Annotated in this window: 53 protein-coding genes and 5 pseudogenes (2 of these 58 cut by a window edge); 14 read left to right on the plus strand and 44 right to left on the minus strand. The window is 69.3% G+C overall.

The window, feature by feature from the left end; translation table 11 throughout:
* On the plus strand, positions 1-1549 hold the 3' portion of the coding sequence (fxsT, locus tag QF037_RS48740; protein ID WP_307036773.1) for an FxSxx-COOH system tetratricopeptide repeat protein. It extends 908 nt beyond the left edge of the window; 1549 of the gene's 2457 nt are visible here — the last part of the coding sequence; its start codon lies off the left edge, out of view; the stop codon is at positions 1547-1549.
* A 655-nt stretch (positions 1550-2204) separates the two neighbouring features.
* A complete protein-coding gene (gene fxsT, locus QF037_RS48745; protein ID WP_307036775.1) occupies positions 2205-4658 on the plus strand; it encodes an FxSxx-COOH system tetratricopeptide repeat protein in 2454 nt (817 codons plus the stop codon).
* 148 nt (positions 4659-4806) lie between these two features.
* Here fxsT (QF037_RS48745) and QF037_RS48750 read toward each other — a convergent pair.
* Positions 4807-5202: pseudogene (locus tag QF037_RS48750) on the minus strand (ATP-dependent DNA ligase); the annotation flags it as partial.
* 38 nt (positions 5203-5240) lie between these two features.
* Here QF037_RS48750 and QF037_RS48755 point away from each other — a divergent pair.
* A complete protein-coding gene (locus QF037_RS48755; RefSeq protein WP_307036777.1) occupies positions 5241-5399 on the plus strand; it encodes a hypothetical protein in 159 nt (52 codons plus the stop codon).
* A gap of 147 nt (positions 5400-5546) precedes the next feature.
* Here the strand turns inward: QF037_RS48755 and QF037_RS48760 are convergent, their stop codons facing one another.
* Together QF037_RS48760 and QF037_RS48765 are read right to left on the minus strand one after the other, a co-directional pair.
* Positions 5547-5744 carry a hypothetical protein gene (locus QF037_RS48760; RefSeq protein ID WP_307036779.1) on the minus strand — a complete coding sequence of 66 codons (198 nt, stop codon included), beginning with the start codon at positions 5742-5744 and terminating at the stop codon, positions 5547-5549.
* Positions 5737-6108 carry a hypothetical protein gene (locus QF037_RS48765; protein ID WP_307036781.1) on the minus strand — a complete coding sequence of 124 codons (372 nt, stop codon included), beginning with the start codon at positions 6106-6108 and terminating at the stop codon, positions 5737-5739. The genes QF037_RS48760 and QF037_RS48765 overlap by 8 nt, the downstream gene beginning before the upstream one ends.
* 65 nt (positions 6109-6173) lie before the next feature.
* Between QF037_RS48765 and QF037_RS48770 the strand changes: the two genes are divergently transcribed.
* Positions 6174-6515, plus strand: a complete 342-nt coding sequence (locus tag QF037_RS48770; RefSeq protein ID WP_307036783.1) for a DUF6233 domain-containing protein — start codon at positions 6174-6176, stop codon at positions 6513-6515.
* A 95-nt stretch (positions 6516-6610) separates the two neighbouring features.
* On the opposite strand, the gene QF037_RS48775 is transcribed toward QF037_RS48770, so the two are convergent.
* The gene (locus QF037_RS48775; RefSeq protein WP_307036785.1) at positions 6611-7348 is read right to left on the minus strand and encodes a VC0807 family protein; all 738 of its coding nucleotides are present in this window, start codon (positions 7346-7348) and stop codon (positions 6611-6613) included.
* Between the two features lie 650 nt (positions 7349-7998).
* Between QF037_RS48775 and QF037_RS48780 the strand changes: the two genes are divergently transcribed.
* Positions 7999-9303 (plus strand): IS256 family transposase, encoded by a 1305-nt coding sequence (locus tag QF037_RS48780; protein ID WP_307036787.1) that lies wholly within the window; start codon positions 7999-8001, stop codon positions 9301-9303.
* A 460-nt stretch (positions 9304-9763) separates the two neighbouring features.
* Here QF037_RS48780 and QF037_RS48785 read toward each other — a convergent pair whose 3' ends face one another.
* Positions 9764-12805 carry a hypothetical protein gene (locus QF037_RS48785; protein ID WP_307036788.1) on the minus strand — a complete coding sequence of 1014 codons (3042 nt, stop codon included), beginning with the start codon at positions 12803-12805 and terminating at the stop codon, positions 9764-9766.
* 547 nt (positions 12806-13352) lie between these two features.
* Here QF037_RS48785 and QF037_RS48790 point away from each other — a divergent pair.
* The gene (locus QF037_RS48790; RefSeq protein ID WP_307036790.1) at positions 13353-13961 is read left to right on the plus strand and encodes a hypothetical protein; all 609 of its coding nucleotides are present in this window, start codon (positions 13353-13355) and stop codon (positions 13959-13961) included.
* 722 nt (positions 13962-14683) lie between these two features.
* On the opposite strand, the gene QF037_RS48795 is transcribed toward QF037_RS48790, so the two are convergent.
* From QF037_RS48795 to QF037_RS48885, 20 genes and pseudogenes are all read right to left on the minus strand, one after another.
* Positions 14684-17548, minus strand: a complete 2865-nt coding sequence (locus QF037_RS48795) for a tetratricopeptide repeat protein (RefSeq protein WP_307036792.1) — start codon at positions 17546-17548, stop codon at positions 14684-14686.
* Positions 17545-17901, minus strand: coding sequence for a hypothetical protein (locus tag QF037_RS48800; RefSeq protein ID WP_307036794.1), 357 nt, complete (start codon positions 17899-17901; stop codon positions 17545-17547). The genes QF037_RS48795 and QF037_RS48800 overlap by 4 nt, the downstream gene beginning before the upstream one ends.
* Positions 17902-18191: 290 nt before the next feature.
* Complete coding sequence (locus QF037_RS48805; protein ID WP_307037802.1) at positions 18192-18407, minus strand: cold shock domain-containing protein; 216 nt, start codon at positions 18405-18407, stop codon at positions 18192-18194.
* Positions 18408-18658: 251 nt separating this feature from the next.
* On the minus strand, positions 18659-19198 hold the full coding sequence (locus QF037_RS48810) for an RNA polymerase sigma factor (protein ID WP_307036796.1): 540 nt from the start codon (positions 19196-19198) through the stop codon (positions 18659-18661).
* A 308-nt stretch (positions 19199-19506) separates the two neighbouring features.
* A protein-coding gene (locus QF037_RS48815; protein ID WP_373464003.1) for an IS5 family transposase occupies positions 19507-20309 on the minus strand; the annotation gives its coding sequence in 2 pieces (ribosomal slippage) (positions 19507-19970 and positions 19970-20309; 804 coding nt in all).
* 432 nt (positions 20310-20741) lie between these two features.
* On the minus strand, positions 20742-21017 hold the full coding sequence (locus QF037_RS48820) for a hypothetical protein (RefSeq protein ID WP_307037855.1): 276 nt from the start codon (positions 21015-21017) through the stop codon (positions 20742-20744).
* A 182-nt stretch (positions 21018-21199) separates the two neighbouring features.
* A pseudogene (locus QF037_RS48825) lies at positions 21200-21843 on the minus strand (transposase family protein); the annotation flags it as partial.
* 41 nt (positions 21844-21884) lie between these two features.
* Positions 21885-22553 (minus strand): HAD family hydrolase, encoded by a 669-nt coding sequence (locus QF037_RS48830; RefSeq protein ID WP_307036798.1) that lies wholly within the window; start codon positions 22551-22553, stop codon positions 21885-21887.
* Positions 22554-22579: 26 nt separating this feature from the next.
* On the minus strand, positions 22580-22882 hold the full coding sequence (locus QF037_RS48835) for a hypothetical protein (RefSeq protein WP_307036799.1): 303 nt from the start codon (positions 22880-22882) through the stop codon (positions 22580-22582).
* A 438-nt stretch (positions 22883-23320) separates the two neighbouring features.
* A pseudogene (locus QF037_RS51340) lies at positions 23321-23404 on the minus strand (IS5/IS1182 family transposase); the annotation flags it as partial.
* Between the two features lie 199 nt (positions 23405-23603).
* Positions 23604-24011, minus strand: a complete 408-nt coding sequence (locus QF037_RS48840) for a hypothetical protein (RefSeq protein WP_307036801.1) — start codon at positions 24009-24011, stop codon at positions 23604-23606.
* A 147-nt stretch (positions 24012-24158) separates the two neighbouring features.
* Positions 24159-25115 (minus strand): ArsR/SmtB family transcription factor, encoded by a 957-nt coding sequence (locus QF037_RS48845; RefSeq protein ID WP_307036803.1) that lies wholly within the window; start codon positions 25113-25115, stop codon positions 24159-24161.
* Between the two features lie 333 nt (positions 25116-25448).
* Positions 25449-26275, minus strand: a pseudogene (locus QF037_RS48850) (replication-relaxation family protein).
* 321 nt (positions 26276-26596) lie between these two features.
* Positions 26597-27493 (minus strand): hypothetical protein, encoded by an 897-nt coding sequence (locus QF037_RS48855; RefSeq protein WP_307036805.1) that lies wholly within the window; start codon positions 27491-27493, stop codon positions 26597-26599.
* A gap of 175 nt (positions 27494-27668) precedes the next feature.
* On the minus strand, positions 27669-28568 hold the full coding sequence (locus QF037_RS48860; RefSeq protein ID WP_307036806.1) for a phosphoadenosine phosphosulfate reductase: 900 nt from the start codon (positions 28566-28568) through the stop codon (positions 27669-27671).
* An 89-nt stretch (positions 28569-28657) separates the two neighbouring features.
* Positions 28658-28861 (minus strand): hypothetical protein, encoded by a 204-nt coding sequence (locus tag QF037_RS48865; RefSeq protein ID WP_307036807.1) that lies wholly within the window; start codon positions 28859-28861, stop codon positions 28658-28660.
* Positions 28862-29086: 225 nt separating this feature from the next.
* On the minus strand, positions 29087-29740 hold the full coding sequence (locus QF037_RS48870) for a hypothetical protein (RefSeq protein WP_307036809.1): 654 nt from the start codon (positions 29738-29740) through the stop codon (positions 29087-29089).
* On the minus strand, positions 29737-30402 hold the full coding sequence (locus tag QF037_RS48875; protein ID WP_307036811.1) for a hypothetical protein: 666 nt from the start codon (positions 30400-30402) through the stop codon (positions 29737-29739). Before QF037_RS48875 ends, QF037_RS48870 begins: the two co-directional genes overlap by 4 nt.
* A 38-nt stretch (positions 30403-30440) precedes the next feature.
* On the minus strand, positions 30441-30563 hold the full coding sequence (locus tag QF037_RS48880) for a hypothetical protein (protein ID WP_307036813.1): 123 nt from the start codon (positions 30561-30563) through the stop codon (positions 30441-30443).
* A gap of 237 nt (positions 30564-30800) precedes the next feature.
* Positions 30801-31259, minus strand: coding sequence for a hypothetical protein (locus QF037_RS48885; protein WP_307036815.1), 459 nt, complete (start codon positions 31257-31259; stop codon positions 30801-30803).
* A gap of 194 nt (positions 31260-31453) precedes the next feature.
* Here QF037_RS48885 and QF037_RS48890 point away from each other — a divergent pair, with 194 nt between their 5' ends.
* A complete protein-coding gene (locus QF037_RS48890) occupies positions 31454-32704 on the plus strand; it encodes an IS256 family transposase (RefSeq protein WP_307036816.1) in 1251 nt (416 codons plus the stop codon).
* 121 nt (positions 32705-32825) lie between these two features.
* On the opposite strand, the gene QF037_RS48895 is transcribed toward QF037_RS48890, so the two are convergent.
* Positions 32826-33203, minus strand: a complete 378-nt coding sequence (locus QF037_RS48895) for an ArsR/SmtB family transcription factor (RefSeq protein WP_307036818.1) — start codon at positions 33201-33203, stop codon at positions 32826-32828.
* A gap of 98 nt (positions 33204-33301) precedes the next feature.
* Between QF037_RS48895 and QF037_RS48900 the strand changes: the two genes are divergently transcribed.
* A complete protein-coding gene (locus tag QF037_RS48900; RefSeq protein ID WP_307036820.1) occupies positions 33302-34564 on the plus strand; it encodes an MFS transporter in 1263 nt (420 codons plus the stop codon).
* 389 nt (positions 34565-34953) lie between these two features.
* Here the strand turns inward: QF037_RS48900 and QF037_RS48905 are convergent, their stop codons facing one another.
* Complete coding sequence (locus QF037_RS48905; RefSeq protein ID WP_307036822.1) at positions 34954-35391, minus strand: DUF4259 domain-containing protein; 438 nt, start codon at positions 35389-35391, stop codon at positions 34954-34956.
* A gap of 156 nt (positions 35392-35547) precedes the next feature.
* Here QF037_RS48905 and QF037_RS48910 point away from each other — a divergent pair, with 156 nt between their 5' ends.
* Positions 35548-36162: a maleylpyruvate isomerase N-terminal domain-containing protein gene (locus tag QF037_RS48910; protein WP_307036823.1), complete on the plus strand. Its 615-nt coding sequence runs from the start codon at positions 35548-35550 to the stop codon at positions 36160-36162.
* A gap of 322 nt (positions 36163-36484) precedes the next feature.
* On the opposite strand, the gene QF037_RS51580 is transcribed toward QF037_RS48910, so the two are convergent.
* The 4 genes from QF037_RS51580 to QF037_RS48935 all read right to left on the minus strand — a co-directional run bounded on the left by QF037_RS51580 (position 36485) and on the right by QF037_RS48935 (position 40744).
* A protein-coding gene (locus tag QF037_RS51580; RefSeq protein WP_444972124.1) for an IS630 family transposase occupies positions 36485-37563 on the minus strand; the annotation gives its coding sequence in 2 pieces (ribosomal slippage) (positions 36485-37062 and positions 37062-37563; 1080 coding nt in all).
* A gap of 1126 nt (positions 37564-38689) precedes the next feature.
* Positions 38690-39979, minus strand: a complete 1290-nt coding sequence (locus QF037_RS48925) for an MFS transporter (RefSeq protein WP_307036825.1) — start codon at positions 39977-39979, stop codon at positions 38690-38692.
* A gap of 139 nt (positions 39980-40118) precedes the next feature.
* Positions 40119-40484, minus strand: a complete 366-nt coding sequence (locus QF037_RS48930) for a hypothetical protein (protein WP_307036827.1) — start codon at positions 40482-40484, stop codon at positions 40119-40121.
* Complete coding sequence (locus QF037_RS48935) at positions 40481-40744, minus strand: hypothetical protein (RefSeq protein ID WP_307036829.1); 264 nt, start codon at positions 40742-40744, stop codon at positions 40481-40483. The genes QF037_RS48930 and QF037_RS48935 overlap by 4 nt, the downstream gene beginning before the upstream one ends.
* 234 nt (positions 40745-40978) lie before the next feature.
* Between QF037_RS48935 and QF037_RS48940 the strand changes: the two genes are divergently transcribed.
* A complete protein-coding gene (locus QF037_RS48940; protein ID WP_307036831.1) occupies positions 40979-41296 on the plus strand; it encodes a DUF1214 domain-containing protein in 318 nt (105 codons plus the stop codon).
* A gap of 21 nt (positions 41297-41317) precedes the next feature.
* Here the strand turns inward: QF037_RS48940 and QF037_RS48945 are convergent, their stop codons facing one another.
* Positions 41318-41962, minus strand: coding sequence for a GAP family protein (locus QF037_RS48945; RefSeq protein WP_307036833.1), 645 nt, complete (start codon positions 41960-41962; stop codon positions 41318-41320).
* A gap of 243 nt (positions 41963-42205) precedes the next feature.
* On the opposite strand from QF037_RS48945, the pseudogene QF037_RS48950 reads away from it, so the two are divergent.
* From QF037_RS48950 to QF037_RS48960, 3 genes and pseudogenes are all read left to right on the plus strand, one after another.
* Positions 42206-42581, plus strand: a pseudogene (locus tag QF037_RS48950) (substrate-binding domain-containing protein); the annotation flags it as partial.
* A 299-nt stretch (positions 42582-42880) separates the two neighbouring features.
* Positions 42881-44512: a peptide-N4-asparagine amidase gene (locus tag QF037_RS48955; RefSeq protein WP_307036835.1), complete on the plus strand. Its 1632-nt coding sequence runs from the start codon at positions 42881-42883 to the stop codon at positions 44510-44512.
* Between the two features lie 1049 nt (positions 44513-45561).
* Entirely contained in the window at positions 45562-45729 is a 168-nt protein-coding gene (locus tag QF037_RS48960; protein ID WP_307036837.1) for a hypothetical protein, read from the plus strand.
* Here QF037_RS48960 and QF037_RS48965 read toward each other — a convergent pair.
* The 12 genes from QF037_RS48965 to QF037_RS49020 all read right to left on the minus strand — a co-directional run bounded on the left by QF037_RS48965 (position 45726) and on the right by QF037_RS49020 (position 56094).
* Entirely contained in the window at positions 45726-47123 is a 1398-nt protein-coding gene (locus tag QF037_RS48965) for a UDP-N-acetylmuramoyl-tripeptide--D-alanyl-D-alanine ligase (RefSeq protein ID WP_307036840.1), read from the minus strand. The genes QF037_RS48960 and QF037_RS48965 overlap by 4 nt on opposite strands.
* Positions 47124-47281: 158 nt before the next feature.
* Entirely contained in the window at positions 47282-47989 is a 708-nt protein-coding gene (locus QF037_RS48970; RefSeq protein ID WP_307036841.1) for a C39 family peptidase, read from the minus strand.
* The gene (locus tag QF037_RS48975) at positions 47967-48965 is read right to left on the minus strand and encodes a threonine ammonia-lyase (RefSeq protein WP_307036843.1); all 999 of its coding nucleotides are present in this window, start codon (positions 48963-48965) and stop codon (positions 47967-47969) included. Before QF037_RS48975 ends, QF037_RS48970 begins: the two co-directional genes overlap by 23 nt.
* A gap of 23 nt (positions 48966-48988) precedes the next feature.
* Entirely contained in the window at positions 48989-49963 is a 975-nt protein-coding gene (locus QF037_RS48980) for a D-alanine--D-alanine ligase family protein (RefSeq protein ID WP_307036845.1), read from the minus strand.
* Positions 49964-50169: 206 nt separating this feature from the next.
* On the minus strand, positions 50170-51432 hold the full coding sequence (locus QF037_RS48985; RefSeq protein ID WP_307036847.1) for an acyl-CoA dehydrogenase family protein: 1263 nt from the start codon (positions 51430-51432) through the stop codon (positions 50170-50172).
* Positions 51433-51484: 52 nt separating this feature from the next.
* Positions 51485-52051 (minus strand): GAF domain-containing protein, encoded by a 567-nt coding sequence (locus QF037_RS48990; RefSeq protein WP_307036848.1) that lies wholly within the window; start codon positions 52049-52051, stop codon positions 51485-51487.
* An 83-nt stretch (positions 52052-52134) separates the two neighbouring features.
* On the minus strand, positions 52135-52695 hold the full coding sequence (locus QF037_RS48995) for a GTP-binding protein (RefSeq protein ID WP_307036851.1): 561 nt from the start codon (positions 52693-52695) through the stop codon (positions 52135-52137).
* A 64-nt stretch (positions 52696-52759) separates the two neighbouring features.
* Positions 52760-53110, minus strand: coding sequence for a DUF742 domain-containing protein (locus QF037_RS49000; RefSeq protein ID WP_307036853.1), 351 nt, complete (start codon positions 53108-53110; stop codon positions 52760-52762).
* Positions 53111-53133: 23 nt separating this feature from the next.
* Positions 53134-53568, minus strand: coding sequence for a roadblock/LC7 domain-containing protein (locus QF037_RS49005; protein WP_307036855.1), 435 nt, complete (start codon positions 53566-53568; stop codon positions 53134-53136).
* Positions 53569-53671: 103 nt separating this feature from the next.
* The gene (locus QF037_RS49010) at positions 53672-55072 is read right to left on the minus strand and encodes an ATP-binding protein (protein WP_307036857.1); all 1401 of its coding nucleotides are present in this window, start codon (positions 55070-55072) and stop codon (positions 53672-53674) included.
* A gap of 150 nt (positions 55073-55222) precedes the next feature.
* Entirely contained in the window at positions 55223-55705 is a 483-nt protein-coding gene (locus QF037_RS49015; protein ID WP_307036859.1) for a hypothetical protein, read from the minus strand.
* A complete protein-coding gene (locus QF037_RS49020; protein ID WP_307036861.1) occupies positions 55702-56094 on the minus strand; it encodes a hypothetical protein in 393 nt (130 codons plus the stop codon). Before QF037_RS49020 ends, QF037_RS49015 begins: the two co-directional genes overlap by 4 nt.
* A 183-nt stretch (positions 56095-56277) precedes the next feature.
* On the opposite strand from QF037_RS49020, the gene QF037_RS49025 reads away from it, so the two are divergent.
* Positions 56278-56818, plus strand: partial view of a Twin-arginine translocation pathway signal gene (locus QF037_RS49025; protein ID WP_307036863.1) — the beginning only. 704 nt of this gene lie beyond the right edge of the window; 541 of the gene's 1245 nt are visible here — the first part of the coding sequence; the start codon lies at positions 56278-56280; its stop codon lies beyond the right edge, outside the window.

Consider the following 56818-nt stretch of genomic DNA (forward strand, 5'->3'; position numbering starts at 1 on the left):
CCTGATCACCTCCCGCAACCCCCACTGGCGTACATACGCCGCCCCCCTGAACGTCGACACCCTCGCCCGGACCGAATCCATCGCCCTGCTCCGCGCCCAGGGCGCAGTCCTGTCCGACGAGGACGCCGATCACCTCGCCCACACCCTGGACGACCTGCCGCTCGCGCTGACGCAGGCCGCGGCCCTACTCACCCGCATGTCGCCCGCCGATCTGACGGCCGAACTGGCCCGCAGCATGCACGAAGTTCTAACCGATGGCTGCCCGGATGACTATCCGGTGTCCCTGGCCGCGCAGGTCCGCCTCACCAGCTCCCGCCTAGAGGCCGACCACCCGGGTGCTGCCGCCGTGCTGGCCGCGCTCGCGCTGCTGGCTCCCGAACCCTTCCCCCTGACCGCATGCGCCGGCCGGCTGCCCGATCAGACCTCCACCGTCCTGAGCGAGGCCTTGGTGTCGCGGCTGCGTGCCGGGAGCGTGGTGGACGCGATCGCCCGGCACAGTCTGGCCCGCACTCAGAACGGCACCGTGCAGCTGCACCGCCTGACCCAGGCGGTGCTGGCCGACCAGCTCACCCCAGCCCAGCACGAGCAAGCGCAACGGGGAGCGGAAGCACTCCTGACCGCAGCGGCCCCCAAGAACGCGTCCGAGCCGGTGGGGTGGCCGGTGTGGCAGGTGCTGCTGCCGCACCTGCTGGCCGTAGACCCGGCCTCCCTCACCACCACAGACGGACGGCGGGCGCTGCGTGGCGCGTGCTGGTACCTGATGGACCGCGGCCAGCCCCGCCCCGCCCGAGACCGCCTGCAGCGCCTGTACGACACCTTGCTGCAGCAGCTGGGCCCCGACCACGACGACACCCAGAACGCCGCCACCGACCTGGCCCGCGCCTACGACGACACCCAGGACCATGAACGCGCCCGCGCGCTAGACGAAGACACACTCCAACGCCGCCGACGCCTCCACGGTGACGACCACTCCGGCACTCTGGCCAGCGCCGACAGCCTCGCCATCCGGCTCAGGTCGCTGGGGCGGTACGAGGAAGCCCTGGCCTTGCGCGAGGAAGCGCTGGCGGGCTGGCGGCGGGTGCTGAGTGTGGATCATCCCGAGAGCCTGCGCGCGGCGTCCAACCTGGCCGTAGATCTGGGGGGTGTGGGTCGGCTGGGGGAGGCGGTGGTGTTGGGGGAGGAGACACTGGCAGGCCTGCGGCGGGTGCTGGGCGAGGATCACCCTGACACCCTGCGTACGGCGTACAATCTGGCGATCCGGCTGGGGGATGTGGGTCGGGTGGGGGAGGCGGTGGTGTTGGGGGAGGAGACGTTGGAGGTGCGGCGTCGGGTGTTGGGTGAGGATCATCCGGGCACGCTGAGCACCGCCAACAATCTGGCCGTGCATCTGCGGGATGTGGGTCGGGTGGAGGAGGCGCGTGTTCTGGGTGAGGAGACGTTGGAGCGTCGGCGGCGGGTGTTGGGTGAGGATCACCCTGAGACCCGCCGCACCGCCGCGTGGCTGGAGGCGTTGCGCGAACAGCAGGAGGGACTCGAGGCAGAGAAGTGACCATCGGGGCACCTCGCCCGCAGCCTTTACCAGCGCATCCCCAACGCGCTGAGGCCTCGCGTCGTTCCGCGCTCAGTTTGGCGGCCCGGCGTCGGGTGTTGCCCAGGAACGCCCCGAGCTTGATCTCTTCGCCGTCGACGGTTTCGATGTGTGCGCTGGCTGCAGGTGTCCTTCGCGTGCGTGGAACTGGCGTGCGGCGGCGAGGTTGGCCGTCCACCGGCCGCTCTGCGACCGGCGCGTCGCCACCATCGCCACGCTCTCGAATCTCCCGGTGCACGCTGATCGTCTGCAGCAGGTACTGCTGGAGGGGCATCAGCCGGCCCCGTCCGGCTTTCTGCCCGGCGATCCACGCTGGCACGAGACCCCGGCCGTTGCCATGACAGGCCGGGGTCTCCACGGTGCACTTCGTTGACCGAAGAGCTCAACGAGCACGAGACGGTCGGCGTCACGCTGCGGGGCTGCCGCCAGAGGGAGCAAGCCACCCGGGCCCGGGGTGGCGGAGTAACGCGGTGGGCCCGCGTCGACGGTGTGCGACGCAGGCCCACCCGGGCCCTGCCCGACGGTCCGGTACGGATGCTGGTGAACGTGGGGTGGGTCAAGGGTCGCTGGTCATAGGGTGGTTGGTGGCGTAGGGCGGCACGGTTCGGGGGACACGATGACGGGTGCGGGGGCGTCTGACGGCACGTCGGACGAGGTGTGGTTCATCAGTCACGCCGGTGCGGATCGGGCGTGGGCGGAGTGGGTCGCCTGGCAGCTGATGGACGCCGGCTATCAGGTGGAGCTGGACTACTGGGACTGGGCTGCGGGCGACAACTTCGTCTTGAAGATGAATGCCGCGCTGGAGCGGGGCCGGTTGCTGGCGTTGTTCTCGCCGGCCTATTTCGAGCTCGAGCGGTTCACGACTCCGGAGTGGACTGCGGTCCTGGCTCGGAAGGAGAAGATCGTCCCGGTCCGTGTCGCCGAGGGGACCCCGCCGGCGATCCTGGGTTCTGTTCTGGCTCCGGCCTTGTTCGGTCTGGATGATCACGATGCGCGTGAGGCCCTGTTGCGTGCGGTGAAGGGTGCCGTCCGACCCACGGCACCGCCGGCGCGGCCGCAGGGGATGCTGGCCCGGGTGGGTGGCGGGAGTGGTCCGCGGCTGCCGGGATCCTTGCCGCGGGTGTGGAATGTCCCGGCCCGCAACGCCGCGTTCACCGGCCGCGACAGCCTGCTGGTCCACCTGCGTGAGGCGCTGGCCGCCGATCAGCGGGTGGCGGTCCAGGCGCTGCACGGCCGCGGCGGGGTCGGCAAGACACAGCTGGCGATCGAGTACGCGCACCGCTTCGCCGGCGAGTACGAACTGGTCTGGTGGATCCCGGCCGAGGACCCGGCCCTGATCCCCGACCAGCTGGCGGCACTCGCGGTCCGGATCGGCGCCGCTCCCGCCGGAACGCCTGACGTGCAGGCGGTGCAAGACCTGCTGGCAGAACTACGGACGCGCTCGCGGTGGCTGCTCATCTTCGACAACGCCGAAGACCCCGAGGCCCTGGCGCCGTTCCTGCCGGGCGGGCGGGGGCATGTGCTGATCACGTCCCGCAACCCGCACTGGCACACCCACGCCCACCCGCTGGACGTCGACACCCTGCCCCGCACCGAATCCCTCGCCCTGCTACGCGCCCAAGGCGCCGTCCTCCTTGACGTGGACGCCGGCCACCTCGCCCGTGTCCTGGACGACCTTCCCCTCGCCCTTGCCCAGGCGGCTGCGCTGCTCACCCGGGGCTTGTCGGCGGCCGATCTGACGGCCGAACTCGCCCGCAGCATGGCGGAGGTGCTGGCCAAGGGCCGCCCGGCGGGGTATCCGGTGTCCCTGGCCGCGCAGGTTCGGCTGACCGCCGCCCGTCTGGCAGCCGAGCATCCGGGCGCGGCGGCGGTGTTGGCCGCGCTCGCGCTGCTGGCTCCCGAGCCCTTCCCTCTGACCGCATGCGCCGGCCGTCTGCACGATGAGACCTCCCCCGTACTGAGCGAGGCTCTGGCGTCGCGGCTGCGTGCGGGGGGTGTGGTGGAGGCGATCGCCCGGCACAGTCTGGCCCGTACCCAGAACGGCACCGTCCAGTTGCACCGCCTGGCCCAGGCGGTGCTGGCCGATCAGCTCACCCCGTCCCAGCGTGAGCAGGCGCAACGGGATGCGGAAGCCCTCCTGGCCGCGGCGGCCCCCAAAAGCATGTCCGATCCAGTGGGGTGGCCGGTGTGGCAGGTGCTGCTGCCGCACCTGCTGGCCGTGGACCCGGCCTCCCTCACCACCACAGACGGACGGTATGCGCTCCGTGGTGGGTGCTGGTACCTGATGGACCGCGGCCAGCCCCGTCCCGCCCGGGAGCGTCTGCAGCGCCTGTACGACATGTTGTTGCAGGAGCTGGGCCCCGACCACTACGACACCCTGGCGGCCGCCAACGACCTGGCCCGCGCCTACGACGACACCCAGGAGCATGAACGAGCCCGCGCCCTGGACGAAGACATCCTCGCCCGCCGCCGACGCCTCCACGGTGACGACCACCCCCACACCCTGGCCAGCGCCGACAACCTCGCCATCCGGCTAACGGCGCTGGGGCGGGACGAGGAGGCGCTGGCCTTGCGCGAGGAAGCGCTGGCGGGTCGGCGGCGAGTGTTGGGTGGGGATCATCCCGACACCCTGCGTACGGCGTTCAACCTGGCCATCAGTCTGGCGGGTGTGGGTCGGGTGGGGGAGGCGTTGGCGTTGGAGGAGGAGACGCTGGCGGGTCAGCGGCGGGTGTTGGGTGTGGATCACCCGTCCACCCTGAGCACGGCGAACAACCTGGCGATCCGGCTGGCGGATGCGGATCGGGTGGAGGAGGCGGTGGCTCTGGGGGAGGAGACGCTGGAGGCTCGGCGTCGGGTGTTGGGTGCGGATCATCCCGACACCTTGAAAACGGCGTCCAACCTGGTCAGCGATCTGGCAGATGTGGGTCGGGTGGGGGATGCGGTGGTGTTGTGCGAGGAGACGTTGGTGGTGCGGCGTCGGATGTTGGGGCCGGAGCATCTGGACACGCTGAAGTCTGTCGAGGTGTTGGAGTGGTTGGAGCGGCGGCGGGCCGACGCCGAGGAGGCCTGACCGTCACTGCATCTGATCGTGTCCCTCTACCAGCGCATGCCGAGGGCATCGAGGTCCGCACGCTGCTTTGCGGACGGCTTTCCGGAGCGGCGTAGCGGTCGCTGAAGGGGCGTCCGGTCAGATCCGAGCCGTGCACGCGCAGCAGGTCGAAGGCGACCAGGTGCGCCGGGAACTCGAGGGCCGCGCGGGCGGCGGCCGCGTCGCGGTGGTGCATGCGCTGCTGGAGGCGCTCGAACGCGAGCCGGCCCGCCTCCCACACGATGAGCTCGCAGTCGACGGCCGTGTCGTCGGGCAGCCGGCGGACGGCTTCCTCGATCTCCGGGAACGCCGCACTCAGGTCGCTGCCGTTACGGCTGCGCACGGCGACACGGCCGTCGGCCCACCGGCCGGCCAGCGCGCGGTAGCCGTCCCACTTGGGCTGGGCCGCCCACCCCGCAGGCAGCGCAGGATCGTTGACCGGTACGGCGCGCATCGGCTCGGGCAATGACCAGCTGGACGGCATAGACGCAGGCATGGTCGACGCCTTCCACTGCCCGAGCCGCATCAGCCACTGTTCCCCCGGACGGGCGACGGTTCTCCAGGGTGCGCACCGTTTCCACGCTTTCGATACGGCACGCGCAGCTCGCTGTTGCCGGTCTCTTGGCCGTCGTCGTCCTGGTCCTCGGAGTCGTCGGCGAGGACGTCCTCGCCGACGAAGGCGGCACGGCACGCGGCCGCAGCCTGACCTCTACTCGGCGGTGAGCCGGTACTCGCCGGCCGTTGGCTGTCAGTCGGGTGCGAGGCCCGGGTCGATGATGTCGTCCACGGCCGCCTCGGCTGCCTCGTCCGGCTCGGCGGGCTGGTCGGCGGATAGCTGATCTTCGAGCATGCTGCTCAGCATGGCAGCAGTTACGGCTGTTGCGGCCATGTCGTCAACGTCTCGCCGGTTGCTTCGTCGGTGAGGGTGATGGAGGCGCCGGGGCGCCCGTAGTCGCCGATCCATTCCGTGAGCTTGGCTTGTGCCACGGCTTGGTCGGCCCACCAGCCGTGCATCATCACGCGGCCGTCGGTGGCGAGGGTGAGGTGGTAGCGGTTTGGGTCATCCATGGTGTTCGTCCTGCCAGCCGGCCTTGTCCGTCCATAGCTTCAGTGATGCCTTGGTACCGGTCTTGGCTGCGAGTTCGGTGATGACTTCCCGGAGGTCGGCGAGGATCCCCTCCGTTGTGGTGGGCATCTGGGGCGAGGGTTCGGCGACGGTCCAGCCGTGGTCCCAGCACAGGTCCAGCCAGCGGGGTCCGTGGTCCGTGATGAGGACGCGCACGGTTGCGCTGTCCTGCCCGCACACGGCGCACGGCTGTAGCGGCTTGGTGGTGATCCGGGTTCGCACCTCGTGGTCCGCAGGGTTGGCCGGGGCGGCCGGCAGTGTGCTCAGGTCGACGTCGTACCGCTTGAGCAGCTCGTCGAGGCTCATGTGGTCCACGGTGCCTCCTGGACGGCTGGGGTGCGCGGGTCAGGCTACCGCCTATAATCGAACGTGTGCACGATTCAAGTCCGTCGAAGCTGGTCCTGCTCCGTTTCCTGGAGCGGGTACAGGAGCGGGATCTGGCCCGTACCCGGCGGTGGATCGTCGATGAGGAACGCCGCGAGGCCGAACGCCGGCGCAGCATCACAGCCCGGCCGCCGGCGCCGGACTGGCTGATCGAGCAGAGCATCGGCCACCACGCCCCGCCGGTCTACGTACACGTCGGCGGCTGCCACATGGCGGGCAAGCGGTCCAAGGGCGCGGCGCGGGAGCAGGCGGTCCGCGCGCTTACGGACGGCGTGGACCCGTGCCCGCACTGCCGCCCCGACACCGACCTCGGCATCCTCGACTACTGACTTTCGCCGCACGATGTCGCAGAGGGGCGGCCTTGACCTGCGAGGGGTCAGGCAGCTCCGGCACGGCACGCATAGATCATCAGCAAAGCCTGCTCTCAGGTCACCGTGCCGTTCCCGGCCGGTCCCGTGGCACCAGGCACCTCGGCCGGTTCCTGCGCCCGCTCAGCCTGGGCCTGCTTGCGCCGGCTGTAGCGGATCGTCCAGAAGACGAGGACGACGAGCACGGCGAACGGCCCGATGCTGCTGACGCTCACCATGACCGACGTGGACAACGTGTATGTCAGCAGGACGCGAACGGCGGCCTCGACCATGAACGCGACGCCCCACACGATGGTGATCGTCCGTTGGGTGCGCCGGAAGCCGTCGTACCGCCACAGGCTTTCCCACCAGGCGCGACTCGCCTCGGTGCCGTCGGTGGCGAACTTGCGGCCCATGTAGTAGGCGAACGGACGCGCCATCGCCAGCGTCAGCAAAATCCCCAGGCCGATGACGCCGATCAGCAGCGAATCCTTAATCAGGATTGCGCGAGCGCTGTTGAACGCCACCATGCTCACCAGCGTCAAGCCCATCGTGATCAACGTGAAGACGCCGAAATCGTCGAGCCGGCGGCGGAGCGCGTAGATGACACCGATCTCCCCCAACGGCAGCAGAGAGGCGAGCATCAGCGCATGCGCCTTGCTCCACCCGTGATCGGTCAGGTAGCCGTAGAGCAAGATCGGCCCGGCGATGTTGAAGACGATCGTGGGGCCCCAGTGAGCCAGCAGATGACGTATGGGACGACTGGATGCCTCGGGCTTGCCAGCGCCTTCAGCCGATGTGATGGCGTCGTTCACCGCTTCACGCCCCCCGTCACGTTGATCGCCAATGGTGGACTGACGCTAGAAGGTCACCGAACACCGCACAAGGCGCCTGCCGTCGAAGACCGCCTCTCGGCGCGCGACTACCGGTGATCTTCGTCTGATGGCCGGGAGCGATGCCGGCCCTCGCGGGCCCAGCACCTCCTCGCGACATCATGCGGCAAATCTCAGTAACCGCAGCCCGCAGGGCAGTCGAGAACGTTCGCCCTCCCCTCGAGGCCGGCGCGGGTCGGCACGTTCGGAAAGCCGCAGCTCACAGCCAGCATGCGAAAACCCGACTCTGGTCGTGACCAGCGTCTTCTCGCCCGCACCTTTGGCAGACGCGGGCAGGGGGGGCGGTGCGGCATCGCCCGGCTCGGGCAGCTGCCTCACATCCGGCTGCGCAATCGCGGGGCCGGGCCTGCGCAACCGGCTCCGCGGCGGCTGCGCAATCGGCTGTGACGGCTGCGCATTCGCGGCTGCGACGACGATGGCGTCCCTTGAAGTGGTGTAGCCGGGCTTGGCCGCGGAACGCGCTGGTGTCTGCCCGGGGCGTGCATCCGCTGGCGGTGCATGCTCCCTGAACAAGGGCAGGCCATCGCGTAAGTCTCTCTGGTGAACGGGCAGTTCAACCGGAGGAGCACGCGATGGCCTTGTCCCAGTCTGAGCTGATGCGGCTGCTGGAGTCACTACGTCGGGCAGAGGGAGTTGAAGCAATCAGGGTGGTGTGCGAGCGCATCTTGCAGGAGCTCATCGAGGCCGAGGCCACCGAGGTGATCGGTGCCGCCCCGCGTGAGCATTCCGAGACGCGCACGACCTGGCGCAACGGACACCGCGACCGTCTGCTGACCACCCAGGCCGGCGACCTGGACCTGAAGATCCCGAAGGTGCGGACCGGGTCGTTCTTCCCCTCGCTGCTGGAACGCCGGCGGCGAATCGACCGGGCACTGTTCGCCGTGGTGATGGAGGCATACGTGCACGGCGTCTCCACCCGCAGCGTGGATGACCTGGTCAAAGCACTCGGTGCGGACTCCGGGATCTCCAAGTCCGAGGTCTCCCGGATCTGCGGCGAGCTGGATGAGGAACTGACCGCGTTCAAGGAACGGCCGCTGGATCACACCGTCTTCCCCTACGTGTTCCTGGACGCCACCTACTGCAAGGCCCGGGTGAATCACCGGATCGCCTCGCAGGCCGTGGTCATCGCCACCGGGATCTCGGCCACCGGGCACCGCGAGATCCTCGGCGTGATGGTCGGCGACAGCGAATCGAAGCCGTTCTGGACGAAGTTCCTGCGCTCGTTGCGGGCCCGCGGCCTGGAGAACGTCCAGCTGGTCATCTCCGACAGCCACAGTGGTCTGGTGGCTGCGATCCGCACGGTCTTCCTCGGTGCGGCCTGGCAACGCTGCCGGGTTCACTTCGTCCGCGACGTCTTCGCTGTGATCGAAAAGGGTTCCGGGGAGATGGTCGCGGCCACCATCCGCACCGTCTTCGCGCAGACCACCGCCGAACAGGTCCGCAGCCAGCTGAACGTGGTCGCCGACATGCTCGGACGACAGTTCCCACAGGTCAAGAAGATGCTGCTGGACGCCGCACCGGACATCACCGCGTTCGCGGACTTCCCGCCGGCGCACTGGAAGAAGATCTGGTCGACCAACCCGCTGGAGCGGCTGAACCGGGAGATCAAACGGCGGGCCGACGTCGTCCAGGTGTTCCCCAACCCCGCCGCCCTGGACCGGCTCGCCGCCGCGGTCCTGGCCGAACTCCACGACGAATGGCAGGTCTTCGACCGCCGCTACCTCTCCGAAGCCTCCATGGCCGAACTCCACGACGAATGGCAGGTCTTCGACCGCCGCTACCTCTCCGAAGCCTCCATGGCCGAACTCTTCACCACCCAGCCCACCTCACCCGAGCCGCAGATCACCCCGCAACCGGAATCGAAACAGCTGCCGTGACTACACCACCCCGCGGGACATGACCCCAGAAGCAGGGCCACCGGGAAAAGCAACGGTGGCTACGGCGACGCCATTTGGGACCACCGAGGCGTCTCCAAGCGGCCCCGATCTGTGAAGATCAATGCTCGTGAAGGCGGCCTGAAACTCGCCCACTTGCCCCCGCGCTGGTCACTGATTGATGGAGCCGATTCAGGCCGTCCCAGGCCGAGCTTCACAAACTGGCGCCTGCTGGAGGCGCCTCGGTGGAGCCGGAAGGCACCGTAGCTACACAGACCGTCATGCGGCCTGCACGGTGCACTCGGACGCCGCCTGCGGGGCTCGGCACTGGCGGCCGATCACCGCCCGGATGGAAGCATCACGCCGCCGCCCACAAGTACTCCAGGAAGTGATCCGCACTCTATAACGATCGTGCTTGGCAGGGTCCCGCCCGTGCGGCGACCGGTTCACGCTTCTGGCAGGGCTAGGTCCAGGGCGGGGTGGGCGTGCCGTCGGGGTCCAATCCGTAGGGCCATTGCCGTCGTGCGTAGGTTCTGAAGGTGTTGGAATTCGACACGCTTCCCACACTGCCCGTGTCGGCTGCCTGCCGGGCGAGGGTTTCTGCCCCTGCGTGGTCTCCGGCTCGTTCTCTTTTCTGGGCGAGTTCGAACATGGCGTGAGCGCTGCCCGCGTCAGCCGCGCGCCGCAGGAGGCTTTGGGCTCCTGTGTGGTCTCCAGCTGTTCCCCTGGTCACGGCCAGATCGAGCAGTGCGTAGATGTTGCCTGCGTCGGCTGCGCGGACGGAGAGGGTTTCGGCTGCCGCATAGTCCCCTGCTTTCTCCCAGGTGCGGACCAGTTCGCGCAGAGGGTGGACGTTGCCGCTGTGGGCCGCGTCCAGCACGAGAGTCTCGGCGCCTGTCCGGTCGCCTGCCTTGTCACGCACACGGGCAAGATCCGCGAGCGTCCTGCGGCTGCCGGCGTCGACGGCCTGTTGAAACAGGACCGCAGCCGCCGCCAACTCGGCGTCCCGCTCTCGGGATCGTGCCAGGTGGATCAGGGCACCGGCGTTGCCGGCGGCGGCCGCCCGTCGGGCCAGGGCTTCCGCCTTTGCGTGCTCTCCTGCTTTGTCTCGTAGCCGGGCCAGCGACGCAAGGGCTTCGATGTCGCCTGCATCGGCCGCCTGTTGGAAGAGGCCCTCGGCGTCGACGTCGTCACCGGCCTGCTCCCGTAGCCGGGCCAGCGCTAGCAAGGCATACGTCTCGTGGGACGCAGGAGCACGCCAGTCGGCTGCCGCGACACCCCTTAGGTGCGCGGTCCCTCTGCCCTCCAGGGGATGATCGCCTGACGAGCGACGATCTGACAGGTCGGTGGCGTGCCTGGCCAGGGCTTCGGCGCCCTTTTTGTCGCCCGCTTTCTCTCGCTCGCGCATGAGGCTCAACAGGACTTGGGTGTTGCCGGCTGCCGCTGCTTGCCGGGCGAAGTCGTCAGCAGTCGCGTGGTCTCCGGCCTCCTCCCGGACCCATACCAGTTCGGCCAGCGCGGCCGGGCTGCCGAGGTCGAGCGCGTACCGGGCCAGGGCTTCGCCTCCCTGCCGGTCACCCGACTTCTCCCGCGTCAGCGCCAAGTCCGTCAAGGCACCCAGTTGGCCGGCTGCGGCCGCGCGCCGGGCCAGGGCCTCAGCCTTTTGCTCGCGACCGTTCTCCTGCCAGATCCGGACCAGTTGGACCAACGCCTGTTCGCTGCCTGCTCTGACGGCTTGCCAGCCGGCCTCTTCGGCTCCCCGGGCGTCTCCGGCTTCTCGGCGGATCCGCATCAGTTGGATCATTGCTTCGGTGCTGCCCGCCGCAGCGGCCTCCCGGTAGAGGTGCTCGGCACCATCGCGGTTTCCGGACTGTTCCCGGACATGAGCGAGCCGGAGCAGAGCCCGACCGTCCCCGGCGCCGGCGGCCTGTTGGGCGAGCGCCTCGGCGCGTTCTTTGCTACCCGCCTTCTCGCGGGCCCGGGCCAACTGCGCCAGCGCCCGGGTGTCGCCGGCCTGCGCCGCCTGCGCCGCCAGCGCCTCGGCCGCCTCGTGTTGCCCGGATCGCTCCCGAAAGCGGGAGAGGTAGACCAGGGCGTCAGCGTCGCCGGCGTCAGCCGCGCGGCAGGTAAGGTGGTGTGCCCACTGCAGTCGGTGCCGCCTTTGGGCCGCTGTGGCCAGGGCCTTGAGGTCGTCGACCCGGGTGAGATGCGTATGGCCGGCGTGCCAGAAACTTGCGGGCGGGCACAGCAGCCGACGGACGGCCCGGCCGTGCTGCTCCAGATAGTCGGCAAGGCGGAAGACAGGCCCAGCAGGGGTGGGCGACGGCGCCGACGGTCCTTGCGGCCGGCGGCGTTCGGGGCGGGGGTTGACGCGACGCAAGGGTGCCTGTTTTCCGTGGACGAGGCGGGCGAGCTCGGCGTAGGCGGCTTCCGCCCAGTCCTCGGTGAGTTGGTCGTAGTCGACATCGGTGAGGTAGTCGGCGGCTGCGTCGGTGAGAAACGGCTGGGAAAGGTGCAGCCCGAGACCCAGGCGGCGGGCATCCATCGCCGCTTCGAGCAGAGCGCGGGCCGCCGCCGTGCCGTGCTCGTATCGGTGCAGAAGCTGGGGTGCGCCGGCGAGGTCCTGCGTCACGCGTCCGTCGGCCCGGGCTCGGGTGAGCGCATCGGCCAACAGTCGGTCACCGCTGTCCGCTAGGTCTGCAGCGCGATCCAGGGCGGCGGCATCGAAGGAGTTGGGCACGGACACGGTGCGGCCGGCGATTAACTCGCGCACTCTGCTGTGGGAGTCCGAGCCGTTCGAGGTCGGCAGAGCGGTGTACTGCCTGGCGTACTCGGGCCACAGCGTCCCCAGGATGAGTACTGGCCCCCGTGCTGGATCGGTGAGCAGGTGATGCAGGGCAGCAGCGATGCGCTCGCCCGCACTCTGGCTGTCGAGGTAGTGCTGAGCTTCGTTCAACCACACCACGGTCCGCGGCTGAACCCGGCTCAAGTCCTCCAGTGCGGCCTCCGCCCGGGTCGGATCGAAGGGATGCCAGAGCCGCCATCCTGTGCCTGCGAGCGGCTGAACCGCTTCCCAACATGCCCTGGTCTTTCCCGTGGAGGAGCTCCCGACCAGCACCACCATGCGGCTGTGGCCCTCTGTGGCCTCCTGCACCGCCGCGGCCAGCACACAGTCGTGCTCACGGTGCACATAGCCGGGCAGTATCCGATCTTCGAGCGCACCCGCCTCCTGCCCGTTCGCGGTGCTCCCGGCCGGGTGCACCTCCAAGGAATGCGGTTCCCAGTCCTCGACGGGCTTGCCCAGCACCGGCCCTGCGTTCACGGCTGAGCCTGCCCCGCTGGCTGCGGTCCGCCGCAACTCCAGAAGCGCGTGTGCCGGGATCCCCAAGGCCCGTGCCAGCGCTGCCACCGTCTTGGCCGACGGCAGCCGACCATCGGGCCGAAAGGCCTCCGAGACGGTGGCGCGCCCCAGCCCCGACCGGTTGGCAAGCTGTGTCTTGGTCAAACGACTCACAGCCAGACGATCATTCAGCCTGCTGCGTAGCTCACGCCCGGCCGCAGCACACGTCGTGTGTTCTTCAGGCACCCATCCCCCCAGGCCGTCCTGCCTCCACCGGTGTTCATGCTCCTACCGGTGAATCGGCAACCGCCACCCTCGGCAGACGTGCCGTGCCAACACACCACGGGCATGATGAGTTCACTTCATTCCCTGTCATCGCGCCTGCTATCTGTGCGCTGGGTAAGTGGCGGCCCAGCGCAGATTGCCGGGCCCGTTTGTGAACGCGCCCACGCGACGGCCGCGGCCGGCATCCCGGTGCGCCATCACCCCATCATGTCGCTGCCCGCCGGGGTGATGCAGCGTCCAGCAACAAGAGTTCGCCTGCGGGCAGTTGACCGGCGACGGGTCTGCTCGCCTGTCTGCCGCAGGACGCATAGCGCATCCGCGGCGCGAACGCGGGCGTTCCGGGCGGCGCTGGTGCTTTTGCCGCGGGCGTCCTCGGCGGCTGGCACACTGCACCGGTGGGACTGCGGGTTGGATGACAGGGGGTTCCGTGTCGGATGCGGTGACGACGGCGTGGATCGCCGCCGGTTCGGCGGTGGCCGGTGCACTCGCGGGTGGTTCGGTCACAGGATGGTTCACGCTGGCGGCCGCCCGGAAACAGGCGCAGAGCACGGTCGACGCGGCGGCCCGGCAGGCGGATGCGGCCTGGGCGGCCGGCCAGCGTCAGGCGGATGCGGCCTGGGAGGCGGGACGCCGGCAGGCGGATGCCGCTTGGGAGGCCGGACGGTTGCAGGCCGATGCCCAACTCGACGTGGCCCGACAGACGCTGACCGCCCAGCACCTCGCCGCGCAGCGTGAGGTGCGCCGGACCGCCTACGCTGCCTTCCTCGCCGCCACCGACGTCGGCCATCAGCGTCGCCTCGAGTGGCAGCGGGCCTTCGGCACCTCCGAGGCGGCTGGCTGCCGCGACCGCTACCGTGCAGCCGTGAGCGCCGTCACCGAGGCACTTACCCTCGTCCAGCTCGAAGGGCCCGATCCGGTCAGCTCCGCTGCCGAGGCCTTGGAACGCTCCCTGGACGTGAACGCCTCCCCGGGCCAGTACCAGACCGCGCACACCGACTTCCTCGACGCCGCGGGTGCCGCCCTCGCCGCAGCCTGACCACCGTCCCGGCGCCGGTCTGGCGCACGTTCTGCCCGTTCACTGCGCGCAAGGTCAGCTGCAGGAGCCCGCTTTCTGCGTCTGCAGGCCTGCCCGGTGCTGCTCGACTTGTCGGACCTGTCACCGGGCGCCCCCGGAGACAGGTGTGTTGCGTACGGCGTGCTGTGATCCATGGGCGGTCCGGCCAGAGCGAGCCTGTATCGCTCGCGCTCGGCCATGTGTGGCTACAGCGGCTTCTTCCGGCTCCACCGAGGCGCCTCCAAGCGGCCCCAGTTTGTGAAGCTCGGCCTGGGACGGCCTGAATCGGCTCCATCAGTGACCAGCGCGGGGGCCAAGTGGACGAGTTTCAGGCCGCCTTCACGAGCATTGATCTTCACAGATCGGGGCCGCTTGGAGACGCCTCGGTGGTCCCAAATAGCATCGCCGTGACCAAAGCAACGAGCCAGCGCCGTGCGCTGCGGCCATACCTGCACAGGCAGCGCGGCCTGCCCCGAGAGCTGTGACCCAGGGCTGGTCCGTGAACGCGCTCGCTGGGGCTTCACCGACTGGACCGTCCCCGCCGGCGGCAGCCTTCCCGAACACCCGCACCGGTCGGCGTCTTCACTCCGGCCGCCACCCATGCGCAGCGCCTTGCGATGCTCTGGCTCGCCCGGCCCCCTGTGATACGCGTCGCGCTCACTGTGAGGCTCCGCCTGTCGACTCACGGCCGCCGGCCGGAACCGCTACATGGACCGCGCCCGCTCCAGGTTCGCCCGCACCACCGCGATCGCCGGATGCTCCGGGCTCAACGCTCGCTCGCAGTCCGCGAGGGTGCGTTCGTACAGGGGGATGGCCCGGCCCAGATGCCCCGCCTCCTGATACGCGCCTGCGAGGTTGTTGCGCGAGAGCAGCGTGCTGGGGTGGTCGCCGCCCAGCACGCGCTCGTAGTCCTCCACGTTGCGCTCGTGCAGGGAGATGGCCCGGCCCAGATCCCCCGCCTCCTGATACGCGCCTGCGAGGTTGTTGCGCGAGAGCAGCGTGTTGGGGTGGTCGCCGCCCAGCACCCGCTCCGTCAGGGTGCGTTCGTACAGGGGGATGGCCCGGCCCGGATCCCCCGCCTCCCGGTACGCGTACGCGAGGTTGCTTTGTGAGGTCAGGGTGTCGGGGTGGTCGCCGCCCAGCACGCGCTTGTAATCCTCCACGTTGCGCTCGTACAGGCGGATGGCCCGGCCCAGATCCCCCGCCTCCTGATACGCGCCCGCGAGGTTGTTGCGCGAGGCTAGCGCGTCGGGATGGTCGCCGCCCAGCACCCGCTCCCGCTCCGTCAGGGTGCGCTCGTACAGGCGGATGGCCCGGCCCAGATCCCCCGCTGCCCGGTACGCGCCTGCGAGATTGTTGCGCGAGAGCAGCGTGCTGGGGTGGTCGCCGCCCAGCACGCGCTCGTAATCCTCCAGGGTGCGCTCGTATAGGGCGATGGCTCGGCCCAGATCCCCCGCCTCCTGATACGAGTGCGCGAGGTTGTTGCGTGAGGTCAGGGTGTCGGGGTGGTCGCCGCCCAGCACGCGCTCGTATTCCTCCAGGGCGCGCTCGTGCATGGGGATGGCTCGGCCCAGATCACCCGCCTCCTTGTACGCGCTCGCGAGGTTGTTGCGTGAGGTCAGGGTGTGGGGGTGGTCAGCGCCCAGCACCCGCTCGCAATCCGTTAATGTGCGCTCGTACAGGCGGATGGCCAGGCCCAGATCCCCCGCTGCCCGGTACGCGTACGCGAGGTTGTTGCGCGAGGCCAGCGCGTCGGGGTGGTCGCCGCCCAGCACGCGCTCCCGCTCCGTCAGGGTTCCCTCGTACAGGGGGATGGCTCGGCCCAGATCCCCCGCCTCCTGATACGCGTACGCGAGGTTGTTGCGCGAGGTCAGCGTCTGTGGGTCGTCTTCGCCCAGCACCCGCTCCCGCTCCGTCAGGGTGTGTTCGTGCAGGGGGATGGCCCGGCTCAGATCCCCCGCCTCCTGATACGCGTGCGCGAGGTTGTTGCGTGAGGTCAGGGTGTGACGGTGGTCGCCGCCCAACACCCGCTCCCGGGTGGCGAGGGTGCGCTCGAACAGGGGGATGGCGCGGCCCAGGTCCCCCGCCGCCTGGTACGCGTGCGCGAGGTTGTTGCGCGAGGTCAGGGTGTGGGGGTGGTCGCCGCCCAGCACCCGGTCCCGGGTGGCGAGGGCGCGTTGGAAGGCGTGGATGGCGGGGGTGAGGGAGCCTTGTCCGCTTTGGTAGGCGGCGGCGCGGTCGAGGGCGTGGGCGGTGTGGGTGGTGTCATGGTCTGGGGTGTGGTGGCGGGTGAGGGCGTCGGTGTGCGGGAGCAGGGCTCTGCACCGGGGCCAGGTCTCGGGCTGATGGACGTCGGTGGAGAAGGCTTCCGCGAGGAGCGCGGCGGCCTGGTCGCGGGCGTGGTCGACGGCTTCGGGGGTGCGGTGGGTGTCGCCCGCGTCGGGGGTGCGGGCGAGGGCCTGGAGCAGGCGGTGGATGGTCAGGGTGCCGTCGTGGTTGTCGGTGATCATGCTGTAGGCGGCGAGCCGGCCGATCGCGGTGGCGAGTTGGGGGGGTTCGGCCAGGCCCTGGAGCAGGTCGCGTGGGATGTTGTCGGGGGCGTACCAGGCCAGGATCCGCAGGAGGCTGCCGGCGAGGGGGGTGTCGGCGAGGCGGTTGAGGGTGAGGTGCCAGATCCGGGCGATGGTGCGTTCGGAGTCGCCGCCCGCGGTGCCTGCGGCGAACATCGTGGCGGGCCATTGGGCCAGCATGTCCAGGTATTCGCGGGGGCTTGTGCCGGTTTCGGCGCAGTAGGCGGCGGCCTGTTCCACCGCCAGGGCCAGGTAGCCGAGTTCCGCGCACACGGCGTCGGCGCCGTCGGTGTTACGGGGGCCGTGGTGCGAGAAGATGCGGGTGAACAAGTCGACAGCTTCGGCCGGGTCGAACACGCCGAGGCGGATGGCGGTGGCATCGCGGTGCCATCCGGTCGCGCGGCGGGTGGTGACCAGGACCCGGCCGCCCGGCAGGCGGTCCAAGAGCGGGCGGATGTGCACGGGGTCCTCGACGTTGTCCAGTACGAGCAGCCATCCGGCATGGCCGGCGAGCCATGCCACGGCGCGTTCGCCCTGTAGTTCGGCGGGCAGCCCGGTCAGTCCGGGCTGAAGGGCCCGCGCCAGCGCGGCCATCCCCGCGTCGACGGCGGCCGGGGTGTCAGCGGTGACCCACCAGCGCACCTTCTCGGGCCGTCTCGCCGCCCAGCGTGCGGCGAGCGCCGACTTGCCGACCCCGCCCAGCCCGTGCACCGCATGCACGACGACCTCGCCCGGTCGGGCGAACGCCGTCTCCAGCGTGGCAAGTTCGTCGATGCGGCCGACGAACAGATCGGTCCCGATGTTCGACACCCCGCCAGCCGCAGCATCGTCCGGGATCGGCGCATACGCCTCGGGAGGGAGCACGAATGCCTGCCCCGCCTCGATGACTTGCGTCGACGAGGCAGTCACGTCACCGCCGGCGACGATCGCGCCAGAGCTCCCGTGCAGTCCGGCGGGTGGCGCCGGCTGCCCCACCGCCTCCCCGGACGTTCCGGTCACGGGCGGTACTCGGTGTGCGAGTCGTCGACGTCCTCGCCCGCGACGATCGCGCCGTCGCTACCCGTCAGCCCCGGCGTGCCACCAGGCGGCGGCGCCGCGGGAACGGCAGGTGCCGGTCCGGTGTACCGGGTCGAGGAGCCGGTCACGTTCCCGCGCGCCACGATCGCCCCGCGCTCCCCGGTTACCGGCTCCGCCGGACTGGGCGGCGGTACAGGGACAGGGTTGGGGGCCGGCGGGCGCAGCTGCCACAGCGACACTCCCAGCGCGGCGACCCCGGCCACCGACCCGGCGACGCCCCAGGCCTGACCGGATCCTTCCGGGTGAGCGGCCGTCACCCATACCAACAACCCCACCGCCGCACCTGCTCCCAACAGAGCAAGCCCCCACCAACACACCCGCCGCCAGCCCGTCATGCCCCATGGTCACCCCGAAGACATGATCAAGTCTGCCCATTCGTACGATGGCCAGCACCGGCCGTGGGTGGCGCCGCAGCGCACGGACGTCGATCACCCCACCCGTATGGGCGACAGGGCGCTGCCGTCACTTCTCGTGACCATTCCCCGACAGGCGAACGTTCGGCTGCTGCTCGACAAACGCTGTCGCTGATAGTGAACGAAGCCATGGGGGCGGCGCATGGGGTGTGTTATGCGCCGCGCAGTACTTTGACGACCTCGACGGGTTCCCTTTTGCTGCTTCCTGGCTTGCGCATGCTGAGGCGGAACCATACGGGTTCGCCTTCTACGAGGGTGTCGATGGTGTCGTCGAGGGCTGTGCGGTGGATGAAGACGTCCGAGCCGCCGGCGACGGCGATGAAGCCGTATCCCTTGTCTTCGTTGAACCATTTGACGGTGCCTTTGATCCATCCTTCGCCTTCGGGGCGAGGGGTGTCCTGGGGCGGTGGTGAGTAGGCGGTTCGCGGTGTGACGTGCTGCGTCGGCGGTGGCTGAAGGGGGAGTGCTTCGGCGGCCGGGCTTGTCTGGCCGGTGATGGCGTGCAGGCCGACGGAGAGGTCCATGCCGTTCTTCACCGCGGACAGCGTTGATTGGTCGACAGCTTTCAGCCAGGAGTCCAGCTCTGGGTCGTCGTCGGGGAACACGTCGTGGTACTCGCTCATCGGACACCTCCTTGCTGGCTTCGGTGGGCCTTGAGCGCGGCCCGGGCTCGGCACAGGCTCTGCCGTACTGCGTCTTCCGCGATGCTGAGTACCTCGGCGATCTCCGGGACCGTGTACCAGTCGTAGTACCAGGCCATGACCTGCCGTTGTCGAGGCGGCAGTTCGGCGAGGGCGGCATACACGTCGCGCTCTTGATCGCTGAGCTCGATGTTCGTGGGCAGATGAAACTCGGCACGGGGTGAGGGCAGTTCGCCAGGGAGGTCTTCGCGGAGCTTCGCCCTGAAGTAGATCCGAGTGGCCACGGTGCGCAGCCACCGCGCCGGATACCGGATCCTGTCCCAATTCTCATATGCCTGAGCGAATGCCTCGTGGGCAGCGTCCGCGGCTTCCTGCGGACTGGCGCCGTGTTTCATCACGAATCGGGCCAGCAGCGGCATCTCCGCCCGGTAGACATCGGCAAAGGCCTGCGGCTCGAGCACGGTTCCCAGGCGTGCCGAGGCCGACCTGGCGGACAGAGGGGAGATGTCATCCACCATGTGGCCCCTGCGCTCGTCGGGTGATCTGCTTGCCGACTTCGATCACCACCTCGTCTCCGGCGGCAGAGCGCATCCGGACCCGGCTGCCTGTAGGCAGGGCTCGAACCATGCGTGCCCCGGCGCGGTGCTGAGAGACGGCAGCGTCCGCGTCCCGCCGGGTACGCACCCACACCATCAGGCAGCGGGCTGCGTAAGCGACCACACACATGCCCGCGGTCACCAACGAGGCTTCCATCGGCTCTCCTCCTCTGCCCGTCCAGTGAAGCGCACCCCGCCAACCGCGGCCGGGTTATTGCTTAGAAGTCGTCTCATTTGGCAAGTCGGCGGTAGCAAATGAGGGCGCAGGCGATGGCCGTGAAGGCCAGGAAGTGTTCCGCCTTGCGCTCGTAGCGGCGATGGAGGCGCCGGCATCCGGCGAGCCAGGCCATGGTGCGCTCTATTTTCCAACGGTGGCGGCCCAGTCGTTGCGAGGTCTCGATGCCCTTGCGTGCGATGCGATGGGTGATGCCCCGCTCACGTAACCATCGGCGCAGGTAGTCGTAGTCATAGCCCTTGTCGGCGTGGAGTTTGGCGGGCTTGCGCCGACGGGGACCACGGCGGGAGCGGATCGGCGGGATCCCCCGCACGAGCGGCTGAAGGGCCTGACTGTCGTGGAGGTTGGCGCCCGAGATGCCGACGGAGACGGGCAGACCGGTCCGCTCGGTGATCAGGTGGATTTTCGAGCCCTTCTTGCCCCGATCTACAGGATTCGGACCTGTCAGGTCCCCCCTTTCAGGGCCCGCATGTTCACCGAGTCAATCGCACACCGCGACCAGTCCAGGTCTCCACGCGCACCGAGCTCGTCGAGCACCAGGCGGTGCAGCCTGGCCCAGACCCGGGCCCGGCTCCACTCGCTGAACCGGCGGTGCGCGGTCGGCCCCGACGGGCCGAACGACGGAGGCAACTGCTTCCACGTACACCCTGACGTGGCCACGAACACAATCGCGGCCAGCACCTCTCGATTCCCGTACCGCCGACGGCCACCACCCTGGGGCCGCGTCGGAGCGGGTGGCACCACCCGCTCGAACAGCTCCCACAGCTCCCACAGCTCATCCGGCACCAGACGCTCCACGATGTCCACGACCGCAGACTATCGAACACGCCAAATGAGATGTCTTCTTAGTGCGCGAAGAGGCTCCCGATGTGACATCCGATTCCGAAGAATTTTCACCAGTTGCCCGGCGGCCAGCGGCGGGCAACTGGTGCGGATCACGGCATGCGGGTGGACGGGCCGCCGCGGCATGGTGTCGGGGCCGGGGCGCGATTGTGGTGCTCGAGCAGCACTGCGACGTTGATGGGGGTGCGTGGTCTGCCCGCCTGTAGCAGGACCACGACGGAAATAGCGATGGCCGGTTCCGCGAAGCGGGCTTCGCGGGGGAGGGGTTGGCTGACCTCTCCATACCGGCCATCGTGTGGCGTCTGGCCCGCCGGGAGTTCGTCGATCCCTTCAACCAGATGCCACGTTCTTGCGGTATCCCGCGCAAGGGGCTGCGGGATGGGTGCCTCAGGGCGCCGGGGAGCGGCGGGCGGCCAGTTCCTGGAGGCGGTCTCGTTTCCAGCGTTGCTGGCGGGGTCGGCCGGCGCTGCCGCGGCGGTACTCGTAGCCGTCGGGCTGCTCGAGCTCGGGTAGGAGTCCGTGGCCGAGTGCGCTGAGGAAGCTGTGTGCGTCCTTGTACCCGAGGATCCGGGCTGCCTCTCCGGCATCCGCCAGGTCCTGGCCGGCTTGGTCGGCGGCCGGGAGCACACCGCGCCCGCCGCCGTGCTCACCCGAGCTTGGCACGACGGGGCGACTCTGGACGACATCCGACAGGCGGCACCCTTCGTGCACCTGACCGGCCGCGAGCGGCTGATGGCCCAGCTCGCAGACCGCGTCGCGCAGTCCCTGGAGCGCACCCGCGCCGCATCAACGTCCGGACAACCGGACCAGCCCCCTGACGGCGACGGCCCGTTGGGCCCCACTCCGCGGGCGCGGACCTTGTGGTGGGAGGTGTTGTGTTGCTCTTTCCACGCCGGGAGTTCTGTCTGGCCGGGCTCGCGGCGGTGCGGGATGACCAGACCGGTGCCCCGGTAACCGCCGTCCGCGATCACCGTGGTACGGCCGACGGCATCCTTCGCGCCGGACAGCTCCCATGCCTTGCAGTCGTTGCGGTTGCCGGCCACCGGCCGGCCAACGGCGAACACGAGTTGAGTGTCGGCATCGATGACGACCTGATGGTTGGTCGAATACCTGTAGTTCTTCGACTGCTCGCGATTGTGTGGTCCCGAGTGGGTACCAGGGTGCCGTCCACTATCAGCACGGTGTCCTTGCGGTACCGCTTGCGCGGCTGGAGCGCGGGCGCAGGGCCGAGGTGGTCGATGATGCGGTCGGCTGGCGACTTCGAGATTCCGAAGTGCGGGGCAAGCTGTCGCAGCGTCAAGTTGGTGCGCCAGTAGGCGGCAACGAGCAGCACCCGGTCCTCCAGGGGCAGGCTCCACGGCCGTCCCCGACGTGCCTCGTCCACGCCTTCGCGCCGCAGCGCAGTGATCAGTTTGCTGAGACAGCGCGGGCTCAGCCCGGTGAAGGGGACTATCCAAGACGGCTCGGACGCCGTGATCACACCAGCCACTCGAAGATCATCTCAGTGATACCCGGTGCCGACGGGCAGGCTCAGGCTGCGGCATTCCCGTGAGGGCCGGACACAAAGGCCAGGATGTGAGGAACTGCCTCACGCAGACTGACGAAGTGGCGATGCACGCCCTCCACCGCGGCAGCGGCGTTCACCCCCCACACCGTCATCCCGGCGCCCAGCCCGGACTGCACTCCGGACGGGGCATCCTCAATGACCAGGCAGTCTCCCGGCTCGGCTCCGAGCTGCTCGGCGGCCAGCAGATACGGGACGGGAGAGGGCTTGCCCTCCTCGACAGCGGCCGCGTCCACGATCAGGCCCGGCACCGGCAAGCCCGTCCGCAGGAAACGGCCGCGCACTCGGTGCTCGTAGTTCGAGGTCACCAGCGCCCAGGACTTCAGTGGCAGGCCGTGCAGCAGCTCCGACGCGCCATCGAAGGCCGCATAGACGCCGGTTCGGACGTCTTCGTCCTCCAGCTCATGCAGCGTGGTCAGGCACTCACGCGGGTCTCGCTCCGCAGCGACCTGGGCGAACGTCTCCATCGGCCGCGTCCGCAGAGCCACCTGGTAGACCTCGTCCGCATCCAGCCCGTACAGCTCCGCCCAGGTTCCCCAGACCTTGCGTTGGTTGCTCAGCGCGTCGATCAACGTGCCGTCGACGTCGAACAGGACATACTTCGTGCGGCCCGGCCGCACAGGTTCACTGGACACCCAGCGATCTTGCCAGGCTGCGCAACTCAAGGATTGAGCAGGATGAGTGTGAAGGTGGGCGAGAACGTGCCTACCGCGCTGAGCAGCCAGTAGGTCTGAGCAGTGAGCGAGGTCCGGTGGACAAGGGCACTGTTGGCGGCCCACCACAGCATCGTGTACAGACCGACGATGGGTACGACGATCACCAACCAAAGGGCCATACCGTCGTTCTCCGTCGGTTCCGGGTTGTGCCAGCTCGCTGCCAGAAACCACAGCAGCCAGATCGGCACGATGCCCGGTATGCCAAGGAGCAGGTTCACCCCCAAGGCAGTCGGCCACCGGCTGATCATTTGCGCCCCTCCCCTTGATCGGCTACGGGGACTGTACAGCGGGGGTTTGCGGCTCGATCACCAACGGAATTACTGGCCGCGCTACGGCCGCATAACCTCGCCCACCACTTACCCCAGCTTCCATCCCGTCCGCCGTCGACCCACACACCGTGGAGCGGGCGTGGTTCCTGGCGTCCAGGTGGAGCGCGCCACTGTACGAACGACCTGGACGCCAGGGGCCGCATCTGCTCGGCTCTGCCTGGGTCGACGGCGGACGGGATGGAAGCACCCCGCGCCCGCGCACGCCCCCTACGGACCCGCGGTCGGCATCGGCGCCCCCGCCATCCCGGTGCCGGCCGATCCCCCGCCGGAGGCATTGCCTTGACCGCAGGCTGCTCTATGCGGTGATCGACTCAAGGCCACCGGCCCTATCCACACATGGGCGCGCGTCGGCGCAGCGCGGGCGGAGCGGGTCGTGCGCCAGTACGTCGTGACCAGCAGAACACGGTCCTCCAGCGGCAGACTCCAGGGACGCCCGCGCTGTTGATCCGCAGCAAATCAGGTACCGCCCGCACTTACAGACCTGACGTACGCGGCACCACCGGGCTGGCCCGCCGAGCAAGGGTGCCTGTGGTCAGCACGAGGGAACCCCGGCGGCGGCGAGATGAGCTTGCGGGGCGGCCGAGTGTGGTTCCGCCCCGGCGGCTGGTGCGGCAGCGTCACTTTCCGGCCGGTCGGATGGTCAGGGCCGCCGGTCGTACCGCTCACACTTGATGGGCTGCGCGTTGTGATCGTCAATGCAGACGATGACATACGTGGCGCCCCCGGTCACATCCGCAGGGATTCCGGTCTTGAGCGGATACGTAGTGTTGCACTGAGTGCTGGTGCTCCTGGTACCGAGTAGCTTGTCAGAGGCACCGTACGCGCCGAACCACACCCTGCGGCAGCCGACGGCCTGGAGTGTTCCATCGACGCCGACCGATCGGTTGTACCAGGTCAGGGTGCCGTAGGCGTAGCTGGCCGCGTAGTCATCCACGTAGAAAGGGCTGGTCGGGTAGGCGGCGGTTTGCGCGCCGGCGGCGGGAGCGCCCAGCAGGGTGCCCGCGGTCAGCACGACGGAACCGACGGCGGCGGCGAGGTGAGTCTTCATGCGATCTCCAGAAGGGTGAGCCGGTTGCGGCTTCACATCCTGGATGGGTCGGCCATCTGTGGCCTACCTCTTAAGTCACGGCTTAAAGGGGCCGGGGCGGCAGGCGAGGGTCTCGCGCCCAGGCTGACGCCGCGGTGCCCTCGGGCCTCACGGTTCCGTCAGGGCGCCGGTCCGCAGCAGGGCCAGCCCGAGAGGGGTGATGTGGTGCAGCACGGACCCGCCTCGGCGGCTGGTGGTGATGAGGTCGGTGTTTCGCAGCACGGTCGCGTGCTGACTGGCCGCTGCCGCCGTGACTTGGAGGCGGCGGGCCAGTTCGCTCGTCGTGCAGCCTTCTGCTGTCACCTGTAGAGCGGCGGCTCGCGTGCGGCCGAGCAGAGACCCCAGGTTCCGTATGGCGGAACCGTCCGCTTCCGCCGGCCCGGTATCTATCAGCGGCCGACGGAGAGCCGGCACGCTCAGTCGGGGTGGCTGGGCACGATCGAGCGGGTCCCACAGAAAGCTCACCGGGTGCTTCGCGAAGACCGTGGGCGTGATGATCAGCCCCCTTCCCTGGAGACGCACCTCAACTCGGCGCGGATAGGGAGCTTCGAGCACCGGTGGACGCCAGCGCACCAGTGGTGCGCAGATCGAACGCAGCAGCAGATCGATGCCTCCCTCCAACACCAGGTTCGCGCACCGAGTGGACAGCGCGACCAGTTCGGACCGACCTCGATCCCAGTAGGGCTCCACGGTCAGCCGATGGCAGGCACGCACGGCATCGGCGAGCTCCCGGCGCGCGTCGCGGTCGCCCTCGCACACCCGCCTTGCCCATGGCAGGTGTCCGGGGTGGAAGTCGAGACCCTCGAACTCGCGTCGCAGCCGGGACACCGGGGCATGCAGCAGGTTGTCCACGGCGTGGTCCACAGAGGGCACATCGCCCATCAAGGCCACCAGATCAAGCCCCGGGCCACGCACCGGAACCAGGGACGTCAAAGGGCGCGTGTCCGCTCCCATCCGGCCCGCGACCGCTGACCGCCACGTGCGGAAGTGAGGAAGTTCCCGGTTCTCTCCCAGCAGCTCCAGGCTGTAATAGACCTCCGCTGCGACGCCGATCGTTGCGGCCACCCGTGTCCGGGCGAGGTCTTGCGCCGTGAAGTGAATGCGTAACACCGGCCGGCCTCCTGCCACCGAAGCAGAGCGAATGAGCGCACCACCAGCATGCCCCCAACTCGCCGCGCATGATCCCGCATTGGCCTAGAACGCGCCCGGTTTGCTGACTGCGCATGCGCGCCCGTGAACGCCGACATCTCGGTCTTCTTCGGCGGCTTCGACACCGGCCTGACTGCCGCTCGGACAATTCTGTAGTGCGTTGCCCTGCACCGGGCTCCGAACGATTCATCGGTTTAGAGACGGGTTCCGACTTCCGATCCCCTCGGTACACGCGCACGGTCGAGGTGATCACAGATCGGTCCACGGGCGGGGCTCGCCCCCGGTCAGCGGTACCCAGAGCGGTCCGGAGGGAGCGTGTTCCTTGATGTCCTCGAGGATGGCGGCTCCCAGCTGGACCTCGCGGGCGAGGGCTGCGACGAGCGGGTGGTGGGCGACCATCGCCTGCAGATCGCTGATGCGGTCGTCCAGCCGGGCTCGGGAGGCGCCGGTGAGGACAAAGAGGATGCGTGGGAAGACGGGATACCAGCGGAGCCACGCAGGGCCGGTGGTGACTGGCCGGCGGCGTCCGACGGGCTGGGCTTCGTAGTGGAACAGTCTGGCGTACTCGATCAGCTTCACGGCCAGGCGTTCGCTGCTCATGGTGGTGCGATCGACCTCGACGAAGGCGCGCAGTTTCCGTCGGCGTTCGCTGTCGATGACGGTGTAGTGCAGGAGGGCGTCGGCCACGAGCCGCTCGCCCTCTCCGATGGAATGAGCCACCTCAGGAGTCCAGTCCCACGGGCCGTGTTCGTGCCCGAGGCGGCGTGCGTCGGCCGCCCCCGCAGGGGGGGATGATCGCGGGCCAGAAGCACCCCGTCCGGGGTGAGGTACCAGGCATGCGTCCGCGGCCGGTCCACGTCCGGCAGCGGCGTGAGGTCGACCAAGCCCGCGGAGCGCAGCTTGTTCAGCGCCCGGGAAACCAGTTGGCGAGAGCCGGTTGGCCGCAGCATCTGGAGCAGTTGGCCGGTCGTGGCCATCCGGTGCAGGGCGAGCGCGGTCAGGACCTGCAAGCGCAGCGGTTCAGCAGGGCTGGGGGCCAGTTCGGCGGCCGGAACACCTGAAGAGGAACGGGTCATGAAAGAAAGACAACCGGCCGGCCCAGACCATGGCCCCGACCACGAGACCCCGACCACGGTCAAGATCCCAGAACAACCTCATGGTCTGTGCCATGGTCTGGGCAGACCACGCCACTGGCGGATGACGCTGTAGAGCCATCCGCGCGCGCTGTTGGAACATGAGCGATGGCCGGTCCGCAGCAGCAGGTGCTGCTGCGGGGCGTGGTGGCGATCCACGCCATGCCGGCCATCGTGCGACTCCCGGTCCGCAAGGGACCAACTCCCCACACCGGAAGCCGCGTTCATAGGGGCGGTGCGCGCAGGTCTGTTCACCGCCGGGTGCTACCTACTGGACCGCTGGGCGGCCTGGTCCAGGATGCGCCGGCGTGTCCAGCGCCGGCGCCCCTTTTGGCGGCCTGCTTTGGCGATGCCGTCCACGGTCTTCAGCAGCGGAAGGTTGCCCTGGGACAGGGCGCTGGAGAAAGAGCCGACACTCTTGTATCCCAGCAGCGCGGCCGCCTGGCTCGCCCCCAGCAGCTCCTCAAGATCACCGTCGGCGGAGACCTCGGGCAGGGGTGGCGCCTGCTTGGCTCCGGCTCGCCGTCCACGGCCGGGCCGGCTGGCCATCCACTCCTGCAGGGTCGCCACCTTCCACAGCTGGCGGCGGTAGGGGTTCTCGGCCGTGCCCATCTCTTCGACGACGTCCGGTTCGGGGAAGTAACCGGGGTGGTCCCGCACGAAGGTGTTGACCTGGTTGGCGTTCTTGTAGCCGAGATACCTCGAGGCGTCCGAGGCATTCAGCAACGTCTCCGGATCGAGGGAAGGCGGCCTGTGCTGGGTGAGCCGCGCCGAGGAGCGATGCGAAAACCACTCGGTGACCTCCGCATGGTCCCACAGGCGCGCCCGGATCAGGCAGACCCCGCGGCGCGCGGCGGCCTCGGCCATTTCGATGAACGCCATGGCGGCCGGCGTCCTTTCCCACTCGGCCAGGGCCAGCAGCAGGATCACCTCGGCGCGGTCCTGCGAGGCATCACACGGCATACCAGCCGTTTCCGCGGCAACCATCAGGTCCGCGGTGGGCAGTTCGGTGAGGCGCTCTGCCGTCTCCCGGTGCAGATCCTGCAGGCCCTGCTGGTACAGCTCGTTCGCCTCACCCAGGAGCAGCACCAAGTCCTCGCCGTGGCGGGCCGGTGCCGCCGCAGCGAGGTCGAGGATGCGCTGGGTCGTCGTCATCGTCATCGAGTACCTCCCGGATGGGGGTGCGCGCCGGTGTGGTGGTCAGCTGCAGCCATCGCACCCGGCGGCACGGTGCAGGAGCTCGCCCGGCCCGGTACGGGCTGTGGAGTCCCACGTGGGCGGCCTGCGCAAGGCGGCGTGGACGTCGCGCTCCATCCGCTCGAAGTCCCTGCTCTCCTCAACCTCGACGCCAGGGTCCGGGGCGTCGCGCCGACGGGACAGCGCGATGAGCTCGGCCATGGTGATGTTCGGATTGAACGGCACCTGGCGGACGCGTTCGACCAGTGCGAACAGCTCGGCGAGCCGCGGCCGGCCCGGCGGTCAGCAGCAGATCGCGGTGGTTGGCCAGGGTGCAGGCCGAGCACGAACAGCGACGGGAACCACGCCGGTCCTTGGTGCCGGGGTGCGAGTCGTAGCACCAGTGGTAGGGCAGCCCCGCACTGATCGTGCGTGCCCAGACCTCCTTCGTGCTCACCTGGTGGGTGGGCAGCCACTCGTCGACGACCCGGGCTGAGTTGTCGGATCTACGGCGCCACACCTCCCGGTTGCGGCGCTCCGCGCTCTCCTCGGCCCGCATCCCGAGCACGTTGGCGAACATCAGCGGGCCGTCCGTCTCTTTCCTGAGCGCGCGGACCTGCGGGGTGAACGCCTGGTACACCATCTTCGTCTTCCACGGGCCGGTGCAGGTGCGGGCCCGACCCAGCCAGGGCCAGTCGCCCCGCTCCGCGATGAAGGTCAGCAGATCGAACGGCACCCGCTCACCGTCGACTTCACGGCTGCGCCGGACCTCGACATGCCGCTCGGGCGGCACGCCGAGCGCCTGGCTGTGCTGCTGTGCGGCGAGTTCGCCGGCACTGGGCCAGCGCACTCCGTCCACGGTGACGGAGGGCCACTCCATCGGGCCCAGGCTCGCGTGGGCGGTCCAGACGCGGTCGTCGACACCGGCCTGGCGGGCGGCGTCCATCGCGATGAGGCCGGCCACGAGTCCGTCCTTCCCGCCGGACAGGTTGATGACGATGCGGTGCCGACTCGCGGCGAACTCGACCGGGTCGGCGTACTGGGGGGTGGGGTGCGACATGGTTCCTCTTTCCTGGTGGGCGGGATAGGGGGCATCCCGTGAAACGGGCGGCCGCGGCGGGCACTGCGGACTGCGCGGCTGGACAGCCCTCAGACCGCGATCGGTTCGGGGTCGGGCTGTTTGGGATAGGGCCGCTGGGCGGGGATGCCGAGCTTGATCTGCTCACGCTCGCGCCGGCTTCGCCCGAGCCGCCATACGTAGCGGTGCGCTCCGCGGTGGCGTACGTTGCGGGCCCCGACCGCGACCAGGGCCTCCCGAAGCCAGACGGCCGGGTTGCACCCGGCCCGCGGCACTGGAGCCCCGAGCGCGATGAGTTGGGCTTCGGCGTACTGATGGCCCTGTTCCTGGCGGCGGATCTTCTGCGCTGTGCGGTTGGAAGCGCGCGGGTTCCGAGATTCCTGAACGTTGGTAAGCCTGAACCCGCGTGCCAGTTGATGGCTGCGGCGGTCCCGCGCGCAGGTTCCGGCGAAGCTCGCGGGATCTGATTTGCTGAGCGTTCGCCGCGCCGATCCAACTGGCTAGCCCGCAGGCCAATGTGAGTTCGGCGTGCCGTCATCGCTCATGTGCGCCCGCTGCCAGATCTCGTTCCAGTTGAACGGGGTCTCCGGCACGAACCGGTGCCGCTGCCCGCACGGACATGGCGCCAGCACCCACGCGCACCCACGGCACAGCTCGACCCAACCGTGCCCAGTCGAGCTCAGCACTGGCAGTCCGTCATCCCCACAAGCCGGGCAGCCAGGCGGCTCGGCGCCGTCCAGAATCGCGTTCTGCCGCCGGACGTACTCGGGCAGCCGCAGCGACGGGTGGCGAAACGGGTCTTCGAACCAGGCACGGTTCGGGCTTTCCCACCAGCTCCGCAGCCACCACGGTCGCGGGTCTGGTACGGCCCGCCGCCCGGCCCGCTTCTCTGCCCGGCGTTGCGCGGCGTACTCCTCCGCTCGCGCGAGCCACAGCACCCGCGCCTCGTGCAGTTCCTCTACTGCCCACACCAGCGCATCCGGGTCCGCCTCCAGCTGCCGGGGGATCGCGGCGCTGAGCGTGAGGTGGTGGTACGTCGCCCGCAGACCGTAAGGAGCAAAAACGGTGAGGCAGGTCCGCAGCGCGCTGTGCCGCCGGTGGAGGGGGAGGCTGTCGTCGTGCACGCGCGTTCGGTGGGTCAGGAAGCTGGTCATGGTGTGGGCACCAGGTCCAGTGCCCGTGCCAGGGCGGCGGTGACGGCGGCAGCGTGGGCCGGCAGGTGTTGTTCAGCCCAGGTCCCGGCAAGGCTGAGGAAGTCCTGCAAATCCTGCTGGGCGCCGGCGACGAGCCTGCGTACCTGGTCTACCGACAGCTCGGTCACGGGGCTGCCGTCCGTCCCGTGGGCATCGAGCGTGAGCCGGACAATGTCGTTGACGCGTTCGGCCACCGAGGATGGATCGTGGCCGAAGTAGGCGAAGCCGGTACCGTCGAGCACCTCCAGCCAGTCCCGCCAGCCCTCCAGGCCGTTGCAGCAGCCAGGCTCGACGAAGACGGTGTCGGTGGCGTTGTCGGTCACCCGGAACCCGCCGGCGGCGAACAGATCAGGCATGGTGAGCAGCCCGTGCAGGAAGATGCCCAGTGGGTCGGTCGGGCACGGCCCGTGCTCTTCCTCCGGCTCGAAGTCGTTGCAGTCGGCGATCCGCATAACGGCCGTGCCGACCTCCGCCGGAGTCAGCTCCCCGTTCAGCACGAGGTAGCCACATGACTTGCGCTCGCCCACCGGCCAGAGCGCGAAGCCGTCGGCAGCGGATATCTCCAGAACGGGCTGCGTCACAATCACATGGGGATGATGCCGGACCCAGTGCTTCGTCGCCACGGGCTTTCAGCAGCGGCGTTGGGCTCGGAGCGAGCCCGCTACCTGGGCAGTTTCGCGGCGCGTTCCGGGCAGGCGGTGCTGACGTAGCGCATGGCGGTCTGCTCAGTGATGCCGAACAGGCGCATCAGCCGGAGGGGGGTCGGCGCATTCTGCCGCCTCATTGTGGATGCGGTCCTGGCGCAGACCGCTCAGCGTCAGCCCGCGGGGGAGGACTCCGCGGAGAAGCCCGATGGCGACTGCCGGGTGGTCTGGGTCAACCGCGGTCTTCTGGCTGACCAAGAGGTGGGGATTGGCCGAGGCCGGCCACCGGCGATGGCGGTAGGTGACCCAGTCCGCAGCGATCTGGTGGGTGAGCTTCTCCAGGTAGAGGGTGTGCCGTAGCAGGCCCCTCCGCACTTCTAGGGTGCCTCGGGACAGATCGAGGCGACTGGATTGCAGACTCCGGACCTCGCTGCGGGCAGGGCGTGAATGGCAGCCAGGGCTACGACGAGCCCGCCGAGCGGCGTCTCTGTCTGGTCGAGCAGACCCATCAGGCGGTCGGAGGGGATGGCTCTCGGAAGGCCAGTGAGGTCGCCGACGGGGAGGTCCCGAGCCGGGTTCTGGAAGATCACTCGTCGGCTCTTGAGCACGCGGAACAGACTGCGCAGGACAGTGGCAAGACTTCGGCGGGCCATACCGGACAACTCCGCCACGGCGTCGTCGACGTGGTCTTTCGTGACCTGGCGCAGCGAGCTCACTCCGGCCGTCGCAGTCCAATGGGTGAGGACCGGCTGAAGACGGGCGAGGTAGCGGCGGATGCCGTCGTACCCGCGCGGCTCTCCTTCGCGTCGGCCCGCTCGCGCAGGACCTCCACCCACGTGCGTACCTCGGTCGCGACCGGATCCGGAAGCGCGGTGAGGACCGACTCGACCCACGTCTCATCCGAGCAATGCTCAGGAGTTGTGGATCGGTCCTCGGGGTGGACGCAAAGGGCGTACTTTCCCGGGTGATCGATAACAAGCTCACCGAGTAGGCCCGCGTTGCAGCGCGGGTCGGGAAGGGTGACACGCCCGTGCTCAGCGTAGTGAACGCCGATGGTTCGACCGAGTCCGGCTCCCTGATCGACGAGATCGTCCGTGAGGGCGCCCGCCGCATGCTCGCCGCGGCTCTGGAGGCCGAAGTCAACCAGTACATAGCCGAGTTGGCTGCGGAACGCGACGGGAGCGGGCGACGCTTGGTGGTGCGCAACGGCCGCCATCGGCCTCGCGCTGTGACCACCGCCGCCGGTGCCATCGAGGTGGCCGCGCCGCGGGTGAACGACCGCCGCGTCGACGCGGCCACCGGCGAGCGGAAGCGGTTCTCCTCCAAGATTCTCCCGCCGTGGTGCCGCAAGTCCCCGAAGGTCAGCGAGGTGCTGCCGCTGCTGTACCTGCACGGCCTGTCCAGTGGCGACTTCGTGCCCGCGCTGGAGCAGTTCCTCGGCTCGGCCGCCGGCCTGTCCGCGCCGACCGTCACTCGTCTGACCAAGCAGCGGGGCGACGACCACGCCGCCTTCCAGCAACGCGACCTCTCGGGCAGCGACTACGTGTACGTGTGGGCTGACGGCGTGCACCCCAAGGTCCGCCTCGGCCAGGCCCACTCGTGTGTTCTGGTGCTGATGGGCGTGCGCATCGACGGCACGAAGGAGCTAATCGCGCTGGCGGAGGGGCTGCGCGAGTCGACCGAGTCGTGGGCGGACCTGCTGCGCGACTGCCGGCGTCGCGGCATGCGCGACCCGGAGCTGGTCGTAGGCGACGGTGCGATGGGGCTGTGGCGGACGCTGGTGGAGGTGTTCCCCGCCGCTCGGCATCAGCGCTGCTGGGCCCATAAGATCCGGAATGTCGTGAATGCTCTGCCGAAGTCCGCCCAGCCGGGAGCGAAGAAGGCGTTGCAGGAGATCTACAACGCGGAGGACCGCGAGCATGCCGAGAAGGCCGTGAAGGTGTTCGCGAAGACCTACGAGGCGAAGTGGCCCAAAGCGGTGGCGAAGGTCATCGACGACGCGGAGGAGCTGCTGGCGTTCTACGACTTCCCCGCCGAGCACTGGATCCACCTGCGCACCACAAACCCGATCGAATCGACCTTCTCCACGGTCAAGCTCCGGACCAAGGTCACCCGCGGCGCGGGCAGCCCGGCCGCCGCGCTCGCCATGGTGTTCAAGCTCGCCGAGTCCGCCCAGTCCCGCTGGCGCGCGGTCACCGCGCCGCACCTGGTCGCCCTCGTCCGCGCCGGGGCCCGCTTCGAGAACGGCCGGCTCGTCGAGCGTCCCGAGGCCGCCGCCTGATCATGAATGAACGAATCCCTTGACTTCCGCCGTTCTGGCAGGCGGGTGACCGTGCGGCGCGGCGATGTCGGGGCTTGCTGTGGACCCGCCCGCCTGTCTTGGTTCGTCAAGCGGCGCCTCGTCATGCCTCTGGGGCCCAGGCCGCGACCAGGTCGAGTAGGCCGGGGAAGCAGGCGTTGAGGTCGTCGACGCGTACGTGACTGCGGCGTTCGAGCCCGTACTGGCGCTGGCGCGTGACCCCCGCCTCTCGCAGCGCCTTGAAGTGGTGCGTGAGCGACGACTTGGGCCGGTCGAAGCCGAACCAGCCGCAGGAGTGGTCGAATTGCTCTGATTCCAGGAGGAGTTTGCGGACGATCGTCAGCCGCAAGGGGTCGCTGAGCGCCCCGAGAACGGTCTCCAGGCGCAACTCCTCGACCGTCGGCTCCGGCAGCGGTTCGGGTAGGCCGGGAGGGGCCGGGAGCACCTTGATGGCGGGTGCGGTGCCCGCAGTCGAAGACATGGGCAGGTCCTCACGACTCGATTCCTTTGTACGACTCCAATCGTACTGCATGCTAAGTTCGACTAAAGTCGTACTGCAAGGAGTCGGAGGAAACAGTCATGTCCGAGACCCGGAACGCGCCCGTCCAGGCCGTCGACGGCAGGCAACGAAGTGGCACCGCGGAGCCCGGCGGAGGATCCGCCGCTCCGCGGGGGTGGGTATGGCTGGCCGCCTGGCCGGTCACGGCCGTCTTCGTCCTCTCGAACGCGGCAACACCGTTGTACGTGCTGTGGCAGCGAGACCTCGGCTTCTCCAAGGGCACCCTGACCGTGGTGTTCGCGTTCTACATCCTCGGGCTCATCGGCTCGCTCCTGGTGTCCGGAGTGGTCTCCGACCGGCTCGGGCGCAAGCCCGTGCTGCTGCCCGCCCTGGTGCTCGCCTTGGCCGCCTGCCTGATCTTCGCGACCGCCACCACCGTGGCCGCGCTGATCGTGGCACGGCTGTTCACCGGAATCGCCGTCGGCGCCGTCGTCTCGGCCGGCATGGCCGCGGTGACCGACGTGGCTGGTCCCGAGCGCAAGCGGATCGCCGCCCTACTCGCCTCCTGCGCGATGGTCTTCGGCGCCGGTCTCGGCCCGCTCCTGGCCGGGGTGCTCTCCGAGTCGCTGCCCGGGCCGACCGTCACCGTCTTCGTCGTCGAGGCCGTGTTGCTCCTCACCGCGATGCTTGCCGTGCTGCGCATGCCCCTCCGGCGTCCCGCGGCGCCCGCGAAGGGCGCCTGGGTGCGGGTGCCCGGCGTGCCGCGCGGCAACGGTCGCCAACTCGCCCTCGGCATCGCCGTGTTCGCGCCCGGCATCACGGCCACCTCCTTCGTGCTCTCGCTTGGCCCCTCGCTCCTGACAGGCCTGCTCGGCACCACCAGCCGGATCGTCGCCGGGGCCATGGCCTTCGTCATGTTCCTCGCCGCCACCGGCGTGCAGTTCGCCGTGCAACGCCTCGACCGGCGGACCATCCTCACGGCCGGCGCGGTCAGCACCACGCTGAGCATGATCACGCTGATCGTCGCCGTGCACACCTCGTCGGTGCCGGTCCTCATCGCCTCCGCGCTGCTCGCCGGCGCTGGCCAGGGCATGGGCCAGCTCGGCGGCCTGTCGCTGCTCAACTCCAGCGTCCCGCCCCAGCGCCTCGCGGAGGCCAACGCCGCGCTCAACGTCGGCGGGTACGTCCCGGCGGGGCTACTGCCCGTGTCTGCCGGTTACCTCAGCGACGCCGTGGGCCTGACCAGCGGTGCCACGGCGTTCGGTGCCGTCCTCATGGGCCTCGCGGTCATCGGCGGCCTGGTTGTCCTCGCCAGTCGGCGCCAGGCGACGGAGCCAGCCTGACGGCCGCGAGCCACAGCAAGCCTCGACACCGCCGCTGATCACTAATGCCTGCCAGAACGTCGAAAGTCGAGCGAATCCACAACTCTTGACAATTACTCATCTCATCCGCGTCCCGATGCAGCTCGGGGTCATGCCTGGGCACGCAGGAACTGGCAGACTGGCACGCGCAGTGCCAGTCCGTTTCGCCCGCAGCGACAGCACAGGCCTCGCCCCGCCCGCTCACGCCAGTGGCGGCACGGAGCGCACACGAACCCCGTCCGTCGGCCGGCGGGGACCCAGGCGTCGCAGTCAGCGCACTGTCGCGATGCGGTGGGCGGCAGCGGCACCGGCGCGGTGATGTACGGGGTGCGGGTCGGCTGGTCGGATGACCCGTGGCTGTGGGTGATCGCTTAGATGTCGAAGAGGGCTTCCTCTTGTGGAGGGACCGGAGGGTCAAGGACGTCACGAAGGCGGGTGATGTCGTGGCGCCACTTCGAGCCGTTCGCAGCGTCGTCCCACAGTTCGGCGAGTTCAGACCGCTCGGAGACCACTTGGTCCAGAGCTTCGACGGCGAGCGTTCGAAGGCTTGCGGGCAGCTCTGGCAGCGGCTCTGACGGACCGTAGGTTGAACATGTCAAAACGCCATCGGGGTGCTGAGCAACGACCAGAGCGGCCGCGGCCACTGCGCGCTCGCCGTCGGAAGTGTCCAGGAAGTCCGCAGGGTGAGCGGCCCGTTTGAGCGCGCCGCGGATCAGGGCTTCGCGTTCTTCCACGGCTGCCTCGTCCAGGTCCCCTCCGAAGTCGGCGGCAGTGTCGTTATCGAAGGGGCCGATGTCCCAGGTGCCCATTTCTCTCCTCGCTTGGCCATCGGGAGATCGTCGCATTGGCCACCGACAATGAGGTCAGTAGGCAAGCAGTACCCGCGCAGGTGCTTGAAGCCCGCGCGACTAATGTTGGGCTTCCGGACGGATCATGGGGGGCTTGTGAGTCTGAGAAACGCCTACTTGGAGACCGCCGCGCAGGCCGCAGCGTTGCTGAACTCACCGGCGGTGGCCGTTTCGTGGGAGAAACCCAGCGCGTTGGCGCAGTGGACTGTCGGCGGCCTGGCTGGCCACCTCGCGTATCAGATTTTCAGCGTGGATCCGGCGCTGGAGGGACCCGCCTGTGAGCAGGAACCCATCCCCGTGCTGGAACACTATGCGCGAGCCGTGTGGATTGATGCGCCGCTAGACGGCGAAGTCAGCTCTGGGATTCGAGCGAAGGGCGACGGCATCTCGTCCGAGGGCGTGCGGCTGCTGGTCGAGCGGGTCCGTGCCGCGCTCGACCGGCAGCGGTCCGGCCTTGAGGAGGTGCATGGCGACTGGGTGGTGTTCATGCCGCAAACAGGGTGGGCGCTGAGCCTGGACGATTTCCTCGTGACCCGACTGGTCGAGCTCGCTGTGCATATGGATGACCTGGCGGTCAGCGCGGGCCTCAGTGTGCCGGAGCTTCCCGGCGCGGCCCTCGATCCCGTGGTTGCGCTGCTGGCCGGGCTTGCCGTCCGGCGCCATGGCCAAGCGGCACTGCTGCGTGCCCTGACTCGCGCGGAGCGGGCACCAGCTGCGATCAACGTGTTCTGAACGTTGCATCAGCTCGCGTCAGCCCGTTCGGCCTGGGCTTTGGTGTGGGCGAGGCGGTGCAGGTCTGGCAGTCGCTACTGTGGTCGATGTAGGCCCGGTATGCCCGCAGCGCGCGGTTGAACTGCGTGTTGCTGGCCACGCGTTGCAGGTGGCCCGCTCCGCTGCCCGCGGGCACGTAGACCCAACCCGCGGTGCTCACTGCCGCCTCCGGAGAGGGCGCATCTGGTGGTGGTTGCGGATCTCGACGTTCAGGTCGGAGACACGCGACATGTCCCCGGCCTCGGCTGCCGCGGCGCGCTGCTGGGCTACTGACTTCGGCTCGTCAAGGTGACGCGGGTTCGTCGAGGGTCAGGCCGGTTCCGGCTATGAAGCCGTCGAGGGTGTCGGGCCGGTACTGAAGGCGTTTGAGCCGGTTGCGGACGAGTGCCTCGAGACGGTCGAGAGCGACAACGGCGAGGTTGGCCAGGCTGTGCTTGACGTGTGCCCATACCCACTCGACGGGGTTGAGGTCGGGTGAGTAGGCGGGCAGCAGGAATACCGTCAGCCACTCGCGCTCGGCGATCAGCTCGCGCATGGCGTGGGAGACGTGGGTGTTCAGGCGGTCCCAGACCAGCACGATCGGTGCCCTGACGAGCTGGTGGACGCCGTCGACGAGTGCGATGAAGTCCCGCTCGCCCATGCTGCGGCGCTTTCCTTTGCCGGCTCGGTGGGTGCGCAGCCGGTGGCACAGCCGGGTCCGCGAGCCCGGCCGCATCGCGATCAGCCCGGCCACCGACAGACGCCCAGAGCGGCGCCCGCTGACGGTCACGACCGGGGTGCGCCCGCGCCGGCCCCAGGTCCGGCCTCGGGGCGGCTTTCGGGTGAACCCTGCTTCATCCTCGAAGCAGATGTAGCCCCCGCAGGCCGCCCGGGCTCTTTTACCTCGGCCCAGGTCACCTCCTTCCACGCAGTGACGGCCTGCTCGTCGCGTTCTGCCACCCTGCGTGCGGGGACCTGCGGACTGAAGCCGAGCCGGTGCATCAACCGGGTAGCTCCGGAGACGCTGTAGCAGACGTGGAACTTCCTGCCGATCAGCGTGGCCACCCTCGCCGCGGTCCACACCTGGTCCTCCACCCAGCCGTGGGCGGCCGGGCCCTCATCGAGGTACGCGGCCAGTTTCTCCAGACAGCGTGGCGACAGTCGGCAACGGGATCCACTCGGCCCACGGGAGGCCAGAGCCCGCACGCCACCGTCCCGCCACAACTGATGCCACTGGTAAGCCGACTTCGGGCTCACTCGCAGGCGCCGTGCGACCTCCGGCGGCTTGATCTCCTGCTCGAACAACTCAGCCGCCTGCATCCGTACCGACTCCCGGCGCCGACGCCCCGCAGCGGTCAACCCGCCCCCATCGCCATATCTCACACACCACGGGATACAGCCACCACTCCGAGCCCATCAGAAGCTTCGCCAAGGTTCACCCTGACGAGCCGAAGTCAGTAACGCACTGCATACCCCGCAGTCCGCGGGCGGCTCGGGCTCGTCGCACCGAAGCCCGAGGCCGTCGGCGTCGTCGAGCCACAGCTCGGCGTGCCAGTCCTCGACGCCCAGTTGCGGGTGATTGAGGGTGGTGCCGTCCTGCTGGTTTCGCTGCCGCCAGCGTCGCGCCATTCGATGAGCTGGTCGACCTTCGAAGTCCACCGCGCACTGCGGCAGCTCGAAGCGCAGGGCCTCGCGGTGCGACGGAACGGGCGCGGCGCCCCGCCCGGAGGGGCAGGACGCCGGCCGTGTGGAGCGCGAGCCACCAGCGTTCCGAAGGGCTCGGGCGGGCGGTGTGACATGACCAGCACCGTAGGGAGAACCGAACCTCGGCGTAGCGGCCGCGGGTCTCCAGCCTCCACGCGGAGTGTCGGAGCGTGGTGAACATGCCGCCGAACTCGGCGAAGCTGATGAACTGCGGCACGTGCACGGGCTCCTTCGGGCCGAAGTTGGCGAGCAGCTCGCGGGGCACCGTCACCGCGGCCTCGCCGTCCGCGAGGTCCAGCTGCGCGAGCTCGGCCGGCTCGGTGACGGGCTCGCCCTGGACGACGTACGTATCGGCGCCGGGCTCGGAGTACAGGGTGGGGCATCCGTCGTTGCCGCTGTTGGTGCCGACCTTCCACAGTCGCCTGGCGGTGGGATCCCTTCGCCGGCAGCGTGGACTGGCGCACCGTAGCCCCCGGCGCTCCGGACGCAACAGGGCGCCGGGGCTGGCCAGTTGTGTCACTGCCAGTCGTTGCCGAGCACCTCATGCCGTGCTGCCTCGGCCACCGGGCCGGTGGGTCTGCGGAATGAACGCGTTCACCGGTCCGCGGCCCGCCTCAACCGGGCGTCTGCCGGGCGCGACCGCGTTAGAGCAGGCGAAGTCCGCGGGCAAGTCACTCCGGTCCATGACGCCTGGTGGGCCGCGGCCTGCAAGGCCCATGGGGACCGGGGCGGCACCCGGGCTCTGACCGAGGTCCTGCTGCTGGGCCACCTGGGCCGCCCAGGCCCAAAGGCCGCCGTGAGCTGATCAGTCCTTGCTCTCCCCGGCAGCGGTTTCTGCGCCGTGCCGTGTCGGGTCAGCTGTCGAGGGATCGAGTTCGTCGGCAGTACGGGCCCTGCGGGTGGGAGAAAACGTCAGCACGAGTGCCTGGACGACTGCTCCGGACAGTCCGATCCACAGGGCGAAGAGATAGCTGACCTGGTCGGCGAGTACGCCGCCAAGTGGTGCGCCCACCGCTACCATTCCCCAGTTCATCGAGCGGATCGTCGCGTTCATCCGTCCGCGCAGCCGGTCGGGTGTCACCGCCTGGCGGTAGCTCATTTCCACCGGGCTTGCGATGCCGATGGCCAGGGACACGAGGAAGAAGCCGAGCGACACGGAGGCAAGCGCCCACGGTCCCCGCTCGGCCAGGGCCAAAGGCAGCAAGCCGACGGCGGCGAGCAGGCGGAAGGCGATCAGGGTGGCGCCGACGTCCAGTCTTGTGGCCACGCGAGCGGAGAGCGCACCGCCGAGTAACGCGCCGACACTCGCGCAGGCGTAGGTGACGCCCAGACCGAATTCCCCGATCTTGAGCTGATGCAGGGCGAAGACCACGAAGACCGTGCTCACCATGCTGTTGAACAGGAGCATCGCGTGCGAGGTCAGGGCGATGGACGCCAGCGTGCGATGGCGGTAGACCCAGGCCACGCCCTCGCGCAGCTCGCTGCCCAGGCTGAGCCGTGCGCCTCGGTCGGGTACGGGGTCGGGTGCCTTCACCGAGGCGAGGAGCAGGCCGGATATCAGATAGGAGAGGGCGTCCACCAGCACGGCAAGCGGCGCTCCCATCATTTTGATCAGTGCACCGGCGATCAGCGGGCCGGTCGAGCCGGCTACCGCGTCGGCCTGTTGCACGCGGGCGTATCCCGCGTTGAGCAGCTCTTTTGGCACCAACTGGGGCACATACGACTGGTTGGCCGCCTCGAACAGCAACGACAGCACCCCGAACGCGAAGACGAACATGCATAGCGCGGGGATGCTGAGCCGATCCAGCGCATACAGCACGGGGATCGCAGCGAGCAGGACTGCCCTTGCGAGGTCGGTGGCGACCATCATCGGCTTGCGCCGCCAGCGGTCCACCACGACCCCGGCTATGAGTCCGAAGAGTAGATACGGAACCCAGCGGGCGGCGTTGACGATGCCGACCTGCGTGGCGGATGCGCTCAGCACCACGGCGGTGAGGATCTGCAACGCCAGCCCCGTGACCTGAGAACCGAATGCAGACACAGCCGAGGCGGTCAAGAAGCGTACGTACCCAGGGACTTCCACCAGGCGCGGCATGACCGGACCGTATCAGCGAAGATCACCGGCAGACGATGGCGGAACAGGTCACCCAACGACGGCAGACAGTGCGAGGCATTGGCGTGTCAGCAAAGACCCAGTCCACGACGGCAGTCTCCCGTGCTCAGACAGAGCTGGTTCAGCTGGTCCACGTCTTGATCTGGGCCGCGACCTCGCGTACCGGGAGTCCGTCTCGGGCGGCCCGGGCCAGGGGGATGACGGTGTCGAGACCGGGGCTGACCGGCAGCCCGCATGCGGCCAGATACGCGGCGGTCACGGTGGCAGCGAACAACAGGTTGCGGACCTCCAGGCTCGGCTGCCGCGCCAGTTCGCACAACAGCGCCGCGGCCTTGTGGTGCGGCTCGGGGTAGACCTCCTGGCCCAGGATTTCCGCACGGTGGCGGGCCTCGGCGGCGACCGGCACGCCGTAGTCGACGACCTGGGGATCCCCCGGGATCTGATGCGCCACCGCCAGGATCCACGCGAGGTCGACCTTCAGATTCACGCGGCGTCCCTCGGTGCGTCCTTCGGCAGCCCGTCTGGGAGCCCTGGGTATCGGTCCTCCCCGAACTCCGCTTCGAACCGCTCCGCGTAGGAGGCCAGGAAGCCGGCAGCGCCGGCCATGAACGCAGACCGGGACTCGTTCACGTCCTGCTCGATCAGATCGGCGACGTACCCCTGCAAGCTCAGCCCGCGCCGCTTGGCCCGCTCCTCGGCCGCCGCCCGCACGGCATCGTCCAGCCGGATGTTGGTCTGCTTACTCATAGGCCGCAGCATAGCTAACAGCTGATACCAATGACTAGCAGCTTGTGGGGAGCCAACCGGACGACTCGGACCAAAGAAGCTTCCGTCTCCCGGCTCGACGCCCGCGGACTCCGTGCCCGCCGAGGGTGTGTTGTCGGGTAGTCCGCCCGCCGTGCTGCGAGGCGGCCCTCCGCCCTCGGCTTCCTACCACCGACCTCTGCTCCCACGTCGCGCCGCCATCGCGCCCTCACCATCATGAACGAGCATCATCTCTTCGCCGACAACCCGGTGAACCGCTACGCGATCGGCGACCGCAGCGGCATGCGCACCAACCCCGAGCGGACCCTGGACATCTACATCCAGCACGAGAACCCGGGGCCCGACCGCGAGCGCAACTCGCTGCCCGCCCCCGCGGGCAGCTTCAACGTCTTCCTGCCTGTACTGGCCCCAGCGGCCCGCCCTCACCGGCGACTGGACCCCGCCGACGCTGCAACGCACCAGCTGAATCCTGCGGGCCCCGGTGCCTCCCCGAAGGGTTCCTCGTCGATCACTCGAGTCCGACGAGGGTGGTGATCGCAGCTGGGGCCGCCTGCGTCAGGTGACCAGCTCGTAGATGCTCGCGGCCGTCAGCCACAGGCCGGCGAGGAGGGAGAGCGTGACGATCAGCTGCTCCTGGTGTTGGCCCAGCCAGTTCCGCAGGGCGTTCAGCCTGGCTTCCGCGGCCGCAGGCGCCCAGATCGCGTACATCTCCATGACGATGAGGCTGAGGGTGGCCAAGAGGCAGTAGCCGGTCAGCGCGAGCCAGTCGCCGGCGGTGGAAAGGTTCGCCTCAAGGGCCGTCGCAGCACCGGCGCCGACCAGGCCCCAGGGCTGCAGCAGCCACGCCAGACCGGCTGCCGTAACCCAGGAGGCGTTGTCGATCCGGGCGGCCCAGCGCGGTGGGCCGTGGGGGCGGGGCGGTCGGCGCCGCCGGTGCTCGCCGTACAGCACCAGGGCCAGACCGATGGCGAGTTTCGCGGCGATCGCGCCGGTCGAGGGCACACTGTGACGGGCCGGGGGCTGACCGCCGGTCAGCAACACCACGACGGCAATCACGGCGATCAGGTTGGCCAGCCACGACAACAGGAACGCCAGCCCCTGACGGACACCGCGCCGCGAGGAGAGCAGCAGGATGAAGGCGCTGTTGTGCAGGGGCCCCAGGGTGATGGCCGTACCGATCACCACCAGGTCGAGGACCATCGGATCAGTCTCTCCTGGACGTCAGGGCCGCCCGCCACCCATGGACTAGGGACTGGCCAGCAGAGGGATGCGGCGCTGCAGCGGTGCCGCATCCCGACTGTGCAGGCGGCGGCCTGGCGGGTCAAGCAGGCCACGCCCACGAAGCCCTGCCGGTCCGTTTGGGAACGGATCGTCGGCTCACGTCCGCCTCGGCTCCGACGAGGCCACTGAGACGCGATCCGGGGCGCCACCAGGCATCTCTCGTACACCCGGGTTTCCGGCTATCAGCGGACCCGGGCCGCGCTGGACGAGGGGCTGGACTTCACGGCGATCTTCGCCGGTGCCGACATGGTTGCCGTCGGCGCTCTGGCCGCGCTGCGTGAGGCGGGTCTGTCCGTGCTCGCCGGCGTTTCCCTGGTCGGGTTCGACGACGTGCCTTTCGCCACCGGTCTGACCCCCCGCGCTCACCACCGTTCGGGTGCCCTACGAAGCGCTCGGAGGCACTGCGGTCCGCCTGGCGCTGGAGCGAGAGAAGTCTCTCGCCGACGACCACGTCGTGCTGAGCACGCAACTGGTAATCCGGCAGTCGGTGCGGTCGCCAAGTGGGCATCGTGTCGACCGAGCACGTCGGTCTTCATGAGATTCGGCGGCTGCCGGCCGAGAGTAGTTGGCGCTGGCGGCCGTCCTCGCTGAACAGACTGTGGCGGCCGGGACCGTCGGCGGCGCCCGTGTGGCGCGCTGACGAAGCGCTCTGGTCGCTGACTTTCGCTTCGGTTCGGAGTCGTGCACCCTGAGCAGCCCGCCGACCGGGTCTCGACCGGGGTCATGGGTCGGATGTGTTGCTGCACGGTTTCGCCAGGCCGCCGATTGGTCAAGACCTCTTCAATCCTCCCTGGCATGTCTGGTGATGACATCGGACGGGTGGGTTCACTGCGCTGCATGGAACAACTGACGACCCGCGGACGATTGCGCCGGGCGGCGCTCGCTCTCGCCGCTGCGGCCACCACGCTCGGCCTGACCCTGGGCGCGGCCTCGCCCGCCGGGGCCGTGACGGTGCCGGCCGAGTTCGGCACCGACTACCACGACCCGCTCACCGCCGCCCCGGCGATCACCACGCCGCACACCAAGTCCTGTTCGGTCACGGTCGCCGAGGCGAAGTTCAAGGACTTCACCCCCTACACCGGCACCTACACCCCGCCGACCGGCTGCGGCACCCCGGGCCGCTGGTCGAAGGTGGTCCTGCGGATGGACGGCAGCGTGGCCGGGCGGCAGTACGACCGGCTCGGGTATCTCGACATCGGCGGGGTCGAGGTGTTCCGCACGTCGACGCCGGAACCGTCGCAGGACGGCATCGACTGGTCCGTCGAGAAGGACGTGACACGGTACGAGAAGACGCTGAGCGGTGAGCAGTCCGTCGACATGCTCATCGGCAACGTTGTCAACGACACCTACACTGGTGTCCTCGACGTCAAGGTCACGCTCACCTTCTACGCCCCCGAGCCGAGCCGCACCGCGTCGGCCACGTCGGCCGCATCGGCTCCCGACCAGGTCATCCCGCTCAGCGACGCCGACAGCGTGACAAGCGGCGCCAAGCTCACCACTCCGCGCAACTCCGAGCGGATCCTCGCCGAGGTGTACGCGACCGGATCGGGCGGCGGCTGCGAGGAGTTCTGGTACTCGGCGGTCACGCCGTCGGCGTCGTATTCCTGCCAGGGCGGGGAGGACGGCCCGTACCGCGAGGTCGAGGTCAGCATCGACGGGAAGGTGGCCGGGGTCGCCTCGCCCTACCCGAACGTGTGGACCGGCGGCTGGTCGCCGTACCTGTGGTCGGTGCTCCCGTCGCCGACCGCCTTGGACGTACGACCGCTGGAGTTCGACCTGACCCCCTTCGCCGTTGAGCTGAACGACGGCAAGGCGCACACGGTCGACGTGTCCGTGCTTGGGGTGCCCAGCGGACAGACCGGCTGGAGTGCCCCGACGAACATCCTGGTGTGGCAGGACACCCACAAGTCGGTGGTGACGGGCGCGCTGACCTCGTACAAGGCGTCGTCCGCGCCGAAGGTGACGAACACCTACGAGGACGGATCCCTGCGCAGCCTGGTGACGGAGGGCGCGCACAGTCTCAAGGTCTCCGGCTACCTCGACACCTCCCACGGCCGGGTCACCACCACGGTCGACCGGTCCCTGACCACGGCGATCACCCACCACTGGACCCCGGAGGAGAACACCGACAACCAGACCGGCCGCTGGACCGACGCCCAGAAGGTCACCGTGAACGGCCACACCTCGCGTACCGACCGCACGTACACACTGGACGGCCGCTCCACGATCGACACGGACAACCGGCTCCGCGTGATCATGTCCATCGACGACCATGCCCGCACGGACGGCATCCTCAGCGACGACAGGTACGCCGGAGATGCGACGTTCACGCTGGGCGTGGCCCGAGAGGACCGGCACGCCGTGGCGACGACGAGCGAGCGGTACCGGCTCAGGGGAGCGGGGGTGTGCTACGACCACACGCTCGCCACGGAACAGGGCGTCCTGACGAAGGACGTACGACGCTGCTGACCATGGGCAACTGAACGCGCCCGAGGGCGTGTTGCGCCGCCGCCGTCGGCGATCACCGGGCGGCGGCGCATCATGGTTCCGGTGTCCCGGTGGGCAGCGCCTGCTCCACCCAGATGGTTTTGCCGGTGGGCGTCTGACGGGTGCCCGAGCGCTTGGCGATCTGGGCGACGAGCAGCAGACCACGCCTGGTGTCGATCTCGGAGGGATCAGCGAGGCCTACGCGCCGACGAAGACCTACCTCGCCGCCAGCATCCTGAGCATCAGGACGTTGAGACCACCCTGCGTGGCGCTGGCACGAAGGCTCGCGGGAGCCGGATGAGTGCGGGGCAGCTCAGCGGGACGAGCGCCCCCGCATACGGCTTCCTGCCGTCGAGAGGCCGGAGTTCACATGTGAACACCCGGCGGAGCGCGACGGGGCCGTCGCCTGCCAGGATCGGCGCTGTCCGGCGGCATCGAAACAGAAGAGGTCGGAATGGTCACCGTGATCGATGCGGAGCAGTGGCCCACGGCCGACCGGTCGGCGCGTTGGCAGGACGTGCTCTGCGACCTTTACGCCCCCCTCCGGTTCACCCCGTTGCGGCCGGACGTCCGCGGTCGGATCACGGTGGGTGAGCTCGACCGGCTCCGGGTCACCCACACGGCCATGGCGGCCTCGGTGTTGCACTCCCGGCCCGAGCGCGGCCGCGCGGCCGCCGCGTCACAGCGCCGTGGACTACGTCGAGCGCCATCTCAGCGAGCCGGACCCTCGCGCACTGATGGTGGGGGGAGGTCCGGCTGCGGGCGGGAGTCTCCGAACTGCTGCGACGGGGGTCTTGTCCGCACGTGTCGCGCGCCGGTCAGACGCTGACCGCCGTGATGCGCTCGCGCAGGCTGGCCGCCGCCCGGGCCGCCCTCGCCAGATCTTTTCGGGTGGCTGGGGCCGCGGGAGCGGTGAGGACATCGCCCTGGTCGAACCCGTGTACGGGATGACGGACCCCGCAGGATTCAGCAGGCGCTTCCCCTGCTGCCGTCGGGTGAGCGCGCCTAGCCCGTCGACCAGCGGCTCCAGCATGCCCACGGTCGTCGCCGCCGCCGGATCGGACGCGGCGATACGGGTGGCGGATACGGCGGAGACGTGCTCGGAGGTCAGGCCGAGCAGGCTGGCCAGCAGGGACACCGTGGTCGTGGGGGAAGTTCTGCTGGCCGCGCTCAACGAGCTGGACTCGGCAGCCGCCTAAGCGTCCGAGGGGCCGGGGTTCGGCTGCAGGAGCCGGTCGGCGAGCTCCTGCAGCTGGACCCCTCGGCTTCCCTTGACCAGGACGACGTCGCCGGGCCGGAGGATGTTGTGGAGCAGGTCCATGGCGGTGTCCTGGTCGGGGAGATGGATGGCTTTTCCGCCGGCCTTGGTCACGCCTTCCTGCATCCATCCGGCTTCGTCCCCTCCCACCAGAATGATCTGGTCCAGGCCGAGTTCAGCGGCGTACTGGCCGATCTCCTCGTGCGCGGTACGCGCGTCCTCGCCGAGTTCGTTCATGCGGCCGAGAACGGCAACGGAACGCTGGTCGCGGCCCCCGGTCATGGAGACCAGGGCGTCCAGGGAGTGACGCATCGAGGTGGGGTTGGCGTTGTAGGCGTCGTTGACGACCGTGACGCCGTCCGCTCGAACGTGGGTCTCCATGCGCCACCTGGAGCGGGGTTGGGCTTGCGACAGTCGGGTGGCGATCTCCTCGAGGCCGAGTCCGGCTTTCCTGCCGACGACGGCCGCGGCCAGGCTGTTGTGGACCTGGACGTCGCCGACGAACTGAAGCCGGACCAAGGCGTCGCCTTCGGGAGTGACCAGGGTGTAGGAGGCCCGTCCCTGGTCGTCGATGGTGATGTCGACGGCGCGGACCGTGGCGGTCTCGCTGAGGCCGTAGGTGACGACGCGGCCCTTGGTGCGGTTCTTCATCTCCTGTACGAAGTCGTCGTCCGCGTTGAGCACGGCCAGCCCTGCCCGAGGGAGCGCTTCGACGATCTCACCCTTGGCCTGGGCGATGTTGTCGCGGCTGCCGAACTCGCCGAGGTGGGCGGTGCCGACATTGGTGACGACGCTGATGTCCGGCTGGGCGATCTCAGTGAGTTGGCGGATGTCTCCGATGTGACGGGCGCCCATCTCCAGGACCAGGAAGCCTGTGCGCTCGTCGGCCATGGTGATGGTCAGCGGGAGACCGATCTCGTTGTTGAAAGACTGCGGCGTGGCCACGACGTTGCCGGGCAGCACCTGAGCAATGAAGTCTTTCGTGCTCGTCTTGCCAGCCGAACCGGTGATGGCCACGACCTGCGCGCGCCCGAGCGCACCGTTGAGGAGGTGGCGACCGAGCCGTCCGAACGCGGCGAGGACGTCGTCGACGACGATGGCGGGGACACCGACGGGCCGGGTGACCAGGGCCGCGACAGCACCCTTGTTGACGGCAGCTTCGGCGTAAGCGTGCCCATCGGTGTGCTCGCCCTGGAGGGCGATGAACAGCGACCCCGGCGCGGCTTCCCGGGAGTCGAACACAGCGGGCTGGCTGACGTGCGCTTCGGGATCGAGGACGTCTGAGAGGCGGCCGCCGACGACGTGGGCGATCTCGGTCAAGGACATGGGATACAACGTGTTCTCCCTGATCAGGCGATTGGTTGTGACGCTACCGGGCTGTGCGGCTGACACGCGGTCACGACGAGGCCGCGGAAGGGGACGTAGGTCAGCAACCCGTGCGTGTCGGCCAGCACGCGCGCCCCGTTCCTCCATGGACGGTGCCCGCATCTACCTCACCGTCCCGGCGCCTGGGAGGCGAGGGGGCGAGCCGCGCGGTGCCGCGAGGCCAGCATGTTCAGGGAGATGCCGCGTCCACCGAAGAAGGTTTGGAAGTGGTCGACGGGAAGGGCGGCTTCGCGGGCCTGCGGGGTGTGGCCGGACGGGTTGCGGAAGTGGATGGAGCCGTCCTGGTGGCCGATGGCGAGGACGAGGTGCCCGCCCCGTTTCTCGGGCTCGAGTTCAGGGCGGCGGATCTCCTTGGAGACCGAGGCCATCACCATGTGTCCTGCGTCCAGGAGGGTGACGAGCCCGCGCACGTCCAATTCGGGGTGCACCGAGGGCCAAAGGGCGTGCGTGGCCTGCACGTACTGGGCGAAGGGCGCGTAGATGAGTCCCTTGATGTCCCCGCCTGCCTGCTGGACGTAGGCGTTGTAGTGGCGGGCGCCGGTCAGGAGCTTGAAGAGGCTGGGGGCCTGCCCGTCGCGGTGCAGGAGCACCATGCGCAGGCAGGCGATGCCGCACATGTGCCGGCACCAGCGGGCGTAAGCGGACTGGGTCGGGGCTCCGGTGGTATCCCATCCGGAGTCGTGGGCCGGGTCGTGGCCGTCGTAGGCGATGTGGCCGATCAGGTCCGCGGTGGCGTACTGGGTGACGATCGGCACCGGGGCGTGAACGGGGCGGGGTGCGGTGTCGGTGGAGTCAGCGCAGCACAGGGGCAGCATGGGGTGTCCGTCCTGTTCGGTCCATGGAGATGTCCAGCAGCTTGCGGTAGGTGCTCCAGTTGACGTTGCCTCCGGAGACGACCACGCCGACCGGTCCGTCCGGAAGGCGGTCAGCGGCCCGCAACAGCCCGGCGAGGGCGACCGCGCCCGAGGGCTCGGCGGTGGTGCGGTAGTCGCGCCAGAGGTGGGCCATCGCGTCGGCTATGGAGGCCTCTGGGGCAAGGACTACGTCAGCCAGGAGCTTCTTGTTGATCTCGAAGGGGAGCTGTGCGGGCTCGGTGTGGCGCAGGCCGTCTGCGATGGTGGCCGGCGGGGGGATCGGTACCCTCTTGCCGGCCCGCAGGGAAAGGTGTGTGTCGTTCGCGGTGGCAGGCTCGACACCGATCACCTTGAGCCTCGGGTTGTGGCCTTGAGCGGCGAGAGCAGTGCCAGCGGCGAGGCCGCCGCCGCCGACGGGCACGAGGATGGCCACCAGATCGGGCGTCTCCTGGAGCATCTCCCACGCCACGGTGCCCGCGCCCGCAATGACTGAACGATGGTCCGACGAGGGCACGACGGTGAGTTGATCGCGATACGCGATCTGATGGACCAGGGCGTCGCGGCGGTCGTTGAGCCGATCGTAGGTGACGATCCGTGCGCCGAGCGCCCCGATCGCCTCCACCTTCGCGTTGGGTGCGTCGGCGGGGATGACGACGGTGGCCTTGGTGTTGAGCAGGCGGGCGGCGAGGGCCAGGGCCTGGGCGTGGTTACCGGAAGAAGCGCCGATGACGCCGGCCTCGCGGTCGCGCTCACTCAGTGCGGCCACCGCGTTGTAGGCGCCGCGGAACTTGAATGATCCCGTGCGCTGCTGGTTCTCCGCCTTGACCACGACCCTGCGGCCTACGAGGTCGTCGAATGCCGCAGAGGTGAGAAGCGGGGTGCGCACGGCAATGCCGCGCAGTCTCTCGACCGCGTACAGCACGTCATGGGACGTCATCGTTGACACGGTGGGCCCCCGTCTCACGCGTGGGCGCGGCGGTCGATGCAGGCGCCGCGCAGGATGTGAGCGATGAGGTCCTCGTAGGCGATGCCATCGACGTCCGCCATGCGCGCGAGGTTCCCGGTGCGGGTGAGGCCCGGCAGGGTGTTGACCTCCAGCCACAGGACTTCGCCGCTGTCGGTGACGATGAAGTCGTGCCGCGAATAGGAATGGCAGCGCAGGGCGCGGTGCGCGGTGACTGCCTGCAGTTGCAGGGCCCGCACCGTGTCCGGCTCGACGCGGGCCGGACAGTAGTAGGCGCAGTCGCCGCCGCGCTTCGCGGCGAACGAGTAGACGCCGTCCGGGGTTTCCGCTTCCAGCGGCGGCAGCACGCGCGCCGTGTCGGTGGCCAGGTCGACCAGGACGCCCACGCTGACCGAGCGGCCCGGGTGGTAGACCTCAGCCATCAAGTCCTCGCCGGCACCGCTGAGGATGGCGTCCACGACGTCGTGCTGGGTGTGCGCGGTGCGCAGCCCGATCGAGCCTCCCTCGCTGACCGGCTTGAGGATCACGGGCAGGCCCAGGAGCTCCGCGATCCGTGCCGCTTCCGTCTCCGCCTTCGCTTCGTGGTCCACGCGGCAGCCCTCCGGGACGCGCACTCCCGCAAAGGCCACGATCGTCTTGGCGGCCAGCTTGTTCATGCCGACTGCGGAGGCCAGCACTCCTGACCCGGTGTACGCCACGCCGAGCGTCTCCAGCAGCCCTTGCAGCCGGCCGTCCTCCGCACCACGCCCCGCTATCGCCAGGAACGCCAGGCCCACGCCATGCAGGCGCTCCACGAGGATCTCGCGGTCGTCCTCCAAGTCGATGACCCGTGGTGCTAACCCCATGGTGGTCAGGGTGTCGGCGACCTCCCGGCCGCTCATCAGCGACCGGTCGCGCTCCTTGGCCCAGCCGCCCGTGATGACCGCGACGGGCTGTGGGATCTCACCGGGGGCGAGGGATCCAATGGACATGCGTTTCTCCAGATCAAGAGCAGTCAGAAAAGCAGTGTGGACGCCCGGCGCGGAGCACAGTCTCGGCGTTCCCATAGGGGAGAGAACGTCGATGGGCCCCGCGCCGGGCTGGTGTCTCGCGCTCGGCCACGGGGGGTGCCGAGCGTGAGACGTGGGACCCGCGCACGGTCCTTGGAAGCCACGGGGGTGACCGCGCGCGGGCGTTCCTAGACGCCGACTGGCTGGTCGACGATGGGGGGCTGGAAGCGCCCGGCATGCAACACGGACCACGCAGTGCGCGCACCGGCCTTGTCCTCCTGCTGGAGGAGGTTCTCGGCGAGGCGCCGACGCTGGACCTCACCGGTCCCGGCGGGTGCGTAGGTGCTCTGCATGTCCCGCCAGACGCGCTCGATGGGGAAGTCCACGTCCAAGCCGTTGGCGGCATGCAACTGCATGGCGTCGTTGCCTGTCTCGGAGGCGAGATCGTGGCCAAGGGCCTTGGCCGCAAGGAGCTCGTCATCGCATGGCAGGCCACGATCAAGCATGTCGACCGCGTGATACGCCAGGATCCTGGCCATGAGCAGCCGGGCGGACATCTGGCCGAGCCGATCCTGTATGACGCTGAGGTCGGCGAGCTTGCCCTGGTAGCGGGGGCGCTTGCTGACGTACTGGGCCGTCAGACAGACGGCCCTCTCGTGCAGCCCCAGGGAGAGGGCGGTCAGGTTGGGCCGGCCGTACAGGATGCTGCTGGACTGGGCGACTTCGAAGCCTTGGCCGACATCCCCCAGTACGTCATTCGGGGAGATGCGCACTTGGTCGAAGGTGATCTGACCGTAGCTGAAGCCGCGCAGTCCCAGCTTGGCGCTGTGCGGCACGCTGTGCACCCCACGCTGATCGCCCTGGACGAGGAAAGCCGTCAAGGCGCGCGAGGTGCGCGTGCCGGTGGGGGAGGTGCGGGCGACGACGACGTGCAGATCCGCGATGTGGCTGTTGCCGACATGGGCCTTGACCCCGGTGAGCACCCAGGCTCGCCCGTCCCACTCGGCTGCGGTCGTCATGCCGCCGATGTGGCCGCCCTGGTCCGGCTCGGTCACAGCGATCGACATCAGCACACTGCCGTCGGCCACGCTCGGCAGCAGCGCAGCGTGCTGCTCGTCGGTGCCGTAGTACAGCAGAGCGGCAACGGGGATCAGGCTGGCTTGGAGGATAGCGGCGACCGCGCCGGAGACACGGGCGAGACGATGGATCAAGATCGTCTTGGCGACGTGCCCGGCCGCCATGCCGCCGAAGGCCTCGGGCACGGTGACGCCGAACCAGCGGCGACCGGCCAACAGTCGGGCGATCTTCCGGTCCACGCGCTGCGCACTTTCCATGCGCTCCACCCGAGGCTGGATTTCTCGGGTGGCGAAGTCGTCGACGGCTTCCCAGAGTGCACTGTGGGCAGGCGTGAGGAACCTGTCGAGGCTGTGGGGTGGGGCGGGCATGGACATGGGCGGGTCCCTCTCCCTGAAGGCTCACATGACGGCTGCGGCTGGAACGGGATCAGCGGGCTGGCGCTGTGGCGGTCAGGGTCTGCATCACCGTGGTGCCGGTGTCCTTGACGATGTCTAGGAGGTGCTGGGCCTGGGCCAGGGGGCGGGGCTCGGGGTCGATGACACACACCGTCCCCCATGCGATGCCGGTGTCCGTATCGATGAGGGGCGCGCCGAAGTAGGAGCGGATGCCGAGGACATCGGTTACGTGGTTGCCGGCGAAGCGGGGGCTGGCGTACACGTCGGGTAACGGCAGTGCCTTCTGGCGGGTGATGACTTCGGGGCACCAGCCGTGGCGTCGGCTCATGCTGCGGCCCACCGGGATCAGCCCGCTGTCCGGGGGCAGCTGGTGCAGGCCGATGAAGGTCTGCTGGGGCCAGAAGATGTTGACGAAGCCGTAGGCGAGCCCGGTCCGCTCGGCCATCTCCCGCGCCAGCTGGTCCATGCGATCGTCGGGGCCCGCGGTGATACAGAAGCGTGCGATCACCTCCTGCCGCGCCTCTTCCACGGCGATCAGCTGCGCGGTGGCCGCGCTGATCGATGCCGGTTGGTGGGGCAGGAGGCCGGGCGGCGCCATCACCGACTCTCCGGGGGAGGACAGTGGGCGAACGCCGGTGAGGCCAGCGGCAGCGCGGGACGGTATGAGGGGCTGGTGTGTCATCAGATGTCCAAGGGGGCTGGGGTGGTGAGGCGGGCAAGGGCGTGGTCGACGAGGGTGACCAGGGCGGCCGCTACCTGGGTGGCCTCGCGGGCGTCGCAGCGCACCATCGGGATGTGGGGGTCGATGTCGAGGGCCTGGCGGACGTCCTCGTGGGGGAAGGCGAACGCGCCGTCGAACGGGTTGATCGCGATGATGAACGGCAGTCGGATCTGTTCGAAGAACGACACCGCCAGGAAACTGTCCTCCAGCCGGCGGGTGTCGATCAGCACGACGGCGCCGATGGCTGCGCTGCATACGTCGTACCAGAGGTGGGAGAACCGCTGCTGGCCGGGCGTGCCGAACAGCAGCAGCTCAAAGGGATGCGGGTCGGTGAAGCCGACGCGGCCGAAGTCGAACGCCACCGTCGTAGTCGTCTTGGACGCCACGTGGTCGAGGCGGTCGACCGGCAGGCTCGCCTCGGTGAGGCGTTCTTCTGTGGTCAGCGGCGGAATGTCGCTGATGGCGCCGACCGCGGTGGTCTTCCCGGCCCCGAACCCGCCCGCGATCACCACCTTGAACACCGTGCGTCCTGCGCCGGTCTCGGTGTGCCCGTGAGCCGCGGGAGTGTCAGCGCGGCAGGTTGGACTATTCATCGAGCCACTTCATCGTCAGGGCGGCGCGCAGCCGCAGGAGCAGATCTTGGTCGAGGTCGGACGTGGTGGCGGGGATGAGGACGTGGGCGGCCAGGAGGTCGCTGATGAGGATCTTGGCGGGGGTGAGGCCGCAGCCGAGGGTGCCGGCCAGTTCGGCGACGGAACGCGGCCGGGCCCGGCACAGGGCCGTGATCCGCCCGCACTCCTCCGGCAGGCCGGGACCTGGGCGGCCGGTGCCGGGGTGCATCACCGACTCCAGGCGCAGCCGGTATCGCGGCCGGGTACGGCCCCGGGTGAGCGCATACGGTCTGACGAAGGCCGTCGTGTCTGGATCGGCCGCCACCGCAGGGCGCCGCGCGGGCGGGGTCATCGTGTGGTGTCGGCCGGACGGGTACGGGCCGGGGTCAGCATGTAGGGCTCGAAGGCCGTGACCAGGCGCCCCATCTCGAAGCCCACAGTGCCGGCGTCGGCCTCCGGCGTGGTGACCACGCACAGCACGGTGTCGACGAACTGCTGCCCGATACCGTTGTGGCTGCCGAAGGCGGTGCTGCGGCCGGCGAACTGAATGAAGATCAGCGAGTCCGGGCGCTCGATGATGATCTGCCGCGGTAGATGCTTCTCGTGCCGTGGGCCGGTGATGCTGCCGCCCAGGGACGCCAGGCCGCACACGGCCGCAGCCAGTTCATCCGCCCAGTCTCTGTCGATGTCGCTGTCCAGTAAGGCGACGCCGTCACGCGAGGCCAGCACCGCATGGGTGGCACCGGCAACCTCGTTCACGAACTCGCGCAACAGCCAGGCCATCGACTCCCGGTGCTCCCCGGTGCCGTCAGAAGTGGATACAGGATCACTGTGCGGAAGCATGCGCGGGACTCCTAAAGAAGGAAGGGAGTGGGTGGGGGAGGGGCTAGTGGGATGCCGGAGGCGGCGGCGCGGGATCGTGGGCGTGGGCGGCGCGGTAGGCGCTGCGGAAGGCACCCGCCAGGCCCGCCGTGGCAGCCCCCGTGGGAGTTGTCGCGGCCGTGCCCGGAGGGGGCAGGCCTGCCCCCTTCTTCCGCTGCGGCAGTCCGGTCGGACCCATGGCCGCAGCCGTGGCTGGAGCTGGATCGGGACGGCGCGGGGCGGGAACCGGTGCAGGCCGTGAGACGCCCGGTGGGATGGGGGCCGGCGCGTTGGGAGCTGCCAGGTCCTCGGCGTCGTCGTCCTGGATGGGGACGAGGAGGCGGCGGGGGATGACGACCAGGGCAGTGGTGCCGCCGAGGACGTTTTCGGACAGGGTGGCGGTCAGGCCATGCCGTTGTGCGATCTTGGCTGCGGTGAGCAGGCCGAAGTGGCCCCGGCGTACCTGGTCGCTGACGTCGATCGTGTCCGGCGCGGCGAGCAGCTGGTTCAATTGCGCGCGCACTGGTGGCTGCATGCGCAGGGCGCGGTCCTCCACCTCGATGGCCAGCCCCACCGGAACCGGCTGCGCCCGCACCATCACCCGGGTCTCGGGGGCGGAGAACCGGCACCCGTTCTCGATCAGCTCCGCCAGCAAATGGGACAGGTCCGGCCCCACCTGCTGCGCCAGCCCGATCGCAGCCCCGGCCTGCCCGGCCACCACGTCCACGCGGGGGTAGGCCACTACCTCGGAGACCGCGCCGCGCAGCACCACCGACACCGACACCGGCCGCCTGGTGGCCCGCAGCGACTGGCCTCCCAGCACGCCCGTGCTCTCCACCTGCCGCCGGATCCGGGTCACCAGATGGTCCAACTGGTAGATACGGTGCAGGAGTTCGGCGTCGTCGGTCGCACCCTCCAGATCCGACAGCGCCGCCAAAGCCTTCTCCACCAGGGCGTGCTCACGCTGTGCCAGGCGGCGCAGGACCTCCAGCAGTACCGCCGACTGCCGGCTGGCGTGCACCTCGGCCAGAGAGCACACCACCCGCTCCTGCAGTTCGCCCAGCAGCCGCTTCACCTCCGACGTGGCAGGCTCATCGCCTGCCGTCGGCACGAACACGAACGGCGCGGGAATCGCTTCCCCGCGCAGCAGCGCATCGACCGCCGCCTGCGTGGCCTTCTCCACGTCAGCGATGGCATCCTGCACACCCGCCAACTGGTCGTCGAAGTGGTGCTGTACGGCTCGCGCTGCTGTCCTCGTACGGCCCCAAGCGATCAGGCCGCTCACGCCGAGACCGCAGGCCAGCGCGCCGAAGATGCTCCCGGCCGGTACAGGCAGGGTCCACCAGGCCAGGGCGGCGGAGCCGAGTAACGCGCCGTCCACGAGCCGCGGGGTGAAGAGTGCGTCGCGGATCGGCTCATGCACCACGTGGACGGCTGCATGTGGCCGGCGCCTCCTGTGCCGACGGGGGGCTGCGGCGGTGGCCGGGGATCCGGCGTCAGACATGACAAATCCTCAACAACGGGTGCGGATGAATGGCAACAGGGCTTTGCGGTGCGGAAGGTGTTTCGGCGGCGGTCAGGGCGACGGCGGAAATACGGCCTGCACGGTCTTGCCGATGACCTCGCCGTCGTCGCTGCGCAGCAGATCCCAGGCCAGGCGGCCCTTGGCGTGGGCGATCCACCACAGGCCCGTCACCGGCGGGTAGCCGTCGGTGCCCTGAGCGACGATCTCGTCAAAGCCCGGAAATTCTGGGAGGGCGTCGTCGACCTCGATGATCAGCTCGCCGTGTCGGCTCGGGCAGATCAGCCGGATGGGAACCATGCGGTCCGGGAAGAGCTTCGCGTGCCGGACTACGTTGTCCATGAGGTGGCCGCAGACGCGGGTCGCGATGTCGATGTTGCCTGGCCAGCGCGCCACCGTCAGCCGCGGCCGCACCCGCAACCGACCGTTGGAACCGACGTACTCGTCGCCCTTCAGCCGGTCCTCCCACCGGTACGCGGGCTGACCGCCGATCTCGATGAGTGCAGGGGGTTCGGTGGGTTGGGGCGAAGGGGTCACGGGAGCTCCCGGAGATTACGGCTGCGGTTGTGCAGGTCGACGAGGACGGATCCACCGTGCAGTACCTGGGGTAGGAACTCGTTCGCGGTGTCCGCCGCGCTCGTTCCGGCTGCTGTGTGGATGAGACCGGCGATGATGCGGAGGGCGGCGAACAGAGCGCTGTATCGGAGAAGGGTGATCCCGCCCGTGCGCCACTCCTGGTACGCCCGCTCCGTGATGTCTGCGGACAGCAGGAGCCACGTTCCTACGGCCAGTTCACGGTCCTGACGGGGGGAAATCTGAACTCCCGCCTCGGCCAAGCCCTCTTGTCGACCGGCAGAGGCATGCATGAGCAGACGGGGCTGGGTCACGACGGACCACAGGGATCCGCTGCTGCTGTCGCCTGTCATCCTCGCGCCTCCGCGGTGCAGCGCCGGATCCGGCGGCGGGGTGTCGCATTCCGTGTACGTCGCGTAGTCACAAGTGGATGATGGGTTGGGACAGCGACGGGAGAATAGGTCGTTCCGCGGCCATGCGCGGCCACGTGGCGGCCACGTCCGGAAACAGGCGCGATGACACCTCACACTGATGGCATGAGCCGCAATGACGCGTTGAGAGCCGCCAGGCTTCGCATTGGTTGGCGGACGATCGAGCAGGCTGCCGATCGGCTCACGGCGCATGGTCAGGAACTCCTCGACGACCGGCAGTTCACCGTGTCTGCCCGAACGTGGCGACGGTGGGAGGGTCAGCGCCCGGGCTGGCCGTCGGAGGAGACCGCGATCGTTATCCACGACGCGCTCGGCCGGTGGCCTGAAGACCTGGGGTTCACAACACCACCCGGCTGGATCCGCCCTGAGCACCATGAAGAGGAGCAGGTGAAACGCCGCGCATTCGTCTCCGTCACCGCTGCCGCGCTCGTCGCCGGACCAGTGGCACAACAGAACGTCGACCCCGCCTTGATCGACTACTTCCAGACCCAACTGGAGGGGCACTACAGGGCGGACATGTTCCTGGGCCCGCACGATCTGATCGGGACCGTCTCGGCTCAGTACCAGCTGATCGACAAGCTGGTGCGTTCAGCCAAAGGGGAGACCCGCCGTGGCCTCCTGCGAGTGGGCGCGGCGTATGCCGCTC

This window comes from Streptomyces canus, from assembly GCF_030815415.1.
GTDB lineage: Bacteria > Actinomycetota > Actinomycetes > Streptomycetales > Streptomycetaceae > Streptomyces > Streptomyces canus_F.

What these genes read in the sequence shown, in the direction of transcription:
- fxsT (WP_307036775.1), top strand. Translation starts at nt 2,205, where the DNA reads ATGACGGGTGCGGGGGCGTCTGACGGCACGTCGGACGAGGTGTGGTTC.
- QF037_RS48760 (WP_307036779.1), bottom strand. Translation starts at nt 5,744, where the DNA reads ATGGATGACCCAAACCGCTACCACCTCACCCTCGCCACCGACGGCCGC.
- QF037_RS48765 (WP_307036781.1), bottom strand. Translation starts at nt 6,108, where the DNA reads ATGAGCCTCGACGAGCTGCTCAAGCGGTACGACGTCGACCTGAGCACA.
- QF037_RS48780 (WP_307036787.1), top strand. Translation starts at nt 7,999, where the DNA reads ATGGCCTTGTCCCAGTCTGAGCTGATGCGGCTGCTGGAGTCACTACGT.
- QF037_RS48810 (WP_307036796.1), bottom strand. Translation starts at nt 19,198, where the DNA reads ATGGTGGATGACATCTCCCCTCTGTCCGCCAGGTCGGCCTCGGCACGC.
- QF037_RS48835 (WP_307036799.1), bottom strand. Translation starts at nt 22,882, where the DNA reads ATGATCAGCCGGTGGCCGACTGCCTTGGGGGTGAACCTGCTCCTTGGC.
- QF037_RS48840 (WP_307036801.1), bottom strand. Translation starts at nt 24,011, where the DNA reads ATGAAGACTCACCTCGCCGCCGCCGTCGGTTCCGTCGTGCTGACCGCG.
- QF037_RS48855 (WP_307036805.1), bottom strand. Translation starts at nt 27,493, where the DNA reads ATGACGATGACGACGACCCAGCGCATCCTCGACCTCGCTGCGGCGGCA.
- QF037_RS48860 (WP_307036806.1), bottom strand. Translation starts at nt 28,568, where the DNA reads ATGTCGCACCCCACCCCCCAGTACGCCGACCCGGTCGAGTTCGCCGCG.
- QF037_RS48870 (WP_307036809.1), bottom strand. Translation starts at nt 29,740, where the DNA reads ATGACCAGCTTCCTGACCCACCGAACGCGCGTGCACGACGACAGCCTC.
- QF037_RS48880 (WP_307036813.1), bottom strand. Translation starts at nt 30,563, where the DNA reads ATGAGGCGGCAGAATGCGCCGACCCCCCTCCGGCTGATGCGCCTGTTC.
- QF037_RS48895 (WP_307036818.1), bottom strand. Translation starts at nt 33,203, where the DNA reads ATGTCTTCGACTGCGGGCACCGCACCCGCCATCAAGGTGCTCCCGGCC.
- QF037_RS48900 (WP_307036820.1), top strand. Translation starts at nt 33,302, where the DNA reads ATGTCCGAGACCCGGAACGCGCCCGTCCAGGCCGTCGACGGCAGGCAA.
- QF037_RS48905 (WP_307036822.1), bottom strand. Translation starts at nt 35,391, where the DNA reads ATGGGCACCTGGGACATCGGCCCCTTCGATAACGACACTGCCGCCGAC.
- QF037_RS48925 (WP_307036825.1), bottom strand. Translation starts at nt 39,979, where the DNA reads ATGCCGCGCCTGGTGGAAGTCCCTGGGTACGTACGCTTCTTGACCGCC.
- QF037_RS48935 (WP_307036829.1), bottom strand. Translation starts at nt 40,744, where the DNA reads ATGAGTAAGCAGACCAACATCCGGCTGGACGATGCCGTGCGGGCGGCG.
- QF037_RS48940 (WP_307036831.1), top strand. Translation starts at nt 40,979, where the DNA reads ATGAACGAGCATCATCTCTTCGCCGACAACCCGGTGAACCGCTACGCG.
- QF037_RS48945 (WP_307036833.1), bottom strand. Translation starts at nt 41,962, where the DNA reads ATGGTCCTCGACCTGGTGGTGATCGGTACGGCCATCACCCTGGGGCCC.
- QF037_RS48955 (WP_307036835.1), top strand. Translation starts at nt 42,881, where the DNA reads ATGGAACAACTGACGACCCGCGGACGATTGCGCCGGGCGGCGCTCGCT.
- QF037_RS48960 (WP_307036837.1), top strand. Translation starts at nt 45,562, where the DNA reads ATGCCCACGGTCGTCGCCGCCGCCGGATCGGACGCGGCGATACGGGTG.
- QF037_RS48970 (WP_307036841.1), bottom strand. Translation starts at nt 47,989, where the DNA reads ATGCTGCCCCTGTGCTGCGCTGACTCCACCGACACCGCACCCCGCCCC.
- QF037_RS48975 (WP_307036843.1), bottom strand. Translation starts at nt 48,965, where the DNA reads ATGACGTCCCATGACGTGCTGTACGCGGTCGAGAGACTGCGCGGCATT.
- QF037_RS48980 (WP_307036845.1), bottom strand. Translation starts at nt 49,963, where the DNA reads ATGTCCATTGGATCCCTCGCCCCCGGTGAGATCCCACAGCCCGTCGCG.
- QF037_RS48985 (WP_307036847.1), bottom strand. Translation starts at nt 51,432, where the DNA reads ATGTCCATGCCCGCCCCACCCCACAGCCTCGACAGGTTCCTCACGCCT.
- QF037_RS48990 (WP_307036848.1), bottom strand. Translation starts at nt 52,051, where the DNA reads ATGGCGCCGCCCGGCCTCCTGCCCCACCAACCGGCATCGATCAGCGCG.
- QF037_RS49005 (WP_307036855.1), bottom strand. Translation starts at nt 53,568, where the DNA reads ATGGCCTGGCTGTTGCGCGAGTTCGTGAACGAGGTTGCCGGTGCCACC.
- QF037_RS49020 (WP_307036861.1), bottom strand. Translation starts at nt 56,094, where the DNA reads ATGACAGGCGACAGCAGCAGCGGATCCCTGTGGTCCGTCGTGACCCAG.